We start from the raw sequence: 57,671 nt of genomic DNA, 5'->3' as shown, positions 1-57,671 counted from the left end.
TCGCTATCGATGCTATTAAACCTGAATGGAAAATTTGGGAATCATTCCAAACTTCAGAAGTTCCTATGTCACTTAATCGTGATGCTACAGATGGCGTTCAATCAGTCCACGTTCAAGTTGAAGATCCAGCTGAAATTGATTCTGTTTTTGATGGTGCTATCGTATACGCTAAAGGTTCCCGTCTATTAGTTATGGTTAGAGCTCTAATTGGTGACGACGCATTACGTCGCGGATTGAAATCATATTTCGATAAGTTCAAATTCCGTAATGCAATGGGTAAGGATTTATGGGATGCACTTGGCGAAGCATCAAATATGGATATCGGTTCTATTATGAATTCATGGCTTGAACAACCGGGTTATCCTATCATTGATGTGGCATTAGAAAATGATAATCTTGTTCTTTCACAAAAACAATTCTTTGTTGGTAAAGGTAAAGATCAACAACGCATCTGGCAAATTCCTTTACATCCAAATTATGTAAATGTGCCTGAATTAATGACGGAACATAGTATTAAAATTCCTAATTATTCTGAATTACGTAAACAAAACTCTACTCCATTTAGATTAAACGTTAATAATACAACTCACATGATTGTCAACTATGATACTGAATTATTAGAAGATATCCTTGATAATTCCGAAAGTATTGATAGTATTACTCAACTTCAATTATTAAAAGATTTAGAATTAATGGCCAAAAGTCAATTAATTTCATTTTCTAAATTGGTTCCACTACTTTCAAAATTTGCTACAAGTTCATCTGCAATTGTTCTTGATTCTGTATATTCAATTGTTAACCAACTTAAACTTTTCGTTAGTCCTGAAAGTAATGAGAAAAAAGCACTCCAAAGTTTTGTTGATAAATTAAGTAAAGAACATATTAAAAATATTGGAGTAGTTCCAAAAGATAATGAAAGTAACGACAATCAATTATCTCGTCCTTACGTTTTATCAGCTTCACTTTATGCAGAAAATAAAGACAGCATTGCATCTACTCATGATGTATTTATTAAGCACGCTACGAAGTTACAAACACTTCCTGCGTCTATTCGTCGCTATGTTCTTAGCAATGAATTAAAGAACTTTAATTCAGACCTTTTATTCGATGCTTTACTAGACTCATATAAATCATCTTCAGATGCAAGTTTAAAACAAGACATCGCATTTGCACTTACAAGCACACCAAACTTAAAACAACTCCAAAAAATTGTTGCCGAATTTGAAAATTCCGCAATTATTAAGCCACAAGATTTACGTGCTTGGTATGTTGGGGTTCTATCAAATCCTGCAGGACAAAACTTAGCATGGGATTGGATTAGAAATGATTGGTCATGGTTAGAAGATACTGTTGGTGGTGATATGGAATTTACTACATTTATTACAAAAACGGCCCAAGTCTTGGATACTCGTGAAAAATTTGATGAGTTCGTTGAATTCTTTGAACCAAAAATTAATACTCCTGGATTAACACGTGAAATCACAATGGATATTAATTTGATTGAAAGTCGTGTTAACTTAATTGAACAACAAAAAGATTCAGTTAATAATGCAATTTCTAAAGAACTCGTATAGGTAAAAATAAATAACTATTTTAAAATAAAAATGGCTTTAATTTATAGAAAATTCTATAATTAAAGCCATTTTTATTTTTCCTTATTCACTTATGATAATTTTTCTTGATAATTCGCCCAAGAGTTATCAAAAATCGTCATTGAATGTAAATAACCAGCGTTCAATTCAAGATATCTACTTATTTCATCATAGTCATCTGAATTTTTGGGAAACGCTTGATCGTAAAATGCATCGTTAGCAAATTTAGCGATTTCATCGTGACTGTTAGGATTTCGTTCTGTCATTAAATATTGATAAAAACTCATTCTGCTCATTTATATTCCTCCTACTTTAATGGTACATAAACATTTACTTCTAAATCATCATTTCGCAAATCTAACTTATGTGCTTTTATAATGATACCTTGCTTATTTGAAAAACTGTTTAAAATTAATTTAATTTTCTTTTTATTTGGATTTATGTTAGCAAATTCTCCTAGATCATAATTTTTCTTAATATAACTTAAAATATACTTTTTAGGAACCTTTAGCGTCCCTATTGAAACTGTATCTACATTTAATTCAATATTCCCATCACTTGTTATTTTAGGTGTATTTACCAAAGTGAATGAAACATTTTGTCCTAATATCTTTGTTGTCCCCATTAAAATAACCTTATCAGTTACTAAAAAGCGATATTTCATGCTCTTGTCGGATATTTTTTTTCTTAGATAATAATTTATAGTTGCATTCATTTGATTTTTATCCATTGAAACATTTACTTTGGAATACTTTGATGGATTTGGAGTGGCAATTTTTTTTACTTCAGCAACTTGTTTTGGTGGAGTCAGTGCCTTACTTCCGACATAGCATCCCCCAAAAAACAACATCCCTAAAAGGCCAATAAATGCCCATTTCCAATAATTTATCTTATTTCCATTCATTCTTAGTATCCTTCATTCTTTCATATAATTTATTTGACATATACTCATATCCTTTATTATTTGGATGAAAGTTATCATCTGACGATAAAAATTGATTTTTTGCATCGCTACTATTCGATTCGACTATATTTTTTAGTTTTTTATTCTCAATACTATCCAAATCAGTCTTTGATTCATTTAATATATTCTTTTTTTCGTGGTGATAATATTGTCCTTCAGATAATTTTTTGTTTACATCAATAAAATACACTTTTTCTTGTTGATTGATTGTTTGTTTACTTAGATTATTCCATTGATCAGTATATACTTGCATCTTCTTCAAATTTGGAAAATAAACGTAAAAAGGATTGTATATACTAAACATATATACGGGTACATCAGGGTTGATTTTATGAATTTCAGTAAATATTTTCAAGATATTATTTTGAAATATTTGTTCATTTTTTGAAATTACAGGTTGCATTTTATCATTTTTCATCGCTGCTGGATTTCCTTTCATGACTTGCATAATATCATTTCCTCCGGCTGTAATAGTAATCGCATCTGCTTTTTTTATGGTATTTCGAATATTTTGTTTAGTTTCAATTCTTTTTAATATTTGGTCGCTTCTTTCCCCTGGAACCCCATAATTTATGGTTCTAACATTCACTTTTTGCTTTTGCTTCATTTCTTTTTTTATATCACCAACGTATCCGCCATTTTTATTATTATCGCCGACTCCATACGTTAATGAATCTCCAATTGCAACCAAAGTAATACTATGTTGATCAGCTTGTACTTTAGTAGGGATTATTATTACATTTAATGTTATAAGGCTGATTAAAAATAATAATTTTTTTACCATTTTTATTTCCTCCATCGTTACTTTAAGTAATATGATAAAATGACTATTAGAAATATTATAATTTTATGTTTGGAGAAAATCAATGTTTGTAGATAAGCTTTCACTAAGGATAATTATCAGTTCTGCAATTTTAACAGGGGTTGCATTAATTACATATCTTGTATTAGAAATACTAGTTTTAATAAAATCAATTTCACTTGGTAACGTTATTTTAGTTGTTTTTAATAGTATATTGCTCGGTATAGGACTAATTTATCTAATTTTAAAAACTTTGACATTATCTCTCAATAAAACAGGTGCAGCGAAAATTTTATTAATTATTACTGAATGTTTTGGTAATGTCTTTTTTGGTCTGAACTTTATTAGTATAATCCTTGCTTTTAATAAAGCATTGATTAGCTGGATATGCTTTTCTTTAATTATCTTATTTGCATGTTCAAATATTATCTTAGTAAGTACTTTAAGTAAAAATAGTCTTATTCATAAATTAACTGCGTTCTGTTCCGTAATCCAATCTCTTCTTTGCATTCTTTGCCTTGAAATTCTACACCTTAATCTTATAAGCACTATTTTATTTCTTATTGCTTTAGTGCTGTTCATCATTTCTCACGTATTGAAGCTTAGAAATTCATTAATTATTCTAGAAACTTGTGCAACCCTTCTATTTATCATATTTTGGAGTATAGCATACCTATTTCTATAAAATTAAAAGAAGTTAATTATACCTCTATTGTTAATGAGTATAATTAACTTCTTTTTTCTTAAAGATTTGAAATGTATGTGGGTAAATATTTTTTTTATCTGTTTTTCCATTAATTTGCAGAACTAAGTTAAACATATCATAATCAATAGGTATCATTTTAGTATCCCCATTAAATACATGGTTAACTTGAGTCCGATATAACTTCGTGACACTATCCACAAATATATCAAAAATTTCAGCGCCACCAATTATACAAACCTCTGGGACTTGTAACTTATTCATCCATTTTTTTATGTCTTCTACCGAATTATAAACTATGACCTGCGGATTATCCCGATACAAAGTTTTAAGTTGTTGATTTCTGGTTAAAACAACATGTAATCGATTAGGTAGAAGGTTGGGAAAACTTTCAAAAGTCTTTCTTCCCATAACAATTGGTTTATAACTAGTTACCTCTTTAAAAAATTTTAAATCATTAGGTAACCTCCAAGGTAATTTACCCTTATAACCGATATTGCCTTGTAAATCTTCTGCCCAAACAAAAGATATCTCTTTACTCAACATATTTACCTAATTCTTCCCAACGTTCCATTTTTTCTAACACCAACATATCTAATTCATCAATTTTTTGTTGTAATTCACCTAATTTACCATAATCTGATCCATCTACTTCTAACATTTCAGCTTGAAATTTAGATTTTTTAGCTTCCATATCCTCAATTTCTGCCTCTAATTTTTCATATTCTAGTCTTTCGGCATATGTTAATTTAACTTTTTCTTTTTTGTTGCCTTTTTCTGATTCTTTTACAGTTTCAGCATCCGTATGTTTCTTAGCTTTGTTCACTAAATTATTATTATCAGCTTCATGTTTCAAATATTCTGTAAACATCCCTGTATATCGATCAATTTTTCCGTTTCCTTGGAAGATTAATAAATTGTCAGCTACTTTATCCAAGAAGTAACGATCGTGTGAGACAGTAATTACTGTTCCCGCAAAATTATCTAAATAATCTTCTAATACTGTTAAAGTTCCAATATCAAGGTCATTTGTTGGCTCATCTAATAACAAGACATTTGGCTGTTCCATTAGTAATTTTAATAAGTATAACCGTCTTTTTTCTCCCCCTGAAAGTTTTCTAATCAACGTTCCATGCATAAAGCGAGGAAATAAAAATTGTTCTAGCAGGCTGGTTGTACTTATTCTTTCACCATCTGTATTAACAATTTCTTCGGCAACTTCATTAAGATAATTAATGATTCTTTTGTCTCCAGGAATATCTTCTGTTTGTTGACGATAATATCCTAATTTTACGGTTTCACCAATTGTAATTGTGCCACTATCTAATTTTCTAATACCAGCAATCGTATTTAGAAACGAAGACTTCCCAGCTCCATTGATACCAGTAATGCCGATCCTATCACCTGCTTGAATTAAAAGGTTTAAGCCATCAATGATTTTATGATTATCCACGCTAAGAGTGGCATCGTTTATTTGGATTACTTTTTTTCCTAATCGTTGTTGCCCTAAGTTAATATCAACTTTCTCATCAACTTGAACTTTATTTAAATTACCTTTTAAATCGTTAAAACGATTAATTCTAGCTTGTTGCTTTGTTGTTCGCGCCTTGGCTCCCGTTTTCATCCAAGCTAATTCTTTTTTATAAAGTTGTTGTTGTTTATGTTCTTGAAGTAACTCTCTTTCAACGCGTTCAGCTTTTTGCTGTACAAAATCTTGATAATTCCCTTCATAACTATATATCTTTCCAAAAGAAAGCTCCATAATTTGAGTAGCAATTTGATCTAAGAAATATCTATCGTGCGTTACTACCAATAAAGCTCCCTTATATGATGATAAATACTGTTCTAACCATTTAATTGAATCAAAATCAAGATGGTTAGTTGGTTCATCAAGGATAAGTAAGTCTGGTGCTTGAATTAAAGCTTGAGCAAGACCCACACGTTTCTTTTGCCCCCCAGAAAGGGTATTTACTTTTTGATCTAAATCTTTAATATGCAATTGAGTTAAAATAGTTTTAACATCACTATCTGCAACCCATGCATCTTCTTGATTCATTTTTTCTTCCGCTTTGATATATTTTTGTTCGATTTTTTTGTCATTTGGTTTTTCACCATATAACTTCAATGCCTCTTCATAATTACGGATAGTTTGAAAAACAGGAGCTGCTCCTTCAAAAACGGCTTCCATGATTGTTTTGTTTCCATCAAATTCCGGAGATTGTTTTAAATAACTAATACGGTAGTCATTTGGTTTAACTAATTCTCCCGTATCTGCAGGATCAATTTCCGCCAATGCATTTAATAAGGTTGTTTTTCCGGAACCATTTGTTCCAATTAAACCAATTCGATCATTTTCATTAATGATAAAGTTTAGATTTTCAAAAAGCGTTTTTTCCCCGTATGTCTTAGTTAAATTTTCGACACGTAATGTTTGCACTATAAATTCACTCTTCCTTAATTAATTATCTGTTGATACTAAATCCTGAGCTTTTTTGATCAGATTACCCTCATTATTTTTAAGATTTCCTTGAACAACCTCTTTTTCAAGTTCCTTAAGAATTTTTCCTAGTTGAGGGCCAGGTTTTATGTTTAATTTCTTAATCAAAATGCCACCATTTATTTTTAGCTCTGCTTTATCTTTAATAGGCAAAGCATTATATTGGCTTTCAAGCAGAGCGTCATCTATCCCAAATCCCAGTAATTTTGCAACTATATTAGCTGTTTTTAACGGACTTAATCCCGCTTGATAATAATCGTCAATTTGTAAATTTTGTCTTTTAATTTTTTCGACACACTTCAAAGCTGTTTGTACATGTTTGATTAATTCATTTGAGAGTTTCCACTCCTTCATAAGCTTCCCAGATTCATTACTTGTAACATAGCCTAATTTATAACTGATAAATGTCCAAGCAACGTATTCATCTGGAATAATTAAATGAGACATGGTTGCAATATCTTTTAACTCTGATAATTTATTTTCAAATTTTGGACTATATTTGTATAGATTGGTTTCTAAAAATTCTTTGATTCCTTGGTTTGGGTTTTTACCTAATAAAAGTTTTACCCATTCTACATGAATTCTTTCGATAGCAATCTTTTCTAGTAGATGCGCATTTTTTTTGATTGCCATAAAAGTTTCACTATCCATTTTAAAATCTAATTGGCTTCCAAATCTAACTGCCTCATCATTCTTAATGCATCTTCATTAAAGCGCTCATTAGGATCGCCAACAGCACGGATAACCTTCATTTTTAAATCCGTCAAGCCATCAAATAAATCAATAATTTCACCCGCTGCGTCCATTGCTAAGGCATTAATTGTCAAATCTCTACGTTTTAAATCTTCTTGCAACGAACGCACAAATTCCACTTTTTCGGGGCGGCGATAATCTTGATATGTTGATTCAGTTCTAAATGTAGTAATCTCGTATCCTTCACCATGGTCTAGTACCATCACGGTTCCATGTTCAATCCCTGTATCAACTGTTTTATTAAAAATTTGTTTTACTTCTTCAGGATAAGCACTAGTTGCAATATCAACATCGTGAATTGGTAATCCTAAAAGCGTATCCCGTACACTTCCACCAACAAAGTATGCTTCATATCCTGCATCTTTCAGTGTATTTAAAATCGGTAATGCTCGTTTAAATTCTTCTGGAATTTTTTCAATTATCATAATAGATTTTCTAGCCCCACTAATAATTCGTTATAGTTTCCAATTTTTTCAACTGCTAATGCTACACCAGTCATAAATGAACTACGATCAAATGAATCTTGACGAATTGTTAATGATTCTCCTAAACTACCAAAAATAACTTGTTCGTGAGCCACATAGCCTGGTAAACGGACTGAATGAATTTTCATCCCTTCAAAATCAGCACCACGAGCTCCAAGCATTGTTTCTTTTTCATTTGGATTTCCTTGGTGATGGGCAGTTCGTACTTCAGAAATCATTTTAGCTGTTTGAACAGCAGTTCCACTAGGTGCATCGAGCTTATTGTCATGATGTAATTCAATAATTTCAACATCTGGCATAAATTCCGCTGCTTTCTTTGCGAATTGCATTAGTAATACGGCTGAGATTCCGAAGTTTGGCGCAATTAATCCACCAACCTCATTTTCTTTTGCTAATGCTTTTAATTCCACCAATTGTTCATCCGTTAAACCTGTTGTTCCAACAACTGGTGAAATTTTATTTTCAATTGCAAACTTCACATTTTGATAAACTGCACTTGGCACAGTAAAATCAACCCAAACATCAAAATCATTTTTTTGGGCCGCAACTTCTTCGTAAGTCTTATACACTGGTACGTTTTGATCTTGAAATTCTGTATATTCACGTAAATTATCTTTACCAGCAAATGGACTGAAAACTCCTGCCAATTCAAATTTATCATTTTCAATTACCATATTTGTAGTTTTGTTACCCATACTACCATCAAAACCTGCAACTAAAACTTTAATCATCTAAAATACCTCCTTAGATACTCTTATTTATATTTTCCATTATACCAAATTTAGATACCTTTAAAATAATTTTCTATCTATATAATCCATGTTAAGATTAATACGTATTAAACTTCATAGCTTAACTAACACAGTATTATCTAAAGGAGGAACTCAATGAAAATTCCATACCAAGAAATTTTTGAAAATATGCTACGTACTCAAAAAACATTAGAAAACAACACTATTAACAGTATTCTCAGCGATGTAGAGAACTTTTTTAAGTTTATTAATCATTTACATAATAACCCAGTTACAATCGATAAAATCGAGGATATTGATGTTAAAGCCTATCTTCGTTTTTTGATTGAAGATAAACAGATTAAAAATTCGACATATAATAAAATACTATCTCACTTAAATACTTATTTTAGATTTATATTTTCTATGAAATTGAGTCCAAATTACCCAACTTTAAATATCAAAGGTAAAGATAAAGTCTCTTCAAAAGATGAGTTAACTACTACTAATTGGACAAAATACCTCCCAGAAATTCTTTTAAATCCAGAAATTTCATATTACACTAAGCTAACATTGCTTTTATTAAAGAAATATTATCCTATAAAAGATATCATTGCCCCGGGTTTTTATAAAAAATTAGATTCCATCTCGTTTTCAGATATCGAAAGCAAATTTTTAGAAGAGTTTTTTGTTTTTATTGCCCCTTTACAAAAAAAGCAAGAAACAAATGATCTTTTTATTAAGCAACGCCAACAAAATATTGCCCATCCCCAATTAAGTTTACCAGCCTTGCACAAGTACCTAAAAAAAGATCAACCCATGATAAATTTTGACTTGTCACCGAAAAAACTTAGACAAGAAGTAATCTTAGAGTATTTATCTAAAAATGAATTATCCTCAAGTGAAGAATTGCTTGAAGTTCTTCATTTGGATGACAAACAATCCTTACGTTATTATCTTAACTTAATGTAACTTGTATTATACATTCTAGTTAATTTAAAAAATGGTATGGACCTTAATACTAAATTAAGATCCATACCATTTTTAAATTATTTTGCATTATACAATTATCTAAAATTCTTCTGTTAATTCTTCAAGTAACGCAGCCATTTCAATATCATTTGGTGAGTCATTTAAAACTAATTTAGCAAATCTAATTGCTTCATCTCGCATCCCATAGTTACGATAAAATTGAGCGGCATCACGATTAAATTCGTTATTGTTAATTGTTTGTGCGGCCGCATCATAAAATTTACCCGCTTTTTCATAATCATCTAGTGCTACATATGAACGTGCAACATTCCAATATAATTGTGGATCAATTTCGTCATTTTCTAAATAATTTTGAATAAAGTCGATATTTTCTTGATGCATCCCTAAATTATAATATACATCACTTAACATAATTACCAACGAAAGATTATCTGGTTCTTGACTAAGCGCAGTTATTAAATACTCCTTGGCCAAATCCAACTTTCCAACTTTAGTTGCTACCTCACTCGCTTTTTGATACAAGCGAATATTATATTCATCAACTGCAATTCCTTCTTGTAATGTAGTTAAAGCATCATTTAGTTTTCCAAGATATTCATATGCAGAAGCCAAAAATGAATATGTTGTAGGATAATCAGGCGATAGTTCTCTTAACTCTTCAAATTTTTTAATGGCATCTTCATAATTTTTCAACTCAAATAACGTTACCCCCATTTGGAATCGGCTATCATCATCTAAATCTTCATCATGAATTTGATCAAAATATGCCAATGCTTTTTCTAATTGTCCTGATAATGCATATGACATTGCTAATCTTTGTACTAAATTTACACGTGAGAATTCAGGAATTCCTTGCTTTATTAATTCTAGATACAAAGGTGTAGCTTGCTTATATTGCTTTACATTATAGTAAAGTTCAGCTAACGCGAATAAAATAACATCTTCTTGCGGTGCTAAATTTATTGCTTCTAATAACTTTTGTTCACTAACCTCAAACATTCCTTGTTGTTGATATAAGTCTGCACTTACCATTAAAGCTTCAATATATGCATCAGAAGTTGAATCTATTTGACTTAAATAATTTAAAGCCTCTTCATCTTTATCTTCACTAATTAAAATGTCTGCTAGTGCAGTTCTTAGACTATCTTCTTCTGGATATTTTTCTAAAAGATTTTCATATGCTCGCTTAGCCAAATTAGTAAAACCTAGAGAATACATTTCTTCGGCTAAACTATATACCATTTCAGGATCATCTTTTCTAAGCGACCATGCAAATTGTTTTTTTGCTTCCTCATAATTTCCTTTTTCAATTTCATCAATAGCCTTTTGCGCGTACGTCATCTAATTTCTCCTTTTATTCTCATAATTAAGTTAAATATTATTTTTTAAATTTAGTTCATATGCTAGTCTCTCAGAATCAACTTCATCAGCTACGTTGATAATCCCACGATATTCAAAAGCGTATTTCCCAACCAAATGTTGCATCGCCTTATTTACTCTATGGGTATCTATTCTGATGTTATTTACATTTTGGGCTAAAGTTAATGTAATTAAATTGCCAATAAATAAATTAGCTAAATTTTTGCCATGCATATTTGATTTAATTGCTATTCTGTGTATGGTCGCATACGAATCATCATTATTTCTCCAACTACCCTGAATTTCAGTATAGTTAGGTTCTAAACCGACTATCAAAGCAGCATACCCGACAACTTGTTGATTAACAATTAAAACATAGCCATTATCATTTGCAATATCTTGCTTTATCGTATCTTTATTAGGGTAACCATTTTGCCACTGGGGATTTCCATTACTTTTAAGTAATTCTTTAGCATCATCTATAAGTTGCATAATTTCTATAACATCTTGCTGAGTAGCTCTTCTAACATAATGCAGCATTGTACTCCCTCCGATTTAGTACGTTATTAAATTCTCTATAATATAATTATATCAATATTTACTTTAATTAAACTCTGCTGTTTCTTTTATTTTTATGAGGATTTAGTATCCTTGTAAGCTTTTTTATTTTATAAAATTTTCCTATTAACTTTATTTGTTACCCAAAATACTATATACTAGTAAGTAAATTATAAGGAGAACTATTTTTAATGAAGAAAAGAAACAAAGTTTTACTATCTCTATCAGCGCATCTGGCTTGATTGCCACTGGGGCCACAAATTCCGTTAAAGCTGATAAGATTACTGTTAAAGCTGGTGATACAGTATCTCAACTAGCATTAGATTACAGTACTACAATTGAAAATGTCCAATGTTTAAATAACTTAGAAGATGTTAACTTTATTTTAATTGGTCAACAATTAGAAATGGGCAACGGCCAAGCAGTAACTACTTCATACTACCAAGGAAATACACAGACTCTTGAACAAAATACTAATGTACAAGAAAATGTTTCCCAAACACAAGTAGCTAATGAGGTTACAGCTCAACAATCTCAACAAGTTGAAGTCCAAAGTGATCAAAATCAAAAAACATCAACTGATGTAACACAATCAGTTACATCACAAACAGATGTTGCTCAAAATATTTCTTCAACTACACAAGTAGCACAAGAAAATGTTATGCAAGATAGCACATCTACTACTCCAGATCAACAAAGTACTGATACTAATGTAACTGTTTCACAAGCACAGCCAACTACTGCTGTTACTACTAACAACAATAGTGTTTCGACACCATCATATTATTCAGCTCCTACAGACAACAATGCTGATAAGGCTGTATCACAAAATAGTTATGCTACTTCACCAAAGAGTCAAAGTGACTATAACTACAATAATAACTATAGTAAAAATTCAGCTACTAATGTAGTTGCTACAGCTAATTCAAATGATAATAAAACATCATCAGCTACTGATAATGAACAAGCTGCCAAAGATTGGATTGCTAATAAAGAATCTGGTGGGAGCTATACAGCTCGTAACGGGATCTATATTGGTAAATACCAATTAACAGCTTCTTATCTTAACGGAGATTATTCTGCCGAAAACCAAGAACGCGTTGCTGATAACTATGTAAAGAATCGTTATGGTTCTTGGACAGCTGCTAAAGATTTCTGGCAAAACCATAACTGGTATTAAAAAATAAAAAGTGATTGGTAAATTACCAGTCACTTTTTATTTTGTGAATTTTTATTTAAATAATTATATAAAAAATTAGCTAATGTCGTTACCCCAACTGCAATCAACGAAATAACTGTTCTCTTTTTCAAATCAGCTTCATAGCGTTTTTGCATTCGATAATGAGGTGTATGATTATTTTCGTTTAACTTCATATCAATCACTCCTACTTAAATTTTATCAAATAAAAAATCTAAATGCACTATTCACAATGATAAAAATAATATTTGTATTCCTCGTACTTTTATCTTAAAATTATTGATATAAATAATTTACAATCAGGTGATTTAATGTTTTTTTCAAAATTTTTTAGTAAAACTTCTAAAATATCTAATCAAAAGTTTACCGTTTTACTAAAACAGCATCCCAATATCTTACTTTTTGATTTGCGTTCACCTTCTGAATTTCATTCTTCACATATTCCTACAGCGCGTAATTACCCAATTGTTCAGATTGACAGCTATTCTGGTGAAAAAAAACACACAATTTACCTAATAGATAGTGGTACCAATAATCTCACTAGTCAAGCAGCAGCTACTCTTAAAAATAAGGGTTATAAAGTAGTTATCATCCAAGATGGATATATGAATTGGGATGGCCCATTAATTTCGGATAAATAAGCTAACACTCTTTTTTTAGGGTGTTTTTTATATACTCTTTAACTTGTTTTTCATAACCATAGATTTCATTATATTTTTTTAGTAATTTTTTATCATGGGTATGAACTTTTCCAGTTTCCATTTGCAACTTATACAATTCCAAATATGGTAATTCAAAATTGATTGCACGTTGATACTCTTCTCTCAAATCGTAGAATACTTTTCGAAAATCGCTGCTTTTAATTCCATCTTCGTCTATTTCAAGAACTAGATATTCGGCTAACATTTCCTCTTGAAATTTATTCCATTTAAAAAAAGGTTGCCCCACGGATCCAGGATTAAATATCATCCGTTCATCATCGCTATAGCGCATAATTGGATGATGAACATGTCCGTAAATATATACATCACATTTTTTAAAGGTATTAAAAGGAATATCAAAATTTTTTTGTTCAGCTGTAGGATATAATTTCTGTCCAAAATTTTTTTCTGGTAAATTATGTCCAAGTCCAAAACGTGTTTTTTGGACTTGGATATCAGTACATATCTTCCAAGATTTCATTTCATCAATTACTTCTTTTGTGAGATATTGACTTAAATTTTGCGCTAATTTCCCAATATATATCTGGCTCATCCTACTAATATCAGTTTTACCTTCAATCCCTTTTATAAGCAAATCATCCCAATTTCCACGAACACAAATTGAGGGGTTCATTTTTTTAAATAAAGTCCAAAGGTTCATTGCCCCTGGTCCTGGAGAAAATAAATCTCCTAAGAACCAATAATCATCTACTTCAATTTTTTGAGAATCATTATACACTGCGTTTAAAGCAGTATAATTTCCATGAATATCTGAAATTATTGCTATTTTTTTACTCATTGCTATTTTCCTTTTCTCGAAGATATTCTAAAAATCCTTGCTTGATAGTCTCAAGACTTTCATCAAAATTAACTTGTGAAAGCTTATATCCTACAAAATATGGGCTTACAAGATTACGTGGACATATTTTACAGATAATATCTCCATTATCATGATAGAAAAATAAATTATATGATCCATATAGTCCGTTGTAATAGCTATCACTTAAAATATACTTAACAACATTTTGAATTTGATCTGCTAATTGATTTTGTGCTGCTTCAGTATTTTGCGAAATTTTAACATTAAATTCGATGAAGCCGGCAATTGGTTGCTTTGAAATATTCACTTCTACTTCATTATTTTTTAATAATACTAAACCATTAAAATTTTCGCTACTAATTTCTTCGTATCCATCAACTTCATTCAAACCCACAATTTGAAAATGAGGATGACGTAAACTTCCCCCTGACTTAGGCCCAAAATTTTTGTACAATAGAACACTACGATATTTATTTGTATCTTCCATTTTCTTCCAGCATTCCAAAACAAATTGAATAATTTTACGATTTTCATCTATTGAATAGTTACTTTGGTCACCTAAATGTTTTTTGGATTCAATAATTATCGTTTGGGTTGTTTCTTCTAATGTTCTAAACTTATTCATCAACCAAATCATATCGTCCTTTTCAGCAATAATATCAGTTAATTCTTCCCGATTACAAAATGGACATTTATTTTCTTTTTTTCTAATATTTTCTGGTTTCTTCTTAGCCACATTTAACTTAAAAATTAATGGTTTTCGCTTCATTTCATACTTCTCCTGATACATAAAAAAACTCAAAAACTATAGCGTCTTTGAGTTTTGATTTACTCATTATTATTCTAAAAAGTCTTTCAATTGTTTTGAACGTGAAGGGTGGCGTAATTTTCTTAGTGCCTTTGCTTCAATTTGACGAATTCGTTCACGTGTAACTCCAAATACTTTTCCAACTTCTTCTAAAGTACGAGTTCTTCCATCGTCTAATCCAAAACGCAAGCGTAAAACATTTTCTTCACGATCAGTAAGTGTATCTAATACAGATTCTAATTGTTCTTTCAATAATTCGTATGCTGCATGTTCAGCAGGACTAGTTGCATCTTGATCTTCAATAAAATCACCTAAATGTGAATCATCTTCTTCTCCAATTGGTGTTTCCAATGATACAGGTTCTTGTGCAATTTTTAAAATTTCACGCACTTTATCAGTAGGCATATCCATTTCTGCCCCGATTTCTTCAGGCATTGGTTCACGACCTAAATCTTGCAACATTTGACGTTGAATACGAATAAGTTTGTTAATTGTTTCGACCATATGAACTGGGATACGAATTGTGCGTGCTTGATCAGCGATTGCACGGGTAATAGCTTGTCTAATCCACCATGTTGCATACGTAGAAAATTTAAATCCTTTACGGTAATCAAATTTTTCTACCGCCTTCATTAACCCCATGTTACCTTCTTGGATTAAATCTAAAAATGACATTCCTCGTCCAACATATCTTTTAGCGATAGAAACTACTAAACGTAAGTTAGCTTCTGCTAAACGTTGCTTAGCTTCTTGATCTCCTTCTTCAATGCGAAGTGCAAGTTGAACTTCTTCTTCTGCAGTTAAAAGGTTAACACGACCAATTTCTTTAAGATACATTCTTACAGGATCGTTAATTTTCACACCAGATGGTGCAGATACATCACGATCTTTTTCGGCTTTTTCGGCTTCCTTTGTTGCGGCTTTTAATGCGTGTGCACTTGGTTCACCATTGTCATCAACAACTGAAATTCCGTTATCTTCAACATATTCAATCAATGCATCCATTTGTTTAGCATCAAGAGAAAAAGGTGATACTAACTTATCAGTTAACACCTTATAGTTAATTTGTTTTTGTGGTTTATATGTTTGTACCACTTCTCTTAAATCTTTAATAAATTTTGGGTTATCTTTTACGATTTCGTTATTTTTAACCATCTTTTTTCCTCCTAAATACTATTTATCTTTTGCTGCTTTCGATATAATTTCACCAATTCAATTGTTAAGTTGGTTATTTTATCATGATCATTAAAGCGTTTAGCTTCTGCCAATTCATTTTGAATTTTTTGAATTTGTTCCTCGAGAGGAGATTCTTCCATTATTAAGTTTAAATAATCATCTATCTCCTCTTCAGATGAAGAAAAATCTAAATCATTCATTTCTATCCCTACTAATGTCTGCTTCAACGCATCATCATTGATAAAATCCAAAAAATCGGCTACTTGAAAGGTATCATGCAATTGAAAATATGCTTCTGCTAGAGTATATATTACTTGGTACCTTTCGTGAATAAAGTTAAATTTTTCAAGAGTAGAAATTTTAAACCAAATATCACGATTATGAAGCATTCGGTATAATAAAACTTGTTCTGCTCTTTCAACCTTTGAAAGTTTCTTAATTGACTTATTTTGCTCTATTTCCGAAGAGTTTTGATACCGAGAATTTTGAGCATAACTTCGATTATTATCTTGGAATTGAGGTGTAACTTTGTTAGTTAAAGTTACTAACTTTTGTTCAAGCCCTCGCTTATCAAGATTAAATCTATCTGAGATACGATTAACAAATAATTCTCGTTGAACTGAATCTTTAACCTTAGCAAGTTCATTCAAAATATCATCGATATATTCAGCTTGTTCGCTTTCATTATCCATATTTCGACCATTTTCAAAATATTTTAAATAAAATTCAATTGGGCTAAGTCTTTGATTATCAACTACTGATTTGAATGATACTGCACCATATTTTCTAATATATTCATCTGGATCAAGTTTTTCAGGGATGTCAATCACTTCTATAGTAAAATTCCCAGTTGGTTCAACGATTTCTAAAGCTCGCTTTGTTGCATTTTGACCTGGTGTATCACCATCATAACAAACTACCATCCGGTTACTAATCCGACTCAAAGAATAAACTTGTTCATCAGTTAAACTAGTCCCCATTGAAGCAACTCCATTTTCAACTCCGGCGACCGAAGCGGAAATTACATCCATAAAACCTTCAAAAAGAAAAACTTCTTTATTTCGCCTAATTTGACCCTTGGCTCTATCCAAGTTAAACAAAACTTTTCGCTTGTTAAATATCGGCGTTTCAGGAGAATTTAAATACTTCGGTGCTTGCGGGTCATTTTTCAATAATCTTCCAGAAAATGCAATCGTTTTTCCTGATTCATCTCTAATTGGATAAATAACTCGTTCATTAAAACGCTCAACTAATTTTCCTTCTTGTCTTTCGATAAAGATTCCAGATTTACGTAGAATTTGATAATCATATATGTCTTGTTCTTTATAAAAAGTTTCTAAAATATCTACTCCAGGAGCAAAACCTAAATTAAAATCATTAATAATTTCATCAGTCATCCCCCTTTGATGTAAATATTCTAAAGCTTCTTCACCTAATTTAGTATTTACCAAAATATGATGATATAATTTTGCAGTTTGTTCATAGAGTTGTTTTATCTTTGAATTACTTGAATTTTCAATACTACCTCTTTGTTTAAACGTTGCATCAAAATCATAATTGACAGTAACGTTCGCCAATTCTGCAACACGCTTCACAGATTCTGGGAAACTTAAGCCTTCAAGTTCCATAATAAACTTAAAGACATTTCCGCCGCGGTGACATGAAAAGCAATTAAAAATTTGCTTTTGTTCGTTGACAGAAAAAGAAGGCGTATTTTCTTGATGGAATGGACAATTGCCAAACCAATTTTTCCCTGATTGATGCATCGGTACAAATTGTTCCACAACGTCTAAAATATTAACTTGATCTCTAATATTATCGATTATGTCTGGCGGAATCCTACTTGCCAACCATGTCACCTCCTATCTAAAAAAAGGCGCACTTCGCCTTTTACTTTTTAGTCAAGTTTTATGATACAGTATTCTTTTCTTAATGTAAAGAAAAAGATGCTAGTAAACTAGCATCTTTTTCGATGAATAATTATTTAAGATTTAATTTATCTAATGAACCGAATGATTCGGTTAATTTAGCAATCAACTTAACTTGAAGTAAGCGATTGTTTTTAACTTGTTCATTCTTATCCATTACCATTGTTTGTTCGAAGTAATTTACAATAACATCTTTCAAATCAACTAATGCTTGATATTTTGCTTCATAATCCATTGATTCATATGATTGTGCAGTTTCTACATATGCTTTTAATAGTTGCTTTTCGCTGTCATTTTCCAATAATGAGCTATCCACTTCAGATCCTGTTACATCATTAGCTTTAGCAGACAAACGAACAACACGTGTTAAGGCTTCAATTACATCTTTGAAGTTATCGTCGCTAACATGGGCAGATAAAACATTTGCTGCATCTTTAATATGGTTAAATGAGGCATTCATATTAGAAACTACCGCTTCTAATACATCACGACGATAATTGCCATTACCATCTAAAATTTGGTATAAACGATCTGAAATAAACTTAGTTCTTTCATCATTTTTAGCTACAGGCATAATGTTTTTATACAAGTCACTACGCTTTTGACTTGCATATTGAATTGCTTCTTCTAACATTGGAACTGAAATATCCCATTGCTTATTAAGAGCAATTCTAATAATACCTAAAGTTTGACGACGTAAAGCATATGGATCATTTGAACCACTTGGAATCATATTTGCAGCAAAAAATGCTTGTAAACTATCTAACTTATCAGCGATTGATAGTAATGCACCAACATTTGTTTTTGGTAATTCACCTTCTGCTGAAGTTGGCATATATTCTTCTCGCATAGCAACACTTACATTTTCAGATTCTTTTTGTAATTTGGCATAGATTTCACCCATTACACCTTGTAATTCTGAAAATTCCCCTACCATGCCTGTAACTAAGTCAAACTTATAAATCATAGAAGCACGATCTAAGTCTTTTAATTCTTCATCAGTTAAACCGACTTTTTTACCTAAAAATTCAGCAATTAGGTTTACTCGTTCCATTTTTTCGTAAATTGAACCAATTTTATCGTGGAACATAACCTTCTTCAAGCGTTCTACATAATCACTAATTGTATTTTTTTGATCTTCTTCGTAGAAGAATTTAGCATCTTCTAAGCGAGCTGTTAAAACTTTTTCGTTACCTGAGATAACATTTTCTAGATAATCAGTGTTACCATTTCTTACGGAAATAAAGTTTGGAAGCAATTTACCTTCTTGATCTTGAACATAGAAGAAACGTTGATGATCTTTCATTGATGTAATTAAAACTTCATTTGGTACAGACAAATATTTTTCATTGAATGATCCAGAAAATACTGTTGGATATTCAACTAAATTATTAACTTCTTCTAATAAATCTTCATCAATATCAACTACCCAATTATTTTTCGCAGCTAATTCATTGATTTGTTGACGAATATCATCCTTACGTTCCTTAGCATCTGCAATTACAAATACTTCTTTTAATTGTTCTAGGTATGAAGATGTTTTATTAATTTCTACATCATGACCCAAGAAGCGATGACCTTTACTTTGACGACCAGTTTCAATATTTAAAACTTTGAATGGTACAACTTCATCATCTAAAAGTGCAACTAACCATTTAATTGGGCGAACATATTCAAAATCATTAGTTCCCCAACGCATCATTGTTGGAAATTTCAAATCCATAACAACATCTGATAGTCCAACAAGAACCTCTTTAACTGGTTTTCCTTTAATGAACTTATCTACATATACGTATTCTTCACCTTTAAGTTCTTTAAAATAAATATCATCAACTGTCATTCCTTGGCCACGGACAAAACCTTCAGCTGCTTTAGTCCAATTTCCATCAGCGTCTAAAGCAATTTTTTTAGAAGGTCCCTTAGCAACTTCTTCGATATTATCTTGCTTTTCAGCTAATCCAGTAACTTCGACTGCTAATCTTCTAGGAGTTGAATAAGGATGAACTTCTTCAAATGACATTCTTTGTTGTTTAAGATAATCTTTTACTTTCTTAACTAATTGATTAACACTTGGTGTAACAACATGTGCTGGAATTTCTTCTAATCCAATTTCTAATAAAAATGAGTGTGTCATCTTATTTATCCTCCTTCAATAATTTTGCACGAAGTTCTTCATCCTTAATTAATGGGAATCCTAACTTCTTACGTTCTTGTACAAAAACTTTTGCAACTGACTTAGCCATATTACGAATACGTGATAGATAACCAGCTCTTTCAGTAACAGAAACAGCTCCACGTGCATCTAACAAGTTGAATGTATGACTACATTTCAAAATATAATCATAGGCTGGGTGAACCAATCCATTTGCTAATTGCTTCTTAGCTTCAGCTTCATATGTGTTAAAAAGATCAAGTAACATTTCTTGGTTACTTTCTTCAAATGAGTATTTTGAATGTTCAAATTCAGGTTCTTTAAAAATATCTCCATATTTAACACCATCTGCCCATTCTAGATCATAAACAGAATCAACATCTTGAATATATGATGATAAACGTTCTAAACCATATGTTACCTCAACTGCAACAGGTTTAACTTCTAAACCACCTACTTGTTGGAAGTAAGTAAATTGAGTAATTTCCATACCATCTAACCAAACTTCCCAACCAACACCGGCACAACCCATTGATGGATTTTCCCAGTTATCTTCAACGAAGCGAATATCATGTTCTGTAGGTTCGATACCCAATGCACGTAAACTATCAAGATATAATTCTTGAATATTGCTTGGTGATGGTTTCATCAAAACTTGGAATTGGTGGTGTTGGTATAAACGGTTAGGGTTATCACCATAACGACCATCAGCTGGACGACGTGAAGGTTCAACATATGCTACATTCCATGGTTCTGGTCCAATGGCACGTAAAAATGTATATGGGCTCATTGTACCTGCACCCTTTTCAGTATCATATGATTGCATAATCATACATCCTTGTTCAGACCAAAAATGTTGTAAAGTTAAAATAATATCTTGTAGTGCTAATTTTTTTGTCATTACAAGTACTCCTTTAATATATTTTTAGCATTACATAAGAAAAAAATCGTCCCTATGTAACGCCAAAGGTTACATAGGGACGATTTTCAAATCGCGGTTCCACCCTACTTCTAGTAGAAAACATCCACTAGCAACTTAATTCGTAAAACTCCGAAAATGCCAACGTGACTCTTAAATATCATCTGCTCCCACCAACCAGACTCGCTAAGATATTTTCTTAAAAATCACGCCTTTTTCATCAACGTCTCTTTCCTTAACACACTTTATACTATCTAACAATACTTTAAATGTCAAGTACAAAATTATTCTATATTATCAATCAAATCATCTTTCTTATGTTTTGTAGGAAACTTCCATTGATCTAACATATATCTTTGAATTAAACTCAAGATTTCATCATTTTGTGGCAAATCAGAATGTTGCGCATCAGATCCAGTTACGGTTATTTCTGTATAATGCTTTACTTTTTTTTGGTAAATATACTTCCCAGCAGCAACACTTTGTTCTGGAACTAACCCATCTGAATCATATGTTTTTGTACCGGCCACTGAATAAACAATTAAATTTTGAGGGATATTATTTCTATTTTTAATAAAATCTGCTAACATTTCTGTCCGATTTTTAATAGAATTCTCATTAAAATTATATGGTGTTCCAATTGTCATAAGTTTTTTTACTTTGACATCATCATATTTATAAAAATAATTCTCGAAAAAGGCAGTATATATTAATCCTCCATTTGAATGTCCTATTGCTTTAAAATTATTGAAATTATATTTTGATTGTAATTCGGCAAAGATAGTATCAAACATTTCTGCTTGTTTTTTTATATTTGAATATCCGTCATGGTTATTTTCAAATCCCACAACAATAATTGGTTCATTATCACCGCGAACAATTTTACCGCGATACGTTATTTTCCCATTATTCCACGCTTTAACCTTTAATAAACTATGTTTTTTAACAGATTGATTATTTAATTTATTCACAAATTCATCAAACCGATTTTCAGTTGCTGAACTCCCTGGAATCATAATAACAGGCGATAGCTTTGAATTATAAAAGACTTCTAATTCTTTAATTCTCTGCTTATTAGAAATATAACTCATAGTAATTATGAAAATAGAAACTATTATCATAATTATCAATTTCCATGTTTTATTTTTCATTTTTTTCTTCCCTTTGATATTCTTTTTGAATTTTTATCCATATTTCTTCGCTCTCTTTAATAAATGGCAAATAAATCAAGCAATCTATTATAAATATGATTATTGAAATTAATAATCCCCAAAAATTTCCACCAGTTCCTAGAAATTCAACTAATACTCCAGGCGTTCCATTCATCAAAGGAAAAATTGTCGGGGGTAAAATTCCCATCCAAATCACAAACATTCCGATAATACAATTGATAAGCGGGACTAAAATATATGGAATTAAAAATATTGGGTTAAATAAAATGGGTATCCCTACCATTACAGGAATGTATTCACCTAAAATTGATATTATGAAAGTTGATTTTGCAATATTATTAAAATTTTTATTTTTCACAAATAAAAGCATGATACATATTAAAGCAATAACACCACCAGATCCTGAAATTAATCCAAAACTTCGATATACTGTACTAATTGTGTAATTATAAGGTAAATTAGTATATTCATGGTGCTTAATGAAATAATTCAAATTTTTCATAAACACGTTATCATCTAAAATTTCATTATAAGATGATGAGATTCCCATCCAATTTAAAATTGAAGTTGTAACTGAGTACAATAAAATACCAATTATATTATTCTTAACAACATAATTTGTGACAAGTACTCCATTAATATCAATAACATTAAACTTTTTCAAATATAAAAACAGAATATTCATCCCAATCGCAAAAACTATCGATAATACAATTCCTTTAATTGCTTTAAAAGAATATTTTAAAATTTCTGCTGAATGAATTATTTGTTGGTTACTCTTTATTTTGGGAGGATTTACCTTAAAGATTTGACCTATAATCATGCCAATAATTATTCCGAAAAGCATTTTTTCTGACCCATACCACTTCGTATTCAAAAGTATATCCGAAGTATTTTTCGTAAAATTAAAGATGTTAATACTAGAAAGCATGAAATAGGAAAAAATGGCTGTTATTCCTGCTAAGTCTCCCTGTCGTTTATAATACTCAGCAGTATATTTAGCTGCAAAATATGTACTAAAAATTGTAATAAATCCAATTGTAAAACTATTGATATTCTTAAAAAGAATATGCATTTGGTTAAAGAATGGGAACCACTTATCTAAATAAAGTATATTATTTAAATACCCCATCTTATCAAAAACGATACTACTTAAAATATTTGCATAACTACCAACTAATACTATTGGAAACAGTGACAGTAACGTTCGCTGCAAGATTCTTACAATTGTCAATCTTCTTATTTTCATTAAATAATTTGTAAATTTTATAACCATCTTATATCTCCCACAAATTGTAACTACTACCCTTAAAAAAAAGGCTAGTTATCCTAGCCTTTTTTACTTAATATCATTTTTTTCTTGCCAATCTTTGCTAAAGAAATAATTATCTAGTTTATATTGATTTTTAGAATTTTTAGAATCTAAAAACGGTTTAATCTTTTGATCTGCTGCTAACCATCCATTCCATCCCAAATGAATAGTATCTTGCATAAAATAAGGTATAGATCCGTCATTACTTAAATCAACAATATTTTTAAAACCTTGTGTTTTTAATTGATAATTAATTTTATTATCAAACTCTTTTAACATTGATGTGGATAATCCAGTATATTTCGCCCATTTTTCATTAACTGGAGGAATAATAAATAAAACATCATTGTTATTTTGAGCAAATTGATTCAATAATAATTGAAAATCAGCATATTCAGGCGAGTTTACATAATTAAAATTCTTTTGCGAACCTTGTAATGACTTAACTCGTGATTTAAGCTTCTTATTCCAAAAACTATTACTAATTTCAAAATCATTTGAAGTTGTATTCATTTGGCCATATTCATCTGCTTTATCTTTCAATCTTTGAATATCATATTTTTTAGGAAGCTTCTTACTTTCGTCTTCAATCTTTACAACACGATTATTCATCGCAATTGTTGAAAATAATTGATCTTCATGAACTAATTGTTTTTGTTTCAATAATAGATATTTTCTATCAAAGTCTGTTATTTTTTTACCATTTGCAACTTTCCTAATTAACACAGTTATTGGTGAGTCAAACTGACTTTGCTTTAATTCTAATACTCGCTTAGCAGCGTATTGATCAGCTTTAGTACTATGTTGCGATAGCAACCAATTTACAGCTTGCAAATTAGAATAATACTGTGCAAATGCTCCTGGATTTATTCCATCTTTAACAAACCATTGTGGTGAGATTATAAAAACTATTTTCTTGTTCTTTAACTCAGAATTAATACCTTGCATCCCAAAATAATGTGATAAAGATTGAGAACCCGCAGCCCCTAATAAAAATGGGTGATATTTTCGATTATATCTTTTAGCAATTGATGCTGGATGAAAAGCATCCATCCGTGATAATTCAGAAGATCCCATAAAAGGAACGTAATTTTGACTAAAAGCATCTTGTTTTACAACAGTTCCTTTAAAGATGTTTTTAGATTGTGACAGTGCCCCTTTTTGGATTACATTTTGTGATACATCTCCATATTTAAATGGTGAAAGCAAAAATACTCCTATTAAGATCATCGCCGCTATAACAGGACCAAAAATCATAAAGAGTTTCTTTTTCATAATTAGTTATTTTCAACCTTTGCAATAATTTTGTTAGGAGTATCCCATTCACTTCTTTCAAACTCAGAAATTGGAACATCAATTCCCAATTGAGTTTGTAATTCTAATAATAATTGTACTGTAGCCATTGAGTCTAATAAACCATTATCAAATAAGTTAAGATTCAAATTATCTCTTACTTCTTCGCTACCTGTTAAATCTACTAAAATATCTAAAACTTGTTCTTTCATTTTTATTTCTCCTTATTAACCAAAAATTAATTTATCCAAAAATCCTGAGAAAATCAAAAAGCTAAAGCATACAACATTGAACGTTGTAAACATTGCTAACAACTCAGTAAACTTATTACTTGGAATTTTATCTTGATGTTTCTTTTTAAATCGTAACCAAGCATCATTAATAATGATTGCACATGCATGAAATAATCCATATACAATGTAATACCATGTTAGTCCATGCCAAAATCCCATAATTATAAACAATGTAAAGTAACCGATATTACCTAATAACACTCTACTTTTAACAACTTTCCTCTTCATCATAAAAAATACTAAGCGCATGTAAATGTAATCACGGAACCAAAAAGAAAGTGTCATATGCCATCTATTCCAAAAATCTTTAATATTTTTAGAAATAAATGGTCGATTGAAATTCATTGGAGTTTCAATTCCCATGAAATAACTAATCGAAACAGCAAACAAACTATATCCAGCAAAATCAAAGAATAAATCCATTGAATACGTATATGTATATCCAACTAACCACCAAGAAATTCCTCCATTTGCTAAAGAGCCTTTACTCATAATTGGTAATAGTACTGTCCCAAAAAAGTATGCTAGTACAAACTTGTATAAAAATCCTAAAAAAAGATAATGGACTGCTTTTTCTAACATTTTCAAATATTTTTCTTTACTTGGAGTATTATCATAGTCTCCGATAAAACGTCGATATCGATCAATCGGGCCGGATGAAATTGTTGGAAAGAATAATAAAAATTGTAATAATTTAAATAAACTTATTTCCTTAATAATTCCATCTCTAATTTCCATAAGCATACCGACTGTTTTAAAAGTTAAATAACTGATTCCCAAAAATCCTATGATTGATTGGGATCCACTAATTGCTGGAGTAATCTTCACAATTACTAAAGGTAAGATTGAAAGAATGATTGCAATTACAAACACACTACCTCGATTATCCTTTTTACGATATTTTAAATATGCAAAAGTCAAAATTGATTCGAATACGATATAACAAATTAGCATCAATCCTTCATGAATCTTAGTTCCTCCAAAAGTTAGCATTAAGAATATAAGCGACACAATAGTTTCATACCATCTAAATCTCTTACCCATCAACAAGCAAATAATTTCAGGAATTAAAGCAAGAATTAATAATCCAAAATACAGTGGGTTTTGATACGGTTGTAAATTGATCATTATTCATTGACCTCTTTCATAAGTGATTTTCTGTCAATTTTTCCATTATTAGTTAACGGTAATGAATCAACATACACAAATTTTTGAGGCATCATATAATCCATCATAGATTCTTTAAGCTCTGCTCGAATTGCTTGAGTTAATTTAAATTCAGAATCAAAATCATTTTCATTAGCAACAATATACGCGATTAATTGTTGAACTTTGTGATCTTTGCCATATTTTGGGACTGAAACAGCCTGTGATACCAAGCTAATCTTATCTAGATGATGATCAACATCTTCTAATTCAATTCTAAAACCATGCAACTTAATTTGAAAATCAATTCTACCTTTATACAATAATTGCCCTGTTTCATCAAATTGACCTAAATCCCCGGTACGATATGCCTTTTTACCTTTAAAGTTAATAAATGCAGTTTTTGTTTTATCAGGATTATTGATATATCCTTTAGAAACACTTGGTCCGATTATTAAAATTTCCCCAGCTTCTGTAGACGCTACTTCATTTAAATCTTCATCTACTAAAACTACTTCCATGTCTTCTTTAGGTTTCCCAATTGGCAATCTGGCATAATCTGCTAGAATTTGCTCAGTAATTTCAACTTGAGTCATTGCTACAGTAGCCTCAGTTGGCCCATATGTATTGAAAATACGCGCTTTAGGAAAACGTTCGTGTAATCTTTTAGCTGTATTTACAGTTAATTCTTCTCCACAGAATAAAAAATGACTTAACTCTGGAAGATTTCCTTGATTAAATTCTGGATTCAACAAACATAAATCCATAAAAGATGGCGTTGACACCCATTCATTTGCTTTTAATTTAGGTAAAGTAGCAAATAATTCTTTAAAATTCGTAGTTAAATCTTTAGGTAAAACTGCTAATTTGCCTCCATTAACCAACGTTGGATATAAATCCATTACTGATAAATCAAATGAATATGGTGGTTGAGAAATACAAATAATATCCTTTTTCAATCCAAAGTCTTGTCCCATCCAATCAACAAAGCTTTGTAAATTATCATGACTGATTTGTACACCTTTAGGAACACCAGTAGTTCCTGAAGTGAAAATAATATAAAAATTATCATTTCCTGACACGAAATTAAATTCGTTATTTTCTAATTCAGGTTGTTTAACCACTTCTTTAATTTTATCTAACGTAATGATTGGAACATCAATTTCATTTTCTTGAGGCAAATCTGCCAAGCTTATACATGCAGCTGGTTTTGCAATTTGATTGATAACGTTTAATCTTTCAACTGGTGAATGTACATCAACCGGAATATAAGCATGACCAGATTTTACACTTGCTAAAAAGCTAGCAATCATTAAGAAATCTTGCCCACCATAAATCATGATTGGCGCATTCTTTTCAATTTTTAATTTTGAAATGTATGCAGCTAAATTATCTGAATACTTTTTTAACTCTCCGTACGTATTTTTCTCTCCCAAATAATCATACGCAACCCTATCAGTATCATCTAGTCCCCACTTATCAATTTCTTCAATAAGATTCATATATATACACCTCTAATTAAAACTCATTATATATAAAATGTGGTTGATCAATTCCACTATAACTATATAAATAAACCAAAAATAGTAACACAATAAAATAAAAAATTGTTCGCATTACAAATTTTATTTTATTGTTTTCGAGAACATTGTTTAAAAAATCTTTCATCATTCTACCTCGATATTTTTATAAATGTTACATTTTTATTTCATAAACAAATATCTAACATGTAAATAATATCATATTTTACAATTTTGTAAATATTTCGTATGATTCCTTTACAATTTATTTAATATAGTTGTGTATTCATTTTTTCAATAAAACTTTTTGCCTTTATATATATCCCCACTTGACCATCATAGATTGTCGTTAATGCTTTTGCTAGGTTTTCTTTTGTTTTGTCTCCCACATTAATAGTTGAAATTCTATTAATATCAATTACGCTAAATTTCCTCAAATAAAATACAGTCTTAGCATCCAAATGTAGCCTTTGAGAATCTAAATGAAAATGACGTACACAAAGGAGCCCCCCATAACTTTCTGAATAGTCAAATGGCCCTTTAACCCCTTGACATACTACACAATATTGCCAATTTGGTTGCACCCCAAACCTTCCAAGGGCCTGAACTTCAAGAATATTGGTAATAATCTGTGGATCTAACCCCTCGTTTATAGCACTAATTGAACTAACCGTCTTTTCAAACCAATCAAGACTAATTAAATCATCTGATTGATAAGCATATTTCATTAATTCCAAAATATACGTAGCATAAGCGTTTAGAAATATATCTTGATTTATACTTTGAAATTGTTTCAAATTTTTGGTTGTCGTAATAAAACTAAGACCGTCTTCGTTGATACTTCCGACATATGTTGCAAACGTAAAAGGTAGTATTGCAGCAGATAACTTAAAACCCCTTTTCCTAGCTCCGCGTACTAAAAACGTTTTAAATCCATATTTATCAGTATATATTTCCACTAACATATCTCGTTCTCGATAGTTTTTTCGTGAAACCACAATACCTTGAAATTCAACATTTCTGTATATCATAACCTTTTGACCTCTTTAATCCTTTATATATAACAAAGGACCGGAAAAATCCAGTCCTCATTTTTAATATTCATCTTGTCGATATCCAAGAGATTGTAAATCGACTTGTCGGTCTTTCCAATTTGGTTGAACTTTAACCCACAATTCTAAGTATACTTTATCACCCAACATTAGTTCGATATCTTTTCTTGCCTTAACTCCAATTTGTTTCAGCATTTTTCCGCCTTTACCAATGATAATACCTTTTTGCGAATTTCTTTCAACAACAATTGTTGCTTGGACTAAAACCTTATTTTCATCTTCTCGTGCAATTCGATCAACCACAACTGCAACTGAATGCGGAACTTCTTCTCTGGTTAATTCCAAAACTTTTTCACGAATTAATTCGCCTGCAATAAATCTTTCAGGGTGATCAGTGATTTGATCTTCAGGATAAAATTGCGGTCCTTCTGGAAGTTCCCTAATCAATGATTCAACTAACTCTGGACAGTTATTTCCTTCTAATGCCGAAATTGGAAATACTTCGGTATAATTTAGCGTATCTTTATAATCATCCATTATTTCAAGTAACTTATTAGGATGGATTTGATCAATTTTATTAATAACTAGGTAAATTGGTTTCTTAACATTTTTTAAGCGTTCAATGATAAAATCATCACCGCGACCACGGGCTTGTGTCGCATTGACCATAAATAAGATTGCATCAACTTCATTTAAAGTTGAAAGCGCTGATTCAACCATAAAATCGCCTAAACGACTATGTGGCTTATGAATTCCTGGTGTATCAATAAATACAATTTGAGATTTATCATCTGTATAAATCCCTTGAATCTTGTTACGTGTTGTTTGAGCTTTATCACTCATAATAGCAATTTTTTGACCTACCACACGATTTAAAAAGGTAGATTTTCCTACATTTGGACGTCCCAAAATTGCAACAAATCCTGAACGAAAATTTTCTGACATAATACTATATTTCCTCATTTCTACTTCATTATACTATCCTTAAAAGCTTAGGAACAAAAATCAAAACTGCAATTAAGATTGCAAAACAGGCCGTAACTAAAACAGCCGCTGCTCCCATATCTTTTGCTTTTTTGGCTAACTTATTTGGTTTTAACTCAGTTGCTAAATCAACTACATTTTCAATAGCTGAATTTAAAATTTCACTCATAAAAACCAATGCCATGGCCAAAAAAAGCCATATCCACTCCGATATAGATACTTTCAGATATAATCCTACTATCGTTACACTAATTGCCGCAAAAACATCAAACCTAAAATTTCTTTCCTCTTTAAATACAGTTGATATTCCTTTAACAGCATATTTTAATGATTTACTAAATCGCCGATTTTTCCAAGCATTAATAAATTTTCTATCTTTTAAGTCCATACTCATCTAAAATTTCTCTTTGCAATCCAAACATTTCTTCTTCATCTTCTGGCTTCATATGATCATATCCGTTAAGATGTAAAAATCCATGAACTACTAAAAAGCCTAACTCTCTATCTTCACTATGTCCAAGATATTGCGCTTGTTCTTTAACTTTATCCATCGAAATCATAATATCCCCGATATTTTTGGGAATATCAAAATCTACATCATCAGGAATAATAATTGGCATTTCATTAGGATCTTCTTCTTCATTTGCAAAACTAATTACATCAGTAGGTTTATCAATGCCCCGATATTTTTTATTTATTTCATGAATCATGTCATTATCCATTAAAGTTACTGACATTTGTGTATCGGCCGGTAAATCAATTTTTTTTGCTGATAATTCGATTAATTCTCGAATCATTTCTAGCCATTTATCTGAAACTTGATTAGTATCATCAAATATTTCTAAGTCCATATCTTACTCCTTAAGTCTTTTATCTTCATAAGCTCTGATAATTTGAGAAACAACTGGATGCCGAACAACATCGCTTGCATCAAATTCTACAAACGCAATATTCGATATGTTTCTTAATTTATTTTTTGCATCCACTAACCCACTTTGCGAATGCCCCTTGGGTAAATCAATTTGTGATTCATCCCCATTAACAATCATTTTTGAGCCAAAACCTAAACGCGTTAAAAACATCTTCATTTGTTGTCTAGTAGTATTTTGTGCTTCATCTAGAATTACGAAAGCTTTGTCTAAAGTTCTACCTCTCATATATGCAAGCGGTGCAATTTCGATAACACCCCGTTCAATTAGTCGCTCTACATGTTCAGCTCCTAAAATAGAATTAAGTGCATCATATATTGGTCTAAGATACGGGTCAACTTTTTCTTTCAAATCCCCCGGTAAAAATCCTAATGATTCTCCCGCTTCGACTGCTGGACGTGTTAAAATGATACGATCAATTTCTCTTTTTTTGAGGGCGGCAACTGCCATTACAACAGCTAAATATGTCTTCCCCGTCCCAGCAGGACCAATTCCAAATGTTAAATCATTATTTTTAATCATTGAAACATACTGTCTTTGACTGTAGTTCTTAACTCTAATTGCTTTACCAGCTCTATCTTTTAATAATGTATCTGTATATAAATCTTGGAAATATTCTAGTGTTCCTTTTTCAGACATTTTAACTGCAGATACTATATCAGCTTCGCTCAAATTTATTCCATTGTTAATTAATTTGATTAATTCTTGTAAAATCTCTTTAACATCTAATACAGAATCTTGTTCACCTGAAATTACAATATAATCACCGAATGGGTTTATCATTACATTTTTACTTTCTTCAAGTAATTTCAAAAAACTATCATTAATTCCAAATAATAATGGGGCGACATTTGCATTTTTTAAATAAAAACTTTCTTCAACCATTTTTTCTTTTGACAAATTGCTTCCTCCAAAGTCTATTTGTATTTATGATAGCATATAACACACTATGCTATCCAGTCCGAAAGGTTCTATAATGTACAAAAAATTCCTATATAAATATATAATAGCAATAATAAAAGCCTTAAGAAATCACCGTCTTTAAAAACGGATATTCCTAAGGCTTAAATTAAAAAGACATTATACTTACTTTTTAGTTTATTCAAGATTCATTTTAAATAATTTATGGCTTAAATCGATTTTTTCATACTCACCAGTTGAATTTTCAAATTTAATCCACCCACGTTCATTTTGTGGATTTAATAAATCGTTTTGTTCAAGAATATTTCTTGCTTCACGCGCAGCTCCAGGTCCACCATCAATAATAAAGACATCTTCTCCCATTACCTTACGGATTGCGTTTATTGCAAATGGAAAATGAGTACAACCTAATACAATTGAGTCCACATTTGTATAATCAGATAGTAGATTTGAAAGGTAAGTTTTTAATTCTTTAGAATTTACATCGCCTTTTTCAACAAACTCTACTAAATTAGGTGCCGGAATAGGTTCGATTGTCGCTTCATTTGAATATTTACTTTTTAATTCTTTAAACTTTTTTTGCTTTAAAGTAAGTGGTGTTGCCATTACTCCAACTTTAGAGTTTGGTTTGTGCTCTACTGCTGGCTTTACAGCCGGTTCTAACCCGATAAATGGAACATCAGGGTTTTCTTTTCGCAAATCATTGATTGCTGCGCTAGTTGCAGTGTTACAAGCAACAACAATCATTTTTGCCCCCTCATTTAATAAATGCTTTACATTTTTTCGCGACAAGTTCTTAACTTCTTCAACTGTTTTAACCCCATACGGAGCATTCGCCGAATCACCATAAAATATAAAGTTTTCTTGAGGTAAGATGGATACTAAATTTTTTAAGACTGATATTCCACCCATACCTGAATCAAATACACCAATCGGTTTCTTTTGTAAGGTACTTTTTTTATTCATCACAGCATATACCTTTCCATTAATATTTGCTTCTATTATTTTATCATTATTAGATTAATAATAGAAGGAATCAGTCTGTATCAATGCTAATTTGATTTAAAATTTTAAAATCAAAATGTTCAACTGGCCATTTTGGATATTCAAATTGTCGCTTTGAATCTACTAACGATATTACATCACCGCTAAAATTCTGTAAATATCGGTCATAATATCCCCCACCATAACCAAGTCGATATCCACTTTTAGAAAAAGCCAGTCCAGGAACAATTATTAAATCTGGATTAATTTCTTTTCGAGTATCTTTAGGTTCTAAAATTCCAAATTTTGATTTAACTAATTCCGTTTCTTTATTATATTGATAAAATTTCATTATTCCGTTAGAGAAGGCTTTAGGAATTATTACTAATTTATTCTCTAAAAAAGCTTCCTCAATTATCGGATTCGTATCAATTTCAATTTCTGTACTTAAAGTTACTGCTATTATTTTTGCCCTTTTCCATTCATCAGTTTGAAAAAGTTTATTATAAATTTTTCTTTCTTCAATTCTTTTGTTTAATTTATAATCTTGTTTGCTCAAATTTCTTTATTTGAATTTTACGAAAAAGTTCTTTGTTCAATTCATCCTCCAGTTTGTCATGTAACATATTATTTATTAGCCATGTATTCCTTAATTCTTTTTGCAGCTTCTTTTAAAACATCTATGCTTGCTGCATAACTTATACGTACATATCCTTGTCCGCCTGGACCAAATGAAATCCCAGGAATTATAGCTACCTTTGCTTTTTTTGCTAAATCACGAACAAAATCCCAAGAATTTTGCGTACAATTTTCAGGGATTTTAGCAAATAAATAAAATGCACCATCAGGACTAGCTACCTTAAAACCAGCATCTTCTAGTTGTTTCAACATATAGTCGCGGCGATTTTTATATTCTTCTTTCATAACCGCAGCATCTTCAAAACCATTTTCCATAGCTTCTAAGGCAGCATATTGAGCAATACTTGTCGGTGCAGTAACCATATATTGATGAGCTTTTACGACTTGATCTATGAATTTTTGCGGTCCTAAAATGTACCCAATTCTCCAACCAGTCATTGCATGAGATTTTGATAAACCACTAATCAAAATTGTACGATCAGGTAAAATTTCAGCCATAGAAGTATGTGCACCATTGTAAGTTAATTCCGCATATATTTCATCACTTAAAATCCACATATCATATTTTTCTACAATTTTTGCTAATGCTTCCAATTGTTCTTTAGAATAAGTTACCCCGGTTGGATTAGATGGATAGTTCAAAACTAAACATTTAATATTTAATTCTGAATTATTTTCAATGAATCTCTCCAACTTTTCTGGGGTTAATACAAATCTATCTTCACTAGTATCAATTAATGCATAATCTCCATGATTTATTTCTGAAACTGGTAAATAAATAGGAAAAATCGGTGTGGGTACAATCACTGTATCTCCAGAATTTAAAATTGTTTGTAAACTTGCATTAATTGCTTCTGTAGCTCCTACAGTTGTAACAACTTGAGTACCATTAAAATTCAAATTGTATTTTTTATTAAAATAATTAGCTGTTGCATCTCGTAATTCTTTAATTCCAGCATTCGGGGTATAGTGAGATTTATTTTTCTCAATAGCTTTGATCGCCGCACTCTTAATATGCTCTGGTGTATTAAAATCCGGCTCCCCTAATGTTAATTTGATAATTCCAGGGATTTGATTAACATCGGTATCAAACTGACGGATATCGGATACCGCAATTTTTTCAATCTTTCGATTAAATTCACTTTGCATCATTACCACCTCTATTTTTCAAAAAAAGGTTGAGAACCAACTCTCAACCTCTTTAAAAATTTCTAATTATTATTAATTACCTGTCTTAAAATGCAGCTTCCAATTGAGGTACAATTTGCTTTTTACGTGAAACTACACCAGGTAAATCCATTTTATCGTTAGATAATGTCTTTTCAAAAGCTTTTTCAACTACATCTTTTGGTTCACCAACAACTAAAAGACGTGAGTTTGATTCTAAAATATCTGTAACCATAAGTAGGAATAAATCAAAGCCTTCTTCGCTGCTTTGTTTTTCCATTGCTGCACGTAATTTATCTTCACGAGCAAACACTTCATCTAGATCAACTGTGTTAACTTGATCGACACGAACAGTTTTTCCACCCATTTCAAATGATTTAGCATCAGCAGTAATTAACTCTTCTTCAGTCTTGCTTGATAAATTAGTGCCTGCTTTAAGCATTTCTAGGCCATATGCTTCATAATCTAAATCAGCAATTTTGGCTAATTCTTTTAAAGCAACAACATCTTCTTTTGTTGTTGTAGGAGACTTTAATAATAAAGTATCTGAAATAATTGCTGATGCCATCATTCCAGCTAACGAAGCTGGTACTTCAACATCATTTTGCTTAAATTCTTTGTAAATTACTGTACTTGAGCAGCCAAGCGGTTCTGCATGGTAGTAAAGTGGAGCAGCAGTTTCAAAGTTAGCAATACGGTGATGGTCAACTACATGAGTAACTGTTACATCTTTAACATCATCAGCGCTTTGTTGTACTTCGTTATGATCAACTAACATTACTGCTTCAACTTCATTTGAAACTGTTGTGACAACTCGTGGAGTAGGTTCTTTAAAGTAATCTAACACGAATTTTGTTTCTTCATTAGGTGCGCCTAATGCAACAGCTTCAGCGTCTGCTCCTAATTGATTTTGTAAATATGCATATGCTTTAGCAGCAACAATTGCATCTGTATCTGGATTTTTGTGTCCAAAAACTAATTCTTTCATTATGATTAACTCCTTATAATTAATAATTACTTCTTCAATTCTTCTAATCTTTCAAAATAGCCTTTATCACTTAAATATAAAGTAAGGTCATTCATAAATTCAGATACCCGAGGAATTTGATTTTTACCTCTTCTGAATACAAAAGATAAATCAAATTTTAATTCTGGTTCAAAATGTGCCACGCGACACTCACTTAAAAGTTGGTTTGCTGCAATATATGTAGCAGGAATCACCGTACTAACCCCTGTTTTTGTAGCAAACTTAATCATTTGTTTTGGTGTTGCCAAATACGCCACACAACGAGGTACATTTAACATTTCATTTTTAAAGCTTTCACGTAAAAATTCATTAATATAAAACTCTCTCGGATATGTAACCCAACTATTTTCTAGTGAATCTTTTAATTTCACATGTTTTCGACCATCTAATTTGCTATTTTGATGAACTAACATCAATTCATCATTCACAATCCTTTTAGTATCATATGGTTTCCAATTTTTGATTGAATTATCTGGAAGATACATAATTGCAAAATCAATCGTATTATCTTCTAAACATTCCCAAATTTCAGTCCTGCTTAAAGAACGAATTGAAACTGTTATTTGTGGATTTTTCTTATAATACTCTATGATAAAATCTAAAAAAACTTCATCTTCGATGGTTGATAATATCCCGATATTTATTTCTCCTTGCATATATCCAGTGGACATCTGGATTTCATCGGCTGCTTGATTTAAAACCTCATTTATTTGATGAGTCGCATCGAGCATTGTATATCCAGCATCAGATAAATGCAACTTTTTACCAACTGAATAAAAAAGTGGCGCACCAACAGTTCTCTCCAATTTTTTAATTTGTTGAGTTAGCGCAGGCTGAGTTATTCCTAAGATTTTAGCAGCCTTGGTATAACTCATCGTCTCCGCTAACTGTAAAAAGTATGTTAAAGTTTTGGAAGAAAAAATATTGTCTTGCGTATTTCTCATAGATACTATCCTTTCGTCCTCTAAAATACTATGCATGACCACATCTGAAAATTAGAGATTAAAGTATTTAATTATATAATAACTCAATTTTTATAAAAAGGCACGTAGATATTATGGAAAATATCCTAACTGACGTCTTACAAAAACTAATTTAGCTCATTCCAAGTAACAACCTTAAAATCAGAATCATATAATTGATCAATCAGCTTGTCGCTAATTCCTTTGGGATCTTTTAAACAAATTGTTTTGGGATTACATCTTTCATAAATATTTTTAATACTTTCAAATGTAACCGGTTCGACAAAGATTGTAATTGGCATCGAAACTGCCATTGAAAGTGTATCCGGTGAATTTGAAATTAAACCGATTTTTAATCCTGATTTTGCAAGGATACTTAACGTTTGATTTCGTGCAAAATTTTCAGACGATAACTTTGAAACTCCATCAACAATCAATACATCTAATTGATTTTCACTTTCTACTAATTCATCTAATTCTTCATAAGTCCCATAAAAAAACGGTGCAGTTGAATCTAATGTCCCGGCACTACTGTCCATACGATTATATTTAACCGAAATACCAGCTTTTGTTCTATCGTTATACAATTCACTTTCTTGCATATTCCAATTTTTAGACATCCAAAAATCGCTATAGCCCATCATTTTTGCACTCTTAATATTGTCTAAATTTGCATTATACATATTTCCTTTATTAAAGTAATTAACCAAGTTATTGATTACAACTAAAAATTGAGGGTCAATCTTGGATAATCTACTAACTTCGCGAATTGTATAATCTCTTCGAAATGCTTCAGCAATATAAAATATTCGATCTGATTGCGCATGAACCAAATTATTTTCTAATTCAAAATCATCTACTTTCATATTGCTCATAAATTTTCCATCAATCTCTCTAATAGGAATTGATCTGATGGCTTTCATTAATGCACTTTCTAATGTTCTACCAAAGGCTACTAATTGGCTTGTTGCTTTTTTTCTAGTACCTAATCTTGTTCGATTAATTTTATCTGACCAATTAGGAATTTTTATCGCAACATAATCTAAAATTGGTTCATTGGCTGCTGTCAATATTTTAGACCCTACTCTTTTGATATCGATTAAATTTTCGCCAAATGAAACTTTTGTAATCACCTCGGCAACTGGATATGTTGTAACCGTTGCAACCAATGCTGAAGAGCGATTATATGAAGCATTCATTTCTAGTATATAATACTTATTTGTGCTACTATCAAAAGCAATTCGTATATTACAACTTCCTACAATTCTAAACATTCTAGCTAATTTTAGCGAAACCGTCCGCAACATATTAAACTGATAGTTATTTAAAGTCTTAATTGGACTTACAACGATAGAATCAGCGGCGTGAATCCCTACTGCATCAAAATCTTCAAATGATCCAATCAAAATACAATTATCTAATTCATCACGCATTACTTCAAATTCTAATTCTTTATATCCTGTAACACTAGCTTCTATTAAACAATTTTTAACCGGTGACTGTTCAATTGCATTTTTAAAATTCTTTTGTAACTCTTTAAAGTTATTACATAAATCTCCACCAGGTTTCATTGTTGTTGCCGCAGCACGAACAATTACCGGATAACCATATTCACTTGCAAACTTTTCTGCATCACTAATAGTATTTATCGTTTTAGATTTTGGCGTCGATATTCCTTTTTCTCTTAACGCTTCACTAAATAATTCTCTATCAAATATTTTCTTCAGCGAATTTAAGTTCGTCCCTAAAATTTCAATACCTAATGCATTAAATAAACCGCTTCTTTCTAATTCCATGCAAGCGTTAATTGCCATTTGTCCTCCGAAAGTTGGTAATATAGCACCTGGATTCGTTTGACGGATAATTTCATAAAGATTTTCGGCATTAACTTCTACAGTAAACCATTCATCGGTAATCCCTTCAATTTTATATCCATCTATTTTTGGAGCAACTAAAATTGGCTTCAACCCTGCTTCTTTTAATAGTTCAACTGCATTAATCGCACCACTATTCAATGCTCCTAAAACTATAACTCTTTTAGTTCCCTTTATTTTTTGCATTCAAACTATCCTTTCTGACATCAATTAAATACATAAAATCATAAAAAATATCAATTGCATCATTTGGTCCAGGAGCTCCTTCTGGCTCAAATTGAACCGAAATCGCTGGATATTGGCGTGATTTAAATCCTTCAATATGCTTTCGGCTTAAATCTGTATGTGTAATAATAACTTGCTTTCTATCCAAAGAAGTTGGATCAACTGTATATGAATGCTCTTCAGAAACAGTGATTAACCTATTTGTTGCTATCTCTAAGATTGGAAAGTTAGAACCCCGACGTGCATTTTTCAATTGTTTTACTTCAGCCCCATTTGCTAACGCCAATAATTGATGTCCTAAACCAATTGCTAAAATCGGATAATATTTTTGTAATTCTTGAATCGTCTCAACTTGTTTGTCTAATACATTAGGATTTCCAGGGCCATTTGATAATATGATTCCATCTGGTGATAGATTTTCAATTTGTTTAAAAGAGGTTTCATAAGGCACTACAGTAACATTACAACTCATTCTTGATAATTGTCGCAAAACACTATGCTTAACCCCAAAATCAATCAATACAATATTTCTTCCTATATCGGGATTAGGATATGGCTTACTTGTAGAAACATTATCTACAACTTGATCAGATAATACTGTAGCATTTAACTGGTCAAATGCATGTTGAATATCATTATTTGCATCAATGATACTGCCTTTTATAATTCCTCCATGTTTGATTATTTTTTTAGTTAATTTTCTTGTATCAATGCCACTAATCGCTGGAATACCTTGATCACTTAAATATTCCGAAAAAGATTTGGTACTATTTTCACTTATGCTATCGGTATATGAATGACAAACGACGCCCTTACATACTGGTTGTAAGGATTCTAACTGTCGTTACTTGTTCCATATATCCCCAGTACAGGCGTCGTAAACACAATTATTTGATTTGCAGCTATTGGGGATGATACGATTTCTTGATAGCCATTCATAGCAGTCGTGACAACGACTTCACCTGTTGAATTAACCTGTGAGCCAAAGCCTTCACCTTCAAAAATAGATCCATCTTCTAAAATTAGCAATCGTTTCATTTAATCACTCCCAATATATCATTTATTCTACTTCACTAGCGGCTTTCTTTGGTAAAACTAAGTTTAAAATAATTCCAAAAAGAGTTGATAATGCAATACTTGTTAATTGGAATTCACCCAATTTTAAATATGTTCCACCGATTCCTACTACTAAAATAACCGCTGTAATAATAAGATTTCGCTTTAGTTCAAAATCAACTTTATTATCCACTAAAATTCTTAATCCATTAGCAGCAATCATTCCAAAAAGTAAGAAAGAAATTCCACCAATTACTGGTGTTGGAATTGATTGAATTAGTGCTGATACCTTTCCACAAAAACTAAAGATAATCGCAAAAAATGCAGCTCCACCAAGTACCCAAACACTATGTACTTTTGTCATTGCCAGCACGCCAATGTTTTCTCCATATGAAGTTGTTGGAGGTCCTCCCACAAATCCAGCAACAACACTTGCGAGGCCATCACCTAATAAAGTTTTGTGTAACCCTGGATCTTGGAAAAAGTTTCTGCGAGTTAATTTATTTAAAACCATTACGTGTCCCATATGTTCCGTCATTGTTACAAATGCAATTGGTGCCATCCCTAAAATTGCAGCTGGATACCATTTAAATTTGTAATTCACAAACATCATATCAAACGCAGGCAAAGTAAACCATTTAGCTGAAATAACGTTACTAAAATCAACAATTCCGATACAAATAGCATAAATATATCCCACAATAATCCCCAATAAAACGGGAATCATACTTGAGAAACCCTTTAAAAACATATTAAAAACAATTGTCATGACTAATGTAAAGATTGCTACCCCAAAATAAGTTAAATCATAATGATTTTGATTTAACATTGCATCATTCGCAGCAGTTGTAGATAATGATAATCCGATAACAATAATTATTGGACCTACCACTACAGGAGGTAATATATCGTCTACCCATTTTGATCCAAATTTACTAATTAAAGCAGCAACAACTATATACACTACCCCCGCAGCAATTGCTCCTTGCCCCACTGCTGGATACCCATATGATTTCATTAATGCTTGCATCGTAACAATAAATGCAAAGCTAGAACCTAAGTATGCGGGGATTTTTGCATTAGTAAATAATATGTAAACTAATGTACCCACACCTGAACTAAATAGAGCTATACTTGGATTTATTCCGATAAGTAACGGTACGAGAACCGTAGAACCAAACATCGTAAATAAATGTTGCATGGAAAGCAATAGCCATTTTCCACCATTAGGCTTATCTTGAATATCTAAAATTGCTTCTGGATTTCTAAATTCTTTTTCTGTCATTTTTGTACCCCTCCGAAGTCTTTTTAATTAATTTAAAACATCTTTTTTAAATCAATCCCGTCATTGCCATCTACTTCTTCAACATAAACAGAAATTTCTTCATTCATTGCTGTTGGGATATTTTTACCAACAAAATCTGCTCGAATTGGTAATTCGCGATGTCCACGATCAACTAATACAGCCAGATTAATTTTTTGTGGCCTTCCCAAATCCATAATCGCATCTAATGCAGCTCTGATTGTTCTGCCAGTAAATAAAACATCATCTACTAAAATAACATGTTATCTTCGATGTCTACACCCAACTCTGTATCCCTAACTATTGGAGCATCTAAATCATCATTACGGTCATCTCGATAAAGAGTGATATCTAATGCTCCAACAGGTACAGTTGCACCTTCTAATTGCTTCATGCGTTCGGCAATTCTTTGGGCTAAATATACTCCTCGAGTTTTTATTCCGACTAATACTAAATTATCTATTCCCTTATTTTTTTCGATAATTTCGTATGTCATTCTGGTTAAAGCTCGTTTCATAGCCAGTGAATCATAAATTTCCTTTGCCATCTTTATCCTCCTTACTTTAGACTATCCCTAAAAATGTTCCTATAAAAAAGACTAGAACAAACTTATGCCCTAGTCTTATTATTTTATTCAGTATTATAAAGTCATAAATCATAACCTTCTTAGCCTCACAGGACTATTCTTAAAGGACATATCTTGTACCTTAATTTACTTTACTTTAGATTTTTTGTCAAGTTTTTCCAAAAATATTCTAAATTCATCTGGCAATTCTGCTTCAAATTCAACTAATTTTCCTGTAGTTGGATGTTTAAATCCTAGTGTTGCTGCATGCAAATATTGCCCAGTTTCAGCAATCATCTTTTTGGGGCCATATACTGGATCACCAACAACGGGATGCCCGATATACTTCATATGTACTCGAATTTGGTGTGTTCTTCCAGTCTCTAAAATACATTTAACTAAAGTAAAATCACCATATCTTTTTAAAACTTCAAAATGAGTAACAGCATTTCGACCATCTTCAACAACTGCTTGTTTTTTTCTATCATTTTTACTGCGACCAATCGGAGCGTCAATCGTTCCGCTATTTTCAGGAATATTCCCAACAACCAACGCAATATATTCTCTTTTATTACTCTTAGCTTTAAGTTGGGCTGATAGTTCTTGATGTGCCTTATCATTTTTAGCCACCATCAATAAACCAGAGGTATCCTTATCAATCCGGTGTACAATTCCTGGACGAAATGTTCCATTAATTGTTGATAACGGACTATGATATAACAACGCATTAACTAATGTATGTTTTTCATGACCTGGAGATGGGTGAACAACCATCCCAGAAGGCTTGTTCACTACAATTACATCATCATCTTCATATACTATATCTAGTTTAATATTTTCCGGTTCAATACTCAATTCTTTTATTTCGGGAGCTTCAAAAGATATTTCATCTCCTAATTCTACTTTATAATTGGCCTTTTTTATTTCACCGTTAACTAAAATATTACCTTCTAAAATTAACTTTTTTAATTGAGACCGTGTATAATCAGTAAAATGTTCAGTTACAATTTTGTCTAATCTTTCTTTTTTTTCACTTGTAAATTTTTCTACCAAATTAGCCTTCCTCCTTGAATAATGCCACAATAACAATAATTACTCCTATTGTCAGGCAGGTGTCTGCAAAATTAAAGATTGGAAAGTTTAAAAATAACGTTTCAAACATATCAACTACATATCCAAGTCGAATACGATCAATAAAATTACCAATAGTTCCTGAAATTAAAAATGTTAGTCCCAATTTAAAATAAATATCATTCCGATATTTATAAAAATAGTAGATCATAAGCATTAAAGCGACTACTGATATAATATAAAAAATCCACATCTTCCCACTTAAAACACTCCAAGCTGCACCATCATTTTTGATATTGGTTAATCCCAAAACATTCGGAATAATTACATTTGTTGTCGCTTCGTTTATATTTTGAACTACATATAACTTAATCCCTTGATCGCACATAACCAATAAGATTATCACAATAAAATATCCCCACATAACCTTGCCTCCTCAAAAATAGAGGTTAGGTAGCCCTAACCTCCATTACTACAAATAATTAATAAAGTCCTGTAATTTTTCCAGTTTCATCAATATCAATATTGTCTGCTGCAGGCACTTTAGGTAACCCAGGCATTGTCAAAATATTACCTGTCAATGCTACTAAGAATTTTGACCCTAATTTTGGCACGAATTCTCTGATATGAATTATAAAACCGCTTGGCGCTCCAACTAATTTCGCATCATCAGACAAAGAATATTGGGTCTTTGCCATACAGATTGGCATTTTATCCCATCCTAAACTCTCAAACATTTTTAATTGACGTTTAGCTTTAGGCGATAATTCATAACCTTTACCACCATAAATTTCAGTTACAATTTTATTAATCTTCTCTTCAACACTTTGTTCATTATCATAAAGTGCTTTAAAGTCACTTTTTTTATCGCACATTTCAATAACGCTTTGAGCTAATTGGATTGCACCATTTCCACCTTTAGCCCATACATCAGCAACTACTGCTTGTGTTCCAATTTCTTTACACAATTCGATTATTTTGTTTAACTCTGCAGTAGTATCCGCTGTAAATTTATTAATAGCAACAACGACCGGTACGCCATAGCGTTTCATACTTTTAATATGTCTAGCTAAATTAGCAAATCCTTCTTCGATTGCAGTTACATTTTCTGATTCTAAATTTTCTTTTTTTACTCCACCATTCATTTTTAGCGCTCTAGCAGTCGCTACAATTACAATAGTATCAGGAGTCTTTTTTAGAACCGGAACTTTAATATCTAAGAACTTTTCAGCTCCCAAATCCGCACCGAATCCGGCTTCTGTTACCGTATAATCACTCAATTGTAACGCAGTTTTAGTTGCAACAACACTATTACAACCGTGAGCAATATTAGCAAATGGTCCACCATGAATAATTGCTGGAGTATGATTTAAAGTCTGTACTAGATTAGGTTTAATTGCATCTTTAAGTAACGCAGTAATTGCCCCAGTAACACCCAGTTGATTAACTGTAATAGGTTCTTTTTCATAATTATATCCTATAACGATATTTCCAATTCTATGCTTCAAATCATTAAGATCTTTAGCTAAACATAAAATTGCCATTAATTCTGAGGCGACTGTAATATCAAATCCATCTTCTCTTGGAATTCCTTGAGTGAGCCCCCCTAATCCAATAACTACATTTCGTAAAGCCCGATCATTAATATCAAGTACTCTTTTCCAAATCACTCTTCTAGGATCAATATTCAAGCTATTTCCTTGATATATATGATTATCAATTAACGCTGCTAATGTATTGTTAGCAGTCGTTAAGGCATGAAAATCCCCAGTAAAATGAAGATTGATATCTTCCATTGGAACAACTTGAGAATACCCTCCACCTGTTGCTCCACCTTTCATCCCCATAACAGGCCTAGAGAAGGTTCACGTAAGGCCAACATAGACTTTTTGCCTAATAGATTTATCGCATCAGCCAATCCAACTGAAACAGTAGATTTTCCTTCTCCTGCAGGGGTAGGATTAATGGCAGTCACTAAAATTAGTTTACCGTTTTTTTCTTTTTTATTCTTAAGTGGTAAAGAAATTTTTGCTTTGTATCGACCATACGTTTCAATTTCATCTTCATTCAAACCTACTTGTTTAGCAATTTCAATAATGGGTTTCATTTGTGCATTTTGTGCAATTTCAATATCTTTCATAATTTCAATATCCTCCTATACTTTTATTAAAGGCACTTATAGTTGCCCGTGTCATTTTTTTAGAACAAATAATTCGATAATTTCGTAATTTTGTTTCAATAAAAAAGCCATATCTTTTTGGTGTAATATTATTAATATCTTTAAATTTTAATTCAAAACTGTTAAAGGAAATGACAGCATTAAAGCAAATCTTATCTTCACTTAAAGTTGCATAACGAAATAAAAGTTGAATTATTACTGATATTATAAATATAATAAAACTAATGGCTGACCATTTTTGAAAGACTGTTATTTCTAACCAAAACATCATTCCTGTAAGAAAAATCATCAAGGTCAATGACCAAATTGAAATACTTACAGGAATATCAGGCTGATAATAAAATTTTTCTTTCATAAAAATCACCCCGTAAATTCTTAAATAAATTTGGTAACACTCAGGAGGTTTTCGTATGTTAAAAATTTATACTGATGCAGCTGGTTATCCTAATTCCAATTTTTTTGGAATTGGAATCTTGATTGTCGAAAATAAGGTTCAACATCAACTTCATTTTAAAGTTAATGCTACCGACATTCATCAAGCTGAATTTCTAGCCGCAATCAAAGGTCTTAAATATTCAATTGAAACTTTACACAATACCGATCTAATTTTCCTGTACTCTGATAGTAAAATTTTAGTCGATAGTATTTCAAAAGAATATAGTAAGAGTTATCAACGCGACCTCAATATATTTTTATCACTAAGTAAAAAAATTAACATATTGCTTCCCACCTGGATTTCCGATAAAGAAAATTCTGGTGCTCATCATCTTGCGTTACAAGGACTTCACACGAATTAGTTACGAATCTTTTTACCCCAATATTGGAATAAATCTGTTCTTAATGAACCGTTGTAAAGTTTTCTTCGCTTGGTTGCTTTTTGTCCATAATATTGTTCAAATTGTAAATCACTCGTTAAAATGTATTTACTCCAAGATGTGAGTGGTTGATATACATCACCCATTTGTCGATATAACTCATGTACCCCTTCACTATCGCTTAAACGTTCACCGTATGGAGGATTGGCAACAATTACTCCATTTATTTTTTCTGTTCTAAAATCTTTTGCAGCCATTTGTTTGAAGGTAATTGAATCACTCAAGCCAACCTCTTGTGCATTTTGCTTCGCAATCTCAATCATTTTTCCATCAATATCGTACCCTGTAATATCTAGCTCGATATCATAGTTTGCTTGGCTGTCTGCAAGCGCTCTTTGTTCTTCTGATATTTTTTTATCAACCCAATTCCAAGATTCACAAACAAAATCTCGATTAAATCCTGGTGCAATATTATGACCTATCATTGCAGCTTCAATTGGAATTGTTCCTGAACCACATACTGGATCAACAAATGGCATTTCAGGATACCAACGTGCTAGCAATACAAGGGCCGCTGCCATATTTTCTTTAAGCGGCGCTCCACCTTTCGCAACGCGATAACCACGTTTAAACAAACTATTTCCAGTTGTATCTAAAGTTAACATCACCTTATCTTTATTTAACGCTACTTCAATTGGAAATAATGCTCCACTTTCTGGTAATTGTGTTCTCCGATGATATACACTACTAATTTTATTTACAATTGCTTTTTTTGTAATTGCTTGAACGCTAGGTACATTATGTAATTTAGATTTTTGTGATTTTCCTGAAACTGGAAAGTTTGCATCCAACGGTAATAAATCTTCCCAAGGCAAACTTTCAACATTATCAAATAATTCTGAAAAAGTAAGTGCTGTAAATTCACCAACAATAATTTTTACCCTATCAGCTGTTCTTAACCATAAATTAGTACGTATCACATCTTCAATTGTTCCATGATAACGAACACGTCCATTTTCGACTTGGACTTCATAGCCTAAATGCTTAAGTTCATTACCAACTATTGCTTCTAATCCTGCTGCACAGGTTGCAATTAAATTAAATTCTTTCATAATAAAATTCTCCTTAAAATAAAAAAACTAGGACAAATAGTTACCTATAAATCCTAGCACCCTGATATGTATTTCCTCTATAAGCCACGTTCCGTACGTCATTTAGCTCAGGAAGCTAAAATCGGTGGTAATCATCTATCTCCGAGTAAAAATTACTCGCCCCCATGATTAGTTCATTTCCGTCATGAAGCGCCCCTACCAAAGTTTGGGTTACCTGCTCGCAGGGTTTACCGCGTTCCACTAGTACAGTTTCCCATACTACTTCGTCACTGTGGCACTTTTCAAGACTACTCGAGCATAGCTATAAACCTTAGCTCTTTTATCTGCCGTCACCATAAAATGGTGCCTTGCCTTATTTTTTCAGCAAGTACGATCACTACAGGCATCTCAGCCTGTGCAAGCTTGGACTTTCCTCAGCCTGTTAAAAAACAAACCGCGATTACCAGAAGATATACATTTTTATTTAATTAAAATCGATTTGAACGATTTTCTTCATCGTTAAGTTGTGCACCAAACACATGTCTTTCTAAGTTTGATAAACGTTTTAGAATATCCATGTTAGTTGCTGCATTTTGTGGACGAGTAGTAACACCACTCTTACCTACAGTAACTTGTTTTGTTAATTCATCAACTTTTTCAGTTAACTGTGAATTTTCATCGTTTAAACGACGAATTTCTTTTGTAAAAACTTCGTAATCACGGATTACTTCATCTAAAAATTCGTCCACTTCAACTGAATCGTATCCACGCACTTTATTCTTAAAGTGTTTATTAACAATATCTTTTGGTGTAAGATTTACATTTTCCATCTAAAATGCACCTCATCTACATTTAGTAAACTTAACTCATAACACTGTTAGTATATCACACTTTTTTTTAAAATCCAATATTTTTTTACTCTCGATAATTTTCTGCTGCTTCTTGTAAAGAGAGCATATCTATTTTGGTCAATGAATAATCAGTTGTTTCCGCGTATTTTTTTACTGCTAAATAGTCATACTTAGGTTTTCCTTCAAATTCTTCATCGTAAACTAAAATAGCTTGATTAGTATGATCTAACATAAATTTTTGGTAGTTCTTTAATTGACTTGGATTTTTGTATTCGTCTTTACTAACTGCAGCGACAAAATCCGCTAATTCCCTTCTAATAAACAAGTGATATTGATTATTTTCATTCCAATTATTTCCAAAGTTCGAGAATGGTTCAATAACTGCAAGTTTCAATTCAGGGTATTCTGTTTTCAACTCCGATACCACTTCACATGTCCATTGTTCGATTCCCATTTGTGGTCCTGTAATTATCCATTCTAATCCTTCTTCAAATTTTTCAATTATGACTTTTTTCAAGGCATATTTAATTACGGAAATTTTTTCATCTTTGTCATTAAAAATTCCTAATTCATACTTTCTATACCCGGTTACCCAAATATTCATTTTCAATATCACCTCATCTTATATTATTTTATTTATTGATTAAATAATTTCAAATATTTTTTGATTACAATTCAAACAATTGGTATAATCTATTAGATAGGAGCGTGATTAATTATGGCTTTTCATTATCCAAACGGTCGACTTTATCAACCTACTAATAAAAAACAAGTTGAAGATAAACAGACTAAAAAAATTAATCATCGAAGTCTAAAAAATAATTCTAGCGTGATTTATGGAAATCGAGGAATGACACTAGAGCAAGCAATTAATGAAAGTAATAATTATTATCTTGCTGTAAAACGAGCAGTGATTCATAAAAAGCCTATTCCTATCCAAATCGTTGACGTTTCTTATCCAAAGCGTAGCGCGGCTGTAATTAAAGAGGCTTATTTTAAAAAAGCATCAACAACTGACTACAATGGCATTTACAAAGGTAAATATATTGACTTTGAGGCAAAAGAGACGAAAAATAAAACTTCTTTTCCGCTTAGCAATTTCCATTCACATCAGATTGAACATATGAAAGCCTGCCGCGATTTAGGTGGAATTTGTTTTACAATTGTTCGATTTTCAAGTACAGATGAATTATTTATACTACCTTTTAACTTACTTTTAAAGTATTGGAATGAAAAGGATTTCGCACGTAAATCAATTCCCAAAAAAGAAATTGAAAAGGTTGGGGTTAAATTAAAAAATTCAATATCCCCCCCTATTCAATACCTTGACGGAATTGATTTACTATATAATTTATAAAAACTCAATAAAGGAGATTAAACATGGATAATCATGATAATTCTCAACTTTCTCGTGTAGCTAAACGTCGCGAAGAAGACAAATTTAAGGACAACAATAATTTTTGGAACAAAGACCGAAAAGAACTCCTTAATAAGATTCTTTTGGGCTTTGTAACGGCTATCGTCGCTTTATTCGTTATCGGCGCAACAACTTTTTTCATTTATGCTAAAAGCGCTCCTACGCTTAGTGAAAATAAGTTAGCTAGCGCTGGTAATACTGTTATTTATGACGCTGATGGTGATAAAATCGCTACTTTAGGGACTGAAAATCGTAGTTACATTAAGGATAGTCAAATACCTCAACAATTAAAAGACGCCGTTGTTTCAATTGAAGATCGACGTTTTTATAAACATCACGGTGTTGACCCTTATCGAATTGTAGCTGCTGCATTTTCTAATGTTACTGGTTCATCTGCTGGCTTACAAGGTGGAAGTACTCTTGATCAACAATTAATTAAGCTTTCATTTTTCTCCACTAAACGTTCTGACCAAACTCTAAAACGTAAGTCTCAAGAAGCTTGGTTAGCAATGCAAATGGACCGAACATATACTAAGGATCAAATTTTAGGGTTCTACGTTAATAAAGTTTTCATGGGAAATGGCACATACGGTATGCAAACTGCTGCTAAATATTACTTCAATAAATCATTATCTGAATTAAATTTAGCCCAAACAGCTTTAATTGCTGGTATTCCCAATGCTCCATCTTCATATAACCCTTATTCAAACCCTCAATTGGCTACTCAACGCCGAAATGAAGTTTTGAATGCAATGGTTGAAAATGAAAAAATTTCTCAAGCACAAGCTAACGAAGCAAAACAAGTACCTGTCACTTCAGGTTTAGTTGAAAGTCATAAACAAAAAACAACTACTTCAAAAGAACGAATTGCCGACCCATACTTAAAAGAAGTTGTTTCTGAAGCTAAAGCTAAAGGATATGACCCATATCAAGGAAGCTTAAAAATATACACTAACTTAGATATGGATGCCCAAGAACGTTTATACGATATTGTTAACACAAGTAATTATGTAAGCTTCCCTACTAGCACAATTCAAGTAGCGTCAACTATTGTTGATCCTAATAATGGTGCAGTCATTGCTCAAATCGGTGGTAGAAACTTAGGTGATGTTACATTCGGTTTAAACCGCGCTGTTCAAACAGATCGTTCAAGCGGTTCAACTGCTAAACCGGTAATGGATTATGCTCCTGCCATTGAAAATCTTGATTGGGCAACTTACCATGCTTTAAATGATAGTCGTTATAACTATCCTGGAACTTCCACTCCTTTATATAACTGGGACAAATCATATAAAGGAAACATGACAATGCGTCAAGCGTTAGTTCAGTCACGTAACGTTCCTGCTATTCGTGCTCTTGATGCTGTCGGTTTAGATCGCGCTAAAACATTTATTGGTAATTTAGGTTACTCAACTAAAGATCTCACGTATGCTAACGGGATTGGGTTACCTTCTTCTACTCTTCAAAATGCTGCTGCTTATGCTGCATTTGCGAATGGTGGTACTTACTATAAGCCATCATATATTAATAAGATTCAGACTGCAGATGGTCAAATAAAAGACTTCTCAAATAAAGGAAAACGTGTTATGAAGGCGTCTACTGCTTATATGATTACTGATATGTTAAAACAAGTAATCACTTCTTCAAGCGGTACGGGGGATGCAGCAAGAATCTCTGGTTTATACCAAGCAGGTAAAACTGGAACAACAGCATATCCTTCTGACGTTAGTTATAAATACCCTTCTAATGCAACCATGGATTCATGGTTTGACGGGTATACAAAAAACTATTCAATGTCTGTTTGGGTAGGATATGATCATCAATACACTACTCCTTATTATTTAACAAATGAATCTAAATTAGCTCAACAAATCTACCGCGCTATGATGTCATACTTATCCCAAAGTGTAACTAATAGCGATTGGCAAAAACCAAGCGATGTTTATGTTCGAACTGTTGCAGGCCAACGAGAACTTTACTTAGCAGGGTCATCAGCTCCTACTATCTTCTCTCGTAGATCTTCTTCTAGTTCAAATAGAAGTTCATCATCTTCAACTTCTTCTTCTGAACAAGACGAAGATAATCGCGATGATGATTCTTCTGAAAAAACAAATGAATCAAGTGATTCAAATAATCAACAAAGTTCTGCAACAACTAATAATTCAACGTCTACATCTACATCTACATCTGCAGCAACAACGCCAAATTCTTCTGCCCCTGCTGGCGGAGGTCAACCAAATACTCCTCAAACAAATGGTAGATAATATTTAATTTAAAAGTAAATATTTTCCCAATAACAGTTAGACCTTTCAATTTGTCTAACTGTTATTTTTTATCCTTAAAAACATTTTTAATATATTTTCTTTTTTACTTTAAGTTTCTTACTATTATTACAATAGTAGCTATAGTATCTTATATATAAACTAATTAAGAGACTACTGGATGCTTCTAGGACAATTCTTTATCAAAAAAGATAATAACAATAATCACCTTGCATTATAATTTTGATACATCAAACTAGTTAGTAGTTTTTGGAGATATTTCATTAAATATAAAAAATCTCGGCAATAAACCAATTAATAATTTATTACCGAGATTTTTATTCGAAATTAAGTTTTTAGTCTCGTTTTATCACGTTATAATTTTATTCTTTTTTTAATTTCAAGCCAATTCCAGTGTATCCACTTAAAATTGAAAATACTGGTGAAAGTAAACTAAAGAATACAAATGGTAAGAAATGTAGTACTGGAACTCCCAATGTTGCAGCTGCAAATGAACCTGCAACCCCCCAAGGTACTAAGTAGTTAATTACACTTCCACCGTCTTCAAGTACTCGACTTAAAGCTAACGGATCCAACCCTCTGCGATCGAAAGCTGGTTTAAATGCCTTTCCAGGTAAAATAACAGATAAGTATTGTTCACCAACAAACACGTTAACACCGATCCCAGCTAAAATTGTGCTGAGAATTAAGTTACCTGGTTTAGTTAATTTAGCAATAATTGGTTGCATAGCTGTTTGAATGATATCAAACTTCATTAGCAAACCACCTAATGCAAGTGTAGTAATGATCAGTGAAACTGTTCCCATCATACTTGCAATTCCACCACGTGATAATAAGGCATCAACAGCGGAATTATGTGTATGTGAAACAAAGCCACTTTCAATCAAAACTGATAATTCTTTCAATGAGAACTTACTATCGTCGATGTAAATCAAGGCAATTGTAATAAGAATATTTGTAAATAAAGTTGGAATAGCTGGAACTTTCAACCATGCAAAAATAAACATTAATATAATTGGGATAACTGCAATCCAACTTACATTAAAGTTAGACTCTAAAACTTGAATTGTAGATTGTATTTTATTTTCGTCTAAATGTCCATTACTGTGACCAATAAGCAAGAAAATAATTAATGTTGTTAAAAATGCTGGTACTGTAGTCCACATTAAATTTTTAATGTGTTCAAACAAATCTGAGCCAGCAACTGCTGAAGACAAGTTGGTTGAGTCTGATAATGGTGACATCTTATCTCCAAAAATTGCTCCTGATAAAATTGCTCCTGCAACAATCGCTGGGTTAATTTCCATTGTAATTCCCATACCAAATAATGCAATACCAACAGTTGAAATTGTGGTAAATCCACTACCGATTGATGAACCAACTAGTGCACACACTATAAATACTGAAGGTAAGAAAAATTTAGCACTGATTAACTTGAATCCAACAACCATCATTGAAGGAATGATTCCCCCTTTAATCCAAACTCCGATTAAAGCTCCAATTAAAATAAAAATAAAAATTGGAATCAACGCTGTACTAATACCTTCTTTTATTCCCTCATGAATATCATCCCAACTTGCTCCATGCAATTTAATCCATAAAATTAAAATTGCAATTACTAATAATACTGGAGTCTGTGGTGATAAACCGAAACGAATAACACCAAATCCTAAAATCAATAACATTACAATAAAAACCATTATTGATTCAAATAAACTGAATTTTTTCATATCAAATCCTCCTTCTTCTTAAAAAGATATTCTAAAAAAGCTATAAAAAAAACCCAGCTGCAAAATTGCAACTGGGACGATTATTTTAAACCGTGGTACCACCCAAATTTGAATTCAATTGAATTCCACTCATTTCAGATGATAACGGTTCTGATCCGAACTTAAATGTATTTCAGTTAATAACCCTTGCTAATTCGCACCAACCACTAGCTCTCTTAATACCCAGATTATAACCTAATTAGAATTTCTTAAGATTATTTTAATTTTAACACAAATTATATCGCTGTCAACAAAACATTATAGAAAATCATTATGTCTTAAATAAATATATAATGCTCCCATTAATACAACATTTGCTCCAATAATAATTATCCAATCAAAATCATTATTTAAAATTGGTAACTTCACATTCATCCCAAAAAATCCAGTCAAAATTGTTGGAATAGTTAAAATCAATGACCAAACAGTTAAAAATTTCATCGTATCGTTCAAATTATTATTTAGGATATTATTTGATGTTCGTGAAATTTTTTCTGTAACTTCATTTGAAATTTCTACTGTACGTGCAGCCTGTTCTGCTTCAATTAATACATCATCTAATTTTTCTTGTGCATTTTTGGTAATATGCCATGAAAATGGTGTATTTTTTAAATTTTCTAACATCATTAAATTTGTTCTCGCACTTGACGAAACAAAAACCAGACTTCTTTCCATCTGTGCCAAATCCAATAAATCTTTATTTTTGATTTTTGAATTTAGTCGTGCATCTAATCTATTAACTCGATTATTTATTTGATTTAATGCCCGTTGAAAATATTTTGTAGCATGCAATAAGAATAACATAATAAATTCAGTGGCATCTTTTGCATCTTGGGCTTTTTCTTCTTTAAATTCTTTAAAAATATACTCAGTTTTATCTGTATGGAACGTATAAACTGTTGTACCTTGAAGTAAAAATATCAATGGTCGAGTCGTAAAATGTTCCGTATTAGCTTCTGGCCAAACTGGAATATCATATACAATCAATTCTGTATTCGTCAAAGAGTCATGGTCATAGTGGGGCCTTTCATTTTTATCAGCAACATATGAGATGATTGTTGGCGTAAAATGAAACCTTCTTTTTAATTGTAAAATATCTTTTTCATCAATATTTTTAATGTCGTACCAGCTATAATTTAAAGGAGATTTCCCATTAATTTCTTGGCGTCGAATCATATTTTCACCTCGCTTTAATTTCATCTAATACTACAAAATAGAGGCTCAAAAATTAAGCCTCTATCTTTACCTATTTATCTTCAGGAATTTCTGTATTTAGATATAATTCTTCTAATTGCTTTTGTGAAACTGTACTTGGAGCCTTAGTTAAAGGTTCTGATGCTTTTGAGTTCTTAGGAAATGCAATAACTTCACGAATGTTATCCTTCTTAGCTAAAAGCATTGCGAAACGATCTAATCCTAAAGCTAACCCACCGTGTGGAGGGAAACCATAATCTAAAGCTTCCATAAACCATCCAAATTGTTCTTCTGCTTTTTCTTTTGTAAAACCTAAAGCTTGGAACATTTTTTCTTGAATATCACGACGGTGAATACGGATTGATCCCCCGCCTAATTCATAACCATTTAACACAATATCATAACTTTGTGCGTGAGCTTTATGAGGGTTTGTAGTTAATAATTCAATATCTTCTTCGTTTGGCATGGTAAATGGGTGGTGAGCTGCAATAAATCTTTCAAATTCTTCACTATATTCAAATAATGGCCAATCTACAACCCAAACAAATGCAAATTCATCTTTATTAATCATATTTTGTTCTTTTGCAATTGCAACACGTAAATAACCTAATGAATCAGCAACAACCTTACTTTTATCAGCAACAAATAAAATTAAATCTCCTGCTTTAGCATCGGTAGCAGCTAAAATTTCATCTGTCTTAGCAGTTAAGAATTTGGCAATTGGTCCTGTTAAGCCTTCTTCAGTAACCTTAACCCATGCTAATCCTTTAGCACCGAAGCGTTTAATATATTCTTGTTTTTCTTCAATACCTTTACGTGAGTAACTTTCAGCACCACCTGGGACAGTAATTGATTTAACTTGTCCCCCGTTTTCTAATGTTGAATCAAACACTTTAAAACCAATTCCATTTACAACTTCTGATAAATCCTTTAGTTCCATCCCAAAACGAATATCTGGCTTATCTGAACCAAAGCGATCCATAGCTTCTTGCCAAGTAATTTGTGGAATTGGGTTTGTTAATTCAATATTTAACGTATCTTTCATCACACGTTTCAACAAACCTTCAGTCATTTCTCGAATCTCTTCGGCTGTCATAAATGAAGTTTCAATATCGATTTGTGTAAATTCAGGTTGACGATCACCACGTAAATCTTCGTCACGGAAGCAGCGCGCGATTTGATAATATCTATCATATCCAGCTCCCATTAACAATTGTTTGAATAATTGTGGTGATTGTGGAAGTGCATAAAAATGTCCCGGATATACACGAGATGGTACAAGATAATCACGCGCACCTTCTGGAGTTGAACGTGTTAGATATGGTGTTTCGATATCTAAAAAGTGATTTTCATCTAAGTAGCTATGTACTGATTGTGTAATGCGGTTTCTAATCATTAATGAACGTTGCATTTCTGGACGACGTAAATCTAAATAACGATATTGCAATCGAGTTTCATCAGAGGCATTTGTATTATCTGAAATATCAAATGGAGTTGTTTTTGCGGCATTTAAAACTTTTACGTCTTTTACTTCAACTTCAACTTTTCCTGTTTTCATATTTGGATTAATTGCATTTTCATTTCTTAATACAACCTTACCCTGAACTTCAATTACATATTCTGATCTTAGACTTTCAGCTACTTTTAATGCATCTTCTGAAAATTCTTGACTAAATACTAATTGAACAATTCCTTCAATATCTCTTAAGTCAATAAAAATAAGATTCCCAAGATTACGTCTTTTTTGTACCCAACCTTTTAAACAAACTTCTTGGTTTAGATAGTCTTCATTTACAAGACCTGCATAAGTTGTTCTTTTCATAAATTAACCTTCCTTTTTTACTTGTTCTGCTAAGTTTGCAAAATTATTCTTAACATCAGCTAACGATACTTTAATTTCATTACCTGATTCCATGTATTTCAAGTTAGCTTTTTGTTCATTTAATTCTTGTTCACCAATGGTCAATGTAAACTCTGCATTCAAACGACTTGCGGTTTTAAATTGTCCTTTTGGTTTACGATTTAAATAATCACGTTCTACGCTAAATCCTTGTATACGTAGAGATTCTGCTAATACAAGTGTTTCTGTATTTGTTACTTCTCCAATACCGACAACGTACACCTCTAAATTATTTTCAATTGGTAATTGATTTTCATCAGCATCTAAAACTAATAATAAACGTTCAACTCCTAAACCAAATCCCATTCCCGGAGTTTCTGGTCCACCTAGTTGTTCGACTAACCCATTATAACGGCCACCCGCACAAATTGTTGTCCATTTACCCTTAAACGCCTTTGAATCACTCATTATTTCAAAAATAGTATGATTATAATAATCTAATCCACGAACCATATTTGAATCAACTACATATTTGATTCCTAAGCTATCTAATAAATTACATACCGTATCAAAATGATTTTTAGACTCATCACTTAAGTAATCTAAAATAGATGGAGCATTTTCAACGATTTTTTTATCCTTTTCATCCTTACTATCAAGAACACGCAATGGATTTTTGTGTAATCTTTCTTTAGAATCATCTGATAGTTCACTTTCAAATGGCTCTAAATATGAAATTAGTGCTTGGCGATATTGTTCTCTCGTTTCTTTATCTCCAAGAGTATTGATGGATAGCTTTAAACTTTCCAAACCGAAACTCTTTAATAAATTAATGGCCATAGAAATAACTTCTACATCTAAAGCTGGGTTTTCAACACCAAATGCTTCTACCCCGATTTGATGAAATTCTCTTAATCTCCCTGATTGAGGACGTTCATATCGAAACATAGGCCCCATATAAAATGTCTTATATGGTTTTTGAAATTCCGGACCGTATAATTTATTTTCTACGTAACTTCTAACTACACCTGCAGTTCCTTCCGGACGTAGTGTAATATGTCTATCACCTTTATCAAAGAAATCATACATTTCTTTTGTTACAATATCTGAAGTTTCTCCTGAAGTTCGAGAAAATACCTCAAAACTTTCAAAAATAGGCGTACGCATTTCTTCGTAACGATATTTTTTAAATAATTTACGTGCTTTTTCTTCGACATATTGCCATTTTTCTGATTCTCCAGGTAAAATATCCGCTGTACCCTTAGGACGTTGATACTTCATTAAAATTCACTCCACTTCATATTTTTAGACCATAAAAAAAAGCCTTGTTATCCATCTATTGATAACAAGGGCGCTCATAGCACGGTACCACCTTTTACTTATAACTTTCACGGTGTTAACGCTGCCAACGTGTATCTCTACATACCTTAAAAGTGTCTTCTTAAACTTTCCAAGTAGGACTTCACAGCTCCCCGTCCCTCTCTGAACTCTTCAAGTAAAATACTCCTCTTTTATCCGGTCTACTTATATATAGTTGAAGTATACTAATATTAATGAAATTTGTCAAGAAAATTAATAATTATTTATTATTTTATAAAT

The 57,671-nt window shown here is 31.7% G+C and carries 52 protein-coding genes, 1 other RNA gene and 4 pseudogenes (1 of these 57 running past the window's edge); 8 read left to right on the top strand and 49 right to left on the bottom strand.

The window, feature by feature from the left end; translation table 11 throughout:
* Positions 1-1,574 carry the 3' portion of a M1 family metallopeptidase gene (locus JCM14209_RS02555; protein WP_025022061.1) on the top strand. 955 nt of this gene lie to the left of the window's left edge, so the window shows 1,574 of its 2,529 coding nt (coding positions 956-2,529); its start codon lies beyond the left edge, outside the window; its stop codon occupies positions 1,572-1,574.
* A gap of 89 nt (positions 1,575-1,663) precedes the next feature.
* On the opposite strand, the gene JCM14209_RS02550 is transcribed toward JCM14209_RS02555, so the two are convergent.
* The 3 genes from JCM14209_RS02550 to JCM14209_RS02540 are packed head-to-tail and all read right to left on the bottom strand — an operon-like array spanning position 1,664 to position 3,340.
* The gene (locus tag JCM14209_RS02550) at positions 1,664-1,888 is read right to left on the bottom strand and encodes a YozE family protein (protein ID WP_025022060.1); all 225 of its coding nucleotides are present in this window, start codon (positions 1,886-1,888) and stop codon (positions 1,664-1,666) included.
* A gap of 11 nt (positions 1,889-1,899) precedes the next feature.
* On the bottom strand, positions 1,900-2,496 hold the full coding sequence (locus JCM14209_RS02545; RefSeq protein ID WP_025022059.1) for a YpmS family protein: 597 nt from the start codon (positions 2,494-2,496) through the stop codon (positions 1,900-1,902).
* Positions 2,483-3,340: an SGNH/GDSL hydrolase family protein gene (locus JCM14209_RS02540; RefSeq protein WP_025022058.1), complete on the bottom strand. Its 858-nt coding sequence runs from the start codon at positions 3,338-3,340 to the stop codon at positions 2,483-2,485. Before JCM14209_RS02540 ends, JCM14209_RS02545 begins: the two co-directional genes overlap by 14 nt.
* Positions 3,341-3,422: 82 nt before the next feature.
* Here JCM14209_RS02540 and JCM14209_RS02535 point away from each other — a divergent pair, with 82 nt between their 5' ends.
* Positions 3,423-4,043 (top strand): hypothetical protein, encoded by a 621-nt coding sequence (locus JCM14209_RS02535; RefSeq protein WP_025022057.1) that lies wholly within the window; start codon positions 3,423-3,425, stop codon positions 4,041-4,043.
* A gap of 30 nt (positions 4,044-4,073) precedes the next feature.
* On the opposite strand, the gene JCM14209_RS02530 is transcribed toward JCM14209_RS02535, so the two are convergent.
* The 4 genes and pseudogenes from JCM14209_RS02530 to dapB form a co-directional block, all read right to left on the bottom strand.
* Positions 4,074-4,607, bottom strand: a complete 534-nt coding sequence (locus JCM14209_RS02530; protein ID WP_035519804.1) for a dihydrofolate reductase — start codon at positions 4,605-4,607, stop codon at positions 4,074-4,076.
* Entirely contained in the window at positions 4,597-6,498 is a 1,902-nt protein-coding gene (locus tag JCM14209_RS02525; protein WP_025022055.1) for an ABC-F family ATP-binding cassette domain-containing protein, read from the bottom strand. The genes JCM14209_RS02530 and JCM14209_RS02525 overlap by 11 nt, the downstream gene beginning before the upstream one ends.
* 21 nt (positions 6,499-6,519) lie before the next feature.
* Positions 6,520-7,736, bottom strand: a pseudogene (locus JCM14209_RS08850) (CCA tRNA nucleotidyltransferase).
* Positions 7,733-8,527 (bottom strand): 4-hydroxy-tetrahydrodipicolinate reductase, encoded by a 795-nt coding sequence (dapB, locus tag JCM14209_RS02515; RefSeq protein ID WP_025022054.1) that lies wholly within the window; start codon positions 8,525-8,527, stop codon positions 7,733-7,735. Before dapB ends, JCM14209_RS08850 begins: the two are co-directional and overlap by 4 nt.
* Before the next feature lie 156 nt (positions 8,528-8,683).
* Between dapB and JCM14209_RS02510 the strand changes: the two genes are divergently transcribed.
* Positions 8,684-9,499 carry a site-specific integrase gene (locus JCM14209_RS02510; protein ID WP_025022053.1) on the top strand — a complete coding sequence of 272 codons (816 nt, stop codon included), beginning with the start codon at positions 8,684-8,686 and terminating at the stop codon, positions 9,497-9,499.
* 99 nt (positions 9,500-9,598) lie between these two features.
* Here JCM14209_RS02510 and JCM14209_RS02505 read toward each other — a convergent pair whose 3' ends face one another.
* Both JCM14209_RS02505 and JCM14209_RS02500 read right to left on the bottom strand, forming a co-directional pair.
* On the bottom strand, positions 9,599-10,861 hold the full coding sequence (locus tag JCM14209_RS02505) for a tetratricopeptide repeat protein (protein ID WP_025022052.1): 1,263 nt from the start codon (positions 10,859-10,861) through the stop codon (positions 9,599-9,601).
* A gap of 30 nt (positions 10,862-10,891) precedes the next feature.
* Positions 10,892-11,371, bottom strand: a complete 480-nt coding sequence (locus JCM14209_RS02500) for a GNAT family N-acetyltransferase (protein WP_225349673.1) — start codon at positions 11,369-11,371, stop codon at positions 10,892-10,894.
* Positions 11,372-11,675: 304 nt separating this feature from the next.
* Between JCM14209_RS02500 and apf the strand changes: the two genes are divergently transcribed.
* Positions 11,676-12,617: an aggregation-promoting factor gene (gene apf, locus JCM14209_RS02495; protein WP_025022050.1), complete on the top strand. Its 942-nt coding sequence runs from the start codon at positions 11,676-11,678 to the stop codon at positions 12,615-12,617.
* A gap of 29 nt (positions 12,618-12,646) precedes the next feature.
* On the opposite strand, the gene JCM14209_RS09985 is transcribed toward apf, so the two are convergent.
* Positions 12,647-12,811: a hypothetical protein gene (locus tag JCM14209_RS09985; RefSeq protein ID WP_155830656.1), complete on the bottom strand. Its 165-nt coding sequence runs from the start codon at positions 12,809-12,811 to the stop codon at positions 12,647-12,649.
* A gap of 135 nt (positions 12,812-12,946) precedes the next feature.
* On the opposite strand from JCM14209_RS09985, the gene JCM14209_RS02485 reads away from it, so the two are divergent.
* On the top strand, positions 12,947-13,276 hold the full coding sequence (locus JCM14209_RS02485; RefSeq protein WP_025022049.1) for a rhodanese-like domain-containing protein: 330 nt from the start codon (positions 12,947-12,949) through the stop codon (positions 13,274-13,276).
* Position 13,277: 1 nt separating this feature from the next.
* Here the strand turns inward: JCM14209_RS02485 and JCM14209_RS02480 are convergent, their stop codons facing one another.
* The 31 genes and pseudogenes from JCM14209_RS02480 to JCM14209_RS02330 all read right to left on the bottom strand — a co-directional run bounded on the left by JCM14209_RS02480 (position 13,278) and on the right by JCM14209_RS02330 (position 45,168).
* Positions 13,278-14,135 carry a metallophosphoesterase family protein gene (locus JCM14209_RS02480; protein ID WP_025022048.1) on the bottom strand — a complete coding sequence of 286 codons (858 nt, stop codon included), beginning with the start codon at positions 14,133-14,135 and terminating at the stop codon, positions 13,278-13,280.
* Positions 14,128-14,925: a DUF4931 domain-containing protein gene (locus tag JCM14209_RS02475; protein WP_025022047.1), complete on the bottom strand. Its 798-nt coding sequence runs from the start codon at positions 14,923-14,925 to the stop codon at positions 14,128-14,130. Before JCM14209_RS02475 ends, JCM14209_RS02480 begins: the two co-directional genes overlap by 8 nt.
* Positions 14,926-14,994: 69 nt before the next feature.
* Positions 14,995-16,119, bottom strand: a complete 1,125-nt coding sequence (gene rpoD / locus JCM14209_RS02470) for an RNA polymerase sigma factor RpoD (RefSeq protein ID WP_035519800.1) — start codon at positions 16,117-16,119, stop codon at positions 14,995-14,997.
* A gap of 11 nt (positions 16,120-16,130) precedes the next feature.
* Positions 16,131-17,999, bottom strand: coding sequence for a DNA primase (dnaG, locus tag JCM14209_RS02465; RefSeq protein ID WP_305068800.1), 1,869 nt, complete (start codon positions 17,997-17,999; stop codon positions 16,131-16,133).
* 121 nt (positions 18,000-18,120) lie between these two features.
* A complete protein-coding gene (gene glyS, locus JCM14209_RS02460) occupies positions 18,121-20,202 on the bottom strand; it encodes a glycine--tRNA ligase subunit beta (RefSeq protein ID WP_025022044.1) in 2,082 nt (693 codons plus the stop codon).
* Position 20,203: 1 nt separating this feature from the next.
* Complete coding sequence (glyQ, locus tag JCM14209_RS02455) at positions 20,204-21,121, bottom strand: glycine--tRNA ligase subunit alpha (RefSeq protein WP_025022043.1); 918 nt, start codon at positions 21,119-21,121, stop codon at positions 20,204-20,206.
* A 302-nt stretch (positions 21,122-21,423) separates the two neighbouring features.
* Positions 21,424-22,290: an alpha/beta hydrolase gene (locus JCM14209_RS02450; protein WP_025022042.1), complete on the bottom strand. Its 867-nt coding sequence runs from the start codon at positions 22,288-22,290 to the stop codon at positions 21,424-21,426.
* Entirely contained in the window at positions 22,280-23,587 is a 1,308-nt protein-coding gene (locus JCM14209_RS02445) for a PTS sugar transporter subunit IIC (RefSeq protein ID WP_025022041.1), read from the bottom strand. The genes JCM14209_RS02450 and JCM14209_RS02445 overlap by 11 nt, the downstream gene beginning before the upstream one ends.
* A 63-nt stretch (positions 23,588-23,650) precedes the next feature.
* Positions 23,651-24,898 carry a D-alanyl-lipoteichoic acid biosynthesis protein DltD gene (dltD, locus tag JCM14209_RS02440; RefSeq protein ID WP_025022040.1) on the bottom strand — a complete coding sequence of 416 codons (1,248 nt, stop codon included), beginning with the start codon at positions 24,896-24,898 and terminating at the stop codon, positions 23,651-23,653.
* Positions 24,899-24,900: 2 nt separating this feature from the next.
* Complete coding sequence (gene dltC / locus JCM14209_RS02435) at positions 24,901-25,128, bottom strand: D-alanine--poly(phosphoribitol) ligase subunit DltC (protein ID WP_025022039.1); 228 nt, start codon at positions 25,126-25,128, stop codon at positions 24,901-24,903.
* Positions 25,129-25,143: 15 nt separating this feature from the next.
* Positions 25,144-26,337: a D-alanyl-lipoteichoic acid biosynthesis protein DltB gene (gene dltB, locus JCM14209_RS02430; protein WP_025022038.1), complete on the bottom strand. Its 1,194-nt coding sequence runs from the start codon at positions 26,335-26,337 to the stop codon at positions 25,144-25,146.
* Entirely contained in the window at positions 26,337-27,863 is a 1,527-nt protein-coding gene (dltA, locus tag JCM14209_RS02425) for a D-alanine--poly(phosphoribitol) ligase subunit DltA (RefSeq protein ID WP_420806405.1), read from the bottom strand. Before dltA ends, dltB begins: the two co-directional genes overlap by 1 nt.
* A gap of 10 nt (positions 27,864-27,873) precedes the next feature.
* A complete protein-coding gene (locus JCM14209_RS02420) occupies positions 27,874-28,026 on the bottom strand; it encodes a teichoic acid D-Ala incorporation-associated protein DltX (protein WP_420806402.1) in 153 nt (50 codons plus the stop codon).
* A 118-nt stretch (positions 28,027-28,144) separates the two neighbouring features.
* Positions 28,145-28,906, bottom strand: a complete 762-nt coding sequence (recO, locus tag JCM14209_RS02415; protein ID WP_025022035.1) for a DNA repair protein RecO — start codon at positions 28,904-28,906, stop codon at positions 28,145-28,147.
* 63 nt (positions 28,907-28,969) lie between these two features.
* Positions 28,970-29,872, bottom strand: a complete 903-nt coding sequence (gene era, locus JCM14209_RS02410) for a GTPase Era (RefSeq protein ID WP_025022034.1) — start codon at positions 29,870-29,872, stop codon at positions 28,970-28,972.
* Between the two features lie 28 nt (positions 29,873-29,900).
* Positions 29,901-30,299 carry a diacylglycerol kinase family protein gene (locus JCM14209_RS02405; protein ID WP_025022033.1) on the bottom strand — a complete coding sequence of 133 codons (399 nt, stop codon included), beginning with the start codon at positions 30,297-30,299 and terminating at the stop codon, positions 29,901-29,903.
* Positions 30,283-30,762, bottom strand: coding sequence for an rRNA maturation RNase YbeY (gene ybeY / locus JCM14209_RS02400; RefSeq protein ID WP_025022032.1), 480 nt, complete (start codon positions 30,760-30,762; stop codon positions 30,283-30,285). Before ybeY ends, JCM14209_RS02405 begins: the two co-directional genes overlap by 17 nt.
* A 3-nt stretch (positions 30,763-30,765) precedes the next feature.
* On the bottom strand, positions 30,766-31,725 hold the full coding sequence (locus JCM14209_RS02395) for a PhoH family protein (RefSeq protein ID WP_420806406.1): 960 nt from the start codon (positions 31,723-31,725) through the stop codon (positions 30,766-30,768).
* A 213-nt stretch (positions 31,726-31,938) separates the two neighbouring features.
* Complete coding sequence (gene murI, locus JCM14209_RS02390) at positions 31,939-32,730, bottom strand: glutamate racemase (RefSeq protein ID WP_420806403.1); 792 nt, start codon at positions 32,728-32,730, stop codon at positions 31,939-31,941.
* Between the two features lie 67 nt (positions 32,731-32,797).
* Positions 32,798-33,304: a 5-formyltetrahydrofolate cyclo-ligase gene (locus JCM14209_RS08845; protein ID WP_051523364.1), complete on the bottom strand. Its 507-nt coding sequence runs from the start codon at positions 33,302-33,304 to the stop codon at positions 32,798-32,800.
* Positions 33,305-33,372: 68 nt separating this feature from the next.
* The gene (locus JCM14209_RS02380) at positions 33,373-34,533 is read right to left on the bottom strand and encodes a pyridoxal phosphate-dependent aminotransferase (protein ID WP_025022029.1); all 1,161 of its coding nucleotides are present in this window, start codon (positions 34,531-34,533) and stop codon (positions 33,373-33,375) included.
* Between the two features lie 85 nt (positions 34,534-34,618).
* Complete coding sequence (locus JCM14209_RS02375; protein WP_025022028.1) at positions 34,619-35,539, bottom strand: manganese-dependent inorganic pyrophosphatase; 921 nt, start codon at positions 35,537-35,539, stop codon at positions 34,619-34,621.
* Positions 35,540-35,565: 26 nt separating this feature from the next.
* Positions 35,566-36,522 carry a LysR family transcriptional regulator gene (locus JCM14209_RS02370; RefSeq protein WP_025022027.1) on the bottom strand — a complete coding sequence of 319 codons (957 nt, stop codon included), beginning with the start codon at positions 36,520-36,522 and terminating at the stop codon, positions 35,566-35,568.
* 146 nt (positions 36,523-36,668) lie between these two features.
* A complete protein-coding gene (locus JCM14209_RS02365; protein WP_025022026.1) occupies positions 36,669-38,600 on the bottom strand; it encodes an ATP-binding protein in 1,932 nt (643 codons plus the stop codon).
* Positions 38,578-39,677, bottom strand: a pseudogene (locus JCM14209_RS08840) (carbamoyl phosphate synthase small subunit). The gene JCM14209_RS02365 and the pseudogene JCM14209_RS08840 overlap by 23 nt, the downstream one beginning before the upstream one ends.
* Positions 39,678-39,699: 22 nt before the next feature.
* Positions 39,700-40,980, bottom strand: coding sequence for a uracil-xanthine permease family protein (locus JCM14209_RS02355; protein ID WP_025022025.1), 1,281 nt, complete (start codon positions 40,978-40,980; stop codon positions 39,700-39,702).
* Between the two features lie 32 nt (positions 40,981-41,012).
* Positions 41,013-41,545: pseudogene (gene pyrR / locus JCM14209_RS08835) on the bottom strand (bifunctional pyr operon transcriptional regulator/uracil phosphoribosyltransferase PyrR).
* Between the two features lie 165 nt (positions 41,546-41,710).
* The gene (locus JCM14209_RS02345) at positions 41,711-42,616 is read right to left on the bottom strand and encodes an RluA family pseudouridine synthase (RefSeq protein ID WP_025022024.1); all 906 of its coding nucleotides are present in this window, start codon (positions 42,614-42,616) and stop codon (positions 41,711-41,713) included.
* Between the two features lies 1 nt (position 42,617).
* A complete protein-coding gene (lspA, locus tag JCM14209_RS02340; RefSeq protein ID WP_025022023.1) occupies positions 42,618-43,058 on the bottom strand; it encodes a signal peptidase II in 441 nt (146 codons plus the stop codon).
* A 58-nt stretch (positions 43,059-43,116) separates the two neighbouring features.
* Positions 43,117-44,774 (bottom strand): annotated as a pseudogene (locus JCM14209_RS08830) (formate--tetrahydrofolate ligase).
* A gap of 4 nt (positions 44,775-44,778) precedes the next feature.
* Positions 44,779-45,168 carry an EbsA family protein gene (locus tag JCM14209_RS02330; RefSeq protein WP_025022022.1) on the bottom strand — a complete coding sequence of 130 codons (390 nt, stop codon included), beginning with the start codon at positions 45,166-45,168 and terminating at the stop codon, positions 44,779-44,781.
* Between the two features lie 55 nt (positions 45,169-45,223).
* Here JCM14209_RS02330 and JCM14209_RS02325 point away from each other — a divergent pair, with 55 nt between their 5' ends.
* Positions 45,224-45,610 carry an RNase H family protein gene (locus JCM14209_RS02325; RefSeq protein ID WP_025022021.1) on the top strand — a complete coding sequence of 129 codons (387 nt, stop codon included), beginning with the start codon at positions 45,224-45,226 and terminating at the stop codon, positions 45,608-45,610.
* Here the strand turns inward: JCM14209_RS02325 and JCM14209_RS02320 are convergent.
* The 4 genes from JCM14209_RS02320 to JCM14209_RS08825 all read right to left on the bottom strand — a co-directional run bounded on the left by JCM14209_RS02320 (position 45,607) and on the right by JCM14209_RS08825 (position 48,174).
* Positions 45,607-46,740 (bottom strand): THUMP domain-containing class I SAM-dependent RNA methyltransferase, encoded by a 1,134-nt coding sequence (locus JCM14209_RS02320; RefSeq protein WP_025022020.1) that lies wholly within the window; start codon positions 46,738-46,740, stop codon positions 45,607-45,609. The genes JCM14209_RS02325 and JCM14209_RS02320 overlap by 4 nt on opposite strands.
* A 75-nt stretch (positions 46,741-46,815) precedes the next feature.
* Positions 46,816-47,191, bottom strand: an RNA gene (gene rnpB / locus JCM14209_RS09835) — RNase P RNA component class B.
* A gap of 16 nt (positions 47,192-47,207) precedes the next feature.
* Positions 47,208-47,549 carry a cell division regulator GpsB gene (gpsB, locus tag JCM14209_RS02315; protein WP_025022019.1) on the bottom strand — a complete coding sequence of 114 codons (342 nt, stop codon included), beginning with the start codon at positions 47,547-47,549 and terminating at the stop codon, positions 47,208-47,210.
* An 85-nt stretch (positions 47,550-47,634) separates the two neighbouring features.
* Positions 47,635-48,174 carry an SLOG family protein gene (locus JCM14209_RS08825; protein WP_035519794.1) on the bottom strand — a complete coding sequence of 180 codons (540 nt, stop codon included), beginning with the start codon at positions 48,172-48,174 and terminating at the stop codon, positions 47,635-47,637.
* A 114-nt stretch (positions 48,175-48,288) separates the two neighbouring features.
* Between JCM14209_RS08825 and recU the strand changes: the two genes are divergently transcribed.
* Entirely contained in the window at positions 48,289-48,927 is a 639-nt protein-coding gene (gene recU, locus JCM14209_RS02305; RefSeq protein ID WP_025022018.1) for a Holliday junction resolvase RecU, read from the top strand.
* A gap of 23 nt (positions 48,928-48,950) precedes the next feature.
* Positions 48,951-51,251 (top strand): transglycosylase domain-containing protein, encoded by a 2,301-nt coding sequence (locus JCM14209_RS02300; RefSeq protein WP_025022017.1) that lies wholly within the window; start codon positions 48,951-48,953, stop codon positions 51,249-51,251.
* A 380-nt stretch (positions 51,252-51,631) separates the two neighbouring features.
* Here JCM14209_RS02300 and nhaC read toward each other — a convergent pair whose 3' ends face one another.
* The 4 genes from nhaC to hisS form a co-directional block, all read right to left on the bottom strand.
* Positions 51,632-52,999 carry a Na+/H+ antiporter NhaC gene (nhaC, locus tag JCM14209_RS02295; protein ID WP_025022016.1) on the bottom strand — a complete coding sequence of 456 codons (1,368 nt, stop codon included), beginning with the start codon at positions 52,997-52,999 and terminating at the stop codon, positions 51,632-51,634.
* A gap of 297 nt (positions 53,000-53,296) precedes the next feature.
* Positions 53,297-54,214, bottom strand: coding sequence for a magnesium transporter CorA family protein (locus tag JCM14209_RS02290; protein ID WP_025022015.1), 918 nt, complete (start codon positions 54,212-54,214; stop codon positions 53,297-53,299).
* 70 nt (positions 54,215-54,284) lie between these two features.
* On the bottom strand, positions 54,285-56,054 hold the full coding sequence (gene aspS, locus JCM14209_RS02285) for an aspartate--tRNA ligase (protein ID WP_025022014.1): 1,770 nt from the start codon (positions 56,052-56,054) through the stop codon (positions 54,285-54,287).
* A gap of 3 nt (positions 56,055-56,057) precedes the next feature.
* Positions 56,058-57,353, bottom strand: a complete 1,296-nt coding sequence (gene hisS, locus JCM14209_RS02280; protein ID WP_025022013.1) for a histidine--tRNA ligase — start codon at positions 57,351-57,353, stop codon at positions 56,058-56,060.
* Positions 57,354-57,671 lie beyond the last annotated feature (318 nt).

Source organism: Ligilactobacillus hayakitensis DSM 18933 = JCM 14209 (assembly GCF_000615845.1).
Taxonomy (GTDB): domain Bacteria; phylum Bacillota; class Bacilli; order Lactobacillales; family Lactobacillaceae; genus Ligilactobacillus; species Ligilactobacillus hayakitensis.
The sequence above is the reverse complement of the archived record's forward strand: the minus strand, read 5'-3'. Positions and strand labels throughout refer to the sequence as shown.

Coding starts and splice junctions, on each gene's coding strand:
- JCM14209_RS02550 (WP_025022060.1), bottom strand. CDS start 1,888: ATGAGCAGAATGAGTTTTTATCAATATTTAATGACAGAACGAAATCCT.
- JCM14209_RS02545 (WP_025022059.1), bottom strand. CDS start 2,496: ATGAATGGAAATAAGATAAATTATTGGAAATGGGCATTTATTGGCCTT.
- JCM14209_RS02540 (WP_025022058.1), bottom strand. CDS start 3,340: ATGGTAAAAAAATTATTATTTTTAATCAGCCTTATAACATTAAATGTA.
- JCM14209_RS02535 (WP_025022057.1), top strand. CDS start 3,423: ATGTTTGTAGATAAGCTTTCACTAAGGATAATTATCAGTTCTGCAATT.
- JCM14209_RS02530 (WP_035519804.1), bottom strand. CDS start 4,607: ATGTTGAGTAAAGAGATATCTTTTGTTTGGGCAGAAGATTTACAAGGC.
- dapB (WP_025022054.1), bottom strand. CDS start 8,527: ATGATTAAAGTTTTAGTTGCAGGTTTTGATGGTAGTATGGGTAACAAA.
- JCM14209_RS02510 (WP_025022053.1), top strand. CDS start 8,684: ATGAAAATTCCATACCAAGAAATTTTTGAAAATATGCTACGTACTCAA.
- JCM14209_RS02505 (WP_025022052.1), bottom strand. CDS start 10,861: ATGACGTACGCGCAAAAGGCTATTGATGAAATTGAAAAAGGAAATTAT.
- JCM14209_RS02500 (WP_225349673.1), bottom strand. CDS start 11,371: ATGCAACTTATAGATGATGCTAAAGAATTACTTAAAAGTAATGGAAAT.
- JCM14209_RS09985 (WP_155830656.1), bottom strand. CDS start 12,811: ATGAAGTTAAACGAAAATAATCATACACCTCATTATCGAATGCAAAAA.
- JCM14209_RS02485 (WP_025022049.1), top strand. CDS start 12,947: ATGTTTTTTTCAAAATTTTTTAGTAAAACTTCTAAAATATCTAATCAA.
- JCM14209_RS02480 (WP_025022048.1), bottom strand. CDS start 14,135: ATGAGTAAAAAAATAGCAATAATTTCAGATATTCATGGAAATTATACT.
- JCM14209_RS02475 (WP_025022047.1), bottom strand. CDS start 14,925: ATGAAGCGAAAACCATTAATTTTTAAGTTAAATGTGGCTAAGAAGAAA.
- rpoD (WP_035519800.1), bottom strand. CDS start 16,119: ATGGTTAAAAATAACGAAATCGTAAAAGATAACCCAAAATTTATTAAA.
- glyS (WP_025022044.1), bottom strand. CDS start 20,202: ATGACACACTCATTTTTATTAGAAATTGGATTAGAAGAAATTCCAGCA.
- glyQ (WP_025022043.1), bottom strand. CDS start 21,121: ATGACAAAAAAATTAGCACTACAAGATATTATTTTAACTTTACAACAT.
- JCM14209_RS02450 (WP_025022042.1), bottom strand. CDS start 22,290: ATGAAAAATAAAACATGGAAATTGATAATTATGATAATAGTTTCTATT.
- JCM14209_RS02445 (WP_025022041.1), bottom strand. CDS start 23,587: ATGGTTATAAAATTTACAAATTATTTAATGAAAATAAGAAGATTGACA.
- dltD (WP_025022040.1), bottom strand. CDS start 24,898: ATGAAAAAGAAACTCTTTATGATTTTTGGTCCTGTTATAGCGGCGATG.
- dltC (WP_025022039.1), bottom strand. CDS start 25,128: ATGAAAGAACAAGTTTTAGATATTTTAGTAGATTTAACAGGTAGCGAA.
- dltB (WP_025022038.1), bottom strand. CDS start 26,337: ATGATCAATTTACAACCGTATCAAAACCCACTGTATTTTGGATTATTA.
- JCM14209_RS02420 (WP_420806402.1), bottom strand. CDS start 28,026: ATGATGAAAGATTTTTTAAACAATGTTCTCGAAAACAATAAAATAAAA.
- recO (WP_025022035.1), bottom strand. CDS start 28,906: ATGATATACAGAAATGTTGAATTTCAAGGTATTGTGGTTTCACGAAAA.
- era (WP_025022034.1), bottom strand. CDS start 29,872: ATGTCAGAAAATTTTCGTTCAGGATTTGTTGCAATTTTGGGACGTCCA.
- JCM14209_RS02405 (WP_025022033.1), bottom strand. CDS start 30,299: ATGGACTTAAAAGATAGAAAATTTATTAATGCTTGGAAAAATCGGCGA.
- ybeY (WP_025022032.1), bottom strand. CDS start 30,762: ATGGACTTAGAAATATTTGATGATACTAATCAAGTTTCAGATAAATGG.
- JCM14209_RS02395 (WP_420806406.1), bottom strand. CDS start 31,725: ATGGTTGAAGAAAGTTTTTATTTAAAAAATGCAAATGTCGCCCCATTA.
- JCM14209_RS02380 (WP_025022029.1), bottom strand. CDS start 34,533: ATGCAAAGTGAATTTAATCGAAAGATTGAAAAAATTGCGGTATCCGAT.
- JCM14209_RS02375 (WP_025022028.1), bottom strand. CDS start 35,539: ATGAAAGAATTAGTTTTTGGACACAAAAATCCAGATACAGATGCAATT.
- JCM14209_RS02370 (WP_025022027.1), bottom strand. CDS start 36,522: ATGAGAAATACGCAAGACAATATTTTTTCTTCCAAAACTTTAACATAC.
- JCM14209_RS02365 (WP_025022026.1), bottom strand. CDS start 38,600: ATGCAAAAAATAAAGGGAACTAAAAGAGTTATAGTTTTAGGAGCATTG.
- JCM14209_RS02355 (WP_025022025.1), bottom strand. CDS start 40,980: ATGACAGAAAAAGAATTTAGAAATCCAGAAGCAATTTTAGATATTCAA.
- lspA (WP_025022023.1), bottom strand. CDS start 43,058: ATGTGGGGATATTTTATTGTGATAATCTTATTGGTTATGTGCGATCAA.
- JCM14209_RS02330 (WP_025022022.1), bottom strand. CDS start 45,168: ATGAAAGAAAAATTTTATTATCAGCCTGATATTCCTGTAAGTATTTCA.
- JCM14209_RS02325 (WP_025022021.1), top strand. CDS start 45,224: ATGTTAAAAATTTATACTGATGCAGCTGGTTATCCTAATTCCAATTTT.
- JCM14209_RS02320 (WP_025022020.1), bottom strand. CDS start 46,740: ATGAAAGAATTTAATTTAATTGCAACCTGTGCAGCAGGATTAGAAGCA.
- gpsB (WP_025022019.1), bottom strand. CDS start 47,549: ATGGAAAATGTAAATCTTACACCAAAAGATATTGTTAATAAACACTTT.
- JCM14209_RS08825 (WP_035519794.1), bottom strand. CDS start 48,174: ATGAATATTTGGGTAACCGGGTATAGAAAGTATGAATTAGGAATTTTT.
- recU (WP_025022018.1), top strand. CDS start 48,289: ATGGCTTTTCATTATCCAAACGGTCGACTTTATCAACCTACTAATAAA.
- JCM14209_RS02300 (WP_025022017.1), top strand. CDS start 48,951: ATGGATAATCATGATAATTCTCAACTTTCTCGTGTAGCTAAACGTCGC.
- nhaC (WP_025022016.1), bottom strand. CDS start 52,999: ATGAAAAAATTCAGTTTATTTGAATCAATAATGGTTTTTATTGTAATG.
- JCM14209_RS02290 (WP_025022015.1), bottom strand. CDS start 54,214: ATGATTCGACGCCAAGAAATTAATGGGAAATCTCCTTTAAATTATAGC.
- aspS (WP_025022014.1), bottom strand. CDS start 56,054: ATGAAAAGAACAACTTATGCAGGTCTTGTAAATGAAGACTATCTAAAC.
- hisS (WP_025022013.1), bottom strand. CDS start 57,353: ATGAAGTATCAACGTCCTAAGGGTACAGCGGATATTTTACCTGGAGAA.